Raw genomic sequence first — 57,482 nt, forward strand, 5'->3', positions numbered from 1 at the left:
GCGACGCTCAATTAACACATCGATAGTCACCCCCTGCTTGTTGGGGTTGATGGCGTAATCGTACACCCGGCCCACCGGGATTTTACGGAAGTACACCAGCGAGCCACTGTTGAGTGACCCTAAGTCCGGCGCCTGCAGGTGGATCATCAGATCCCCGTTATTGAGACGATATTTGGGCTGCGTATCAAGCGCCACAAAGTGATCCTGTGGCTCACCTTTACCCGGCATCATGCCGATATAGTTCCCGCCAACCAGCGCATCCAGACCGGACACCCCGGCCAGAGAGGCCTTTGGCGTGACCAGCCAGAACTGTGTTTCGCTACGCAGCGCGTCCTGCATATCAGATTTGATGCTGGCCCGCACCTGAATCTTATTCAGCCCTTTTCCAAGGGAGATATCCTGGACGGTACCGACTTCCACCCCCTGGAAACGCACCGGGGTACGTCCGGCCACAATGCCGTCGGCAGACTGGAAATCAATGGTGATGGTACTTCCGCGATCTTCATAGCTCGTCCAGATAAGCCAGCCTGCAATCATCAGGGCGATGACAGGCAGCAACCAGAATGGCGAAATGCGGCGTTTTGTTTTAATTCTCGCTTCAGTCGGCGAAGCGGGGGTTTCCTGACTCATGTGCATCCCAAAGTAAGCGGCTATCCAGCCATTCCACAGCAAGAATAGTCAATATCACCGCAGAGCCGAAATAAAAAGCTGCGGGTCCCATTGTAAAAGCAAGTAGCTGGTCGCGGTTAATCAGCGACATCATCAACGAAATCACGAACAGATCCAACATCGACCAGCGGCCAATCCAGGTAACGAAGCGCAGGAGCAGGATACGGGTACGTAAGCCTTGCTCACATTTAAAGTGAATGCTGATGAGCAGGGTAAACATCACCACCACTTTGGTAAACGGCACCAGAATACTGGCGATAAACACAATTGCCGCCACGCCAATATTACTGTGCGCAAGGGAGATAATGCCCGAGAGGATGGTATCCTCCTGCCGCCCGCCATTCACGTAAATAATGGATATCGGCAACATGTTGGCAGGAAGCAGGAATATCAACGAGGCGATGAGGGCGGCCCAGCATTTTTGCAGGCTATTGTTGCGCCGCAGTCGCAAGGGAATATGGCAGCGTGGGCAGCGGCCGCGCGCATCGGGCAGCCCGGTGTAGTGGCAGCCCAGACAGACCCGGAGATTCTCGTCCGGGCGCGTGGCGGGGCGCTGCGGGTAAAATCGCTCCCAGAGCTGCTCAACGTTGAGATGGATCAGCGTCAGGATACTGAGCAATACCAGACAGATAAAAGCAAAGAGGCCGACGCCCGGTTGCAAAAACGCGTAGTCCTGCACTTTTATGGAGGCCACGCCAACGCCCACCAGATAGATATCCAGCATCACCCACTCTTTGAGTTTATCGAGCATCAGCAACACCGGACGCAGGTTCATGCCGAGAATATTACCGAACCAGAGATACGCAATGGCGGCGACCAGCACCAGCGGTGCACCAACGGTACAGAAAAGCACCATGGCTGCGGTCACCGGATCGCCCTGGCGCGTCATCTGCCAGATCCCCTGCAGCACGTTGGCATCAATGCGCACGCCGAGCAGGTAGAGCTTCAGCAGCGGCTCGCTCCAGGCAAAGGGCATCAACAGCAGCATGGTGACCGCCATGGCGGCGAGACGGGTTAATGACCAGTCGCGGCCGTCACGAATTTTGGCGTCGCAGCGGGGACAAAAGGCGCTTTGGTGCGATTTCATCTTCGGCAACATAAAAAGCGTATCGCACTGGGGGCAACGCTGATAATGTGCACGAGGCAAAGCTGCGCTTACCGTATGGACAGTTATCTTTTTTGTCGGCGTGATTTTGGTTGTTTTTAAGGCCATCAGTTGCGCACAAATAGGTATTGTTGAAAGTTATAATAACTCATGAATGGATTCATCTTGAGCATGAGCGCATTTAATGCTTATTTTAATAGGCTATGCGGTAATTTTGTAAGACAACTAAGTGATTGAAGAATGAACAAAACAGAATTCTACGCGGACCTGAACCGCGATTTTAAGGCATTGATGGCGGGTGAGACCAGCTTCTTAGCCACTCTGGCAAATACTAGCGCATTGCTGTTTGAACGTCTCTCTGACGTGAACTGGGCCGGTTTTTATCTTCTGGAAGGTGAAACGCTGGTGCTGGGGCCGTTCCAGGGCAAACTGGCCTGCGTACGCATTCCGGTCGGCCGGGGTGTCTGCGGCACGGCAGTCGCCGAGAATCAGGTACAGCGTGTGGAAGATGTGCATGCGTTTGACGGGCACATTGCCTGTGATGCCGCCAGTAATTCTGAAATCGTGCTGCCGCTGGTGGTAAAAAATCAGATTATTGGCGTTCTGGACATCGACAGTACGGTCTTCAGTCGCTTTACAATCGAGGACGAACAGGGGCTGCGCGAGCTGGTGGCGAATCTGGAAAACGTTCTTGCAGCAACCGATTATCAAAAATTCTTTGCGAGCGTCGCAGGATAATCAACGGATAACGTAGCATTTACTGATAGCGTCATTATAATGACGCCTGTTCATGCCTGCGCTTGTTGGCAACGTCCGTTGTAATCAGGAAATTTCATGGAAAATCAACCTAAGTTGAATAGCAGTAAAGAAGTTATCGCATTTCTGGCCGAGCGTTTCCCACAGTGCTTCAGCGCTGAAGGCGAAGCTCGTCCCCTGAAAGTCGGTATTTTTCAGGATCTGGTAGCACGCGTTGAGGGGGAAATGAACCTCAGCAAAACTCAGCTGCGTTCCGCCTTACGTCTTTATACTTCGAGCTGGCGTTACCTGTACGGTATCAAACCGGGCGCGACTCGCGTGGATCTTGACGGCAACCCCTGTGGTGAGCTGGACGAGCAGCACGTCGAGCATGCGCGTAAGCAGCTTGAAGAAGCCAAAGCACGCGTTCAGGCACAACGTGCAGAACAGCAGGCGAAAAAACGTGAAGCCGCTGCGGCAAACGGCCAGGAAGAAGCGCCTCGCCGTGAGCGTAAACCGCGTCCTGCACCGCGTCGCAACGAAAATAACGATCGCAAACCGCGTGCTGACAAACCAGCAGCTAAAGCCCCGCGCGCGCCTCATGAAGAGCAGCGCCACACTCCGGTTTCAGACATCAACGCCCTGAGCGTCGGTCAGGCACTGAAGGTAAAAGCGGGTAACAATGCAATGGACGCCACCGTTATGGAAATCACCAAAGATGGCGTTCGTGTACAGCTGACTTCTGGTATGTCAATGATTGTACGCGCAGAACACTTGTTGTTCTGAAACGGAGGCCAAGCCTGGCATGAACACTTTTTTTAAGCTCACCGCGCTGGCCGGCCTGTTTGCCATAACAGGCCATGCTTTCGCAGTGGACGATATTACGCGTGTTGATCAAATTCCGGTTCTCAAGGAAGAGACGCAGCACGCGACGGTGAGCGAGCGTGTAACGTCACGCTTCACCCGTTCGCACTATCGTCAGTTCGATCTCGATCAGGCCTTTTCGGCCAAAATCTTCGACCGCTATCTGAACTTGCTGGATTACAGCCATAACGTACTGCTCGCCAGCGATGTCGAGCAGTTCGCCAAACGTAAATCCGACGTCGGTGATGAGCTGCGTTCCGGCAAGCTGGATCTGTTCTACGATCTGTATAACCTGGCACAAAAGCGCCGCTTTGAACGTTATCAATATGCGCTGAAAGTGCTGGAACGTCCGATGGACTTCACCGGCAATGACACCTTTAATCTGGACCGCAGTAAAGCGCCCTGGCCGAAAGACGAAGCCGAGCTGAACGCCCTGTGGGACAGCAAAGTGAAGTACGACGAACTGAGTCTCAAGCTCACTGGCAAAGATGAGAAAGAGATCCGTGACACGCTGACGCGCCGTTACAAGTTTGCCATTCGTCGTCTGGCACAAACCAACAGCGAAGATGTTTTCTCGCTGGCAATGACTGCCTTTGCCCACGAAATCGATCCGCATACGAACTATCTCTCCCCGCGTAACACCGAACAGTTCAATACCGAAATGAGCCTTTCTCTGGAAGGTATCGGCGCGGTGCTGCAGATGGACGACGATTACACGGTGATCAACTCCATGGTTGCGGGTGGCCCGGCATCAAAAAGCAAAGCGATAAGCGTAGGCGATCGCATTGTCGGTGTAGGCCAAACCGGGCAGAACATGGTTGATGTCATCGGCTGGCGTCTGGACGATGTGGTTGCGCTGATCAAAGGTCCGAAAGGCAGCAAAGTTCGTCTTGAAATTCTGCCTGCCGGGAAAGGCACCAAAACCCGTATCGTTACCCTGACCCGTGAGCGTATTCGTCTTGAAGACCGCGCGGTGAAAATGTCGGTGAAAACCGTCGGTAAAGAGAAGGTGGGTGTACTTGATATCCCTGGCTTCTACGTAGGGCTGACCGATGACGTAAAAGTGCAGCTGCAGAAGCTTGAGAAGCAGAACGTCAGCAGCGTGATCATCGATCTGCGCAGCAACGGCGGTGGTGCACTGACAGAAGCTGTCTCTCTGTCTGGCCTGTTTATCCCGTCTGGCCCGGTCGTGCAGGTGCGCGATAACAACGGTAAAGTGCGTGAAGATGCCGACAATGATGGCGTGGTTTACTACAAAGGCCCGCTGGTAGTGCTGGTCGATCGCTTCAGTGCGTCAGCATCAGAAATCTTTGCCGCTGCAATGCAGGACTATGGTCGCGCGCTGATCGTGGGTGAGCCGACGTTCGGTAAAGGTACCGTCCAGCAGTATCGTTCCCTGAATCGTATTTACGATCAGATGCTGCGTCCGGAATGGCCTGCGCTGGGGTCTGTTCAGTACACCATTCAGAAATTCTATCGTGTGAACGGCGGCAGTACGCAGCGTAAGGGCGTGACGCCAGACATCATGATGCCGACAGGCACGGAAGAGACGGAAACCGGTGAGAAGTTTGAAGATAACGCGTTGCCGTGGGATAGCATCAATGCCGCGACTTACGTGAAAGCCGGTGATATGACCCAGTTTGGTCCGGAGCTACTGAAAGACCACAACGAACGCATCGCGAAAGATCCTGAATTCCAGTACATCATGAAGGACATTGCCCGCTTTAATGCCCTGAAAGAAAAACGGAATATTGTTTCTCTGAACTACGCTCAGCGTGAGAAAGAGAACAATGAGGATGACGCAACGCGTCTGGCGCGTATCAACGATCGCTTCAAACGTGAAGGTAAACCGTTGCTCAAGAAACTGGACGATCTGCCAAAAGATTACCAGGAGCCGGATCCGTACCTGGACGAGACGGTACATATCGCTCTTGACCTGGCGAAACTCGAAAAAGCCAGGCCCGCCGAGCAACCCGCTCCGGCAAAATAATCCCCAACAGGCACAAGAAATTGTGCCTGTTTCTTTTTGTTCTGCATCCTTCCGTCAGGCAGATTTCCAATTGTGTAAAGTTGTGTCTTTCTGGTGACTTACGCCCTTCGTATGCTTGAAAATAGCCGCAATACCCATACGATGTGGGTAATCGCATAGTGCGTTTTGTTAAACTGAGGTTAAAAGAAAATTATGATGCGAATCGCGCTCTTCCTGCTCACCAACCTGGCGGTAATGGTGGTATTCGGGCTGGTGCTAAGCCTGACAGGAATTCAGTCGAGTAGCGTTCAGGGTCTGTTGATTATGGCGCTGCTGTTTGGTTTTGGTGGCTCTTTTATTTCACTTCTGATGTCGAAGTGGATGGCGCTGAAATCGGTAGGTGGTGAGGTCATTGAACAGCCGCGCAACGATATGGAGCAGTGGCTGATGAATACGGTGGCGCAGCAAGCTAAGCAGGCGGGGATCGCCATGCCGCAGGTTGCCATTTACCATGCGCCGGACATCAATGCCTTTGCTACGGGTGCCCGTCGCGATGCGTCGCTGGTTGCCGTAAGTACCGGGCTGCTGCAGAACATGAGCCGTGACGAAGCCGAAGCGGTTATCGCGCACGAGATCAGCCATATTGCGAACGGTGACATGGTAACCATGACGCTGATTCAGGGCGTGGTGAACACCTTTGTGATCTTTATTTCCCGTATTCTGGCGCAGATCGCCGCTGGCTTTATGGGTGGAAACCGCGATGAAGGTGAAGAGAGCAACGGTAACCCGCTGATCTACTTCGCGGTATCAATGGTTCTGGAACTGGTGTTCGGCATTCTGGCCAGCATCATCACCATGTGGTTCTCCCGTCACCGTGAATTCCATGCGGATGCCGGCTCTGCGAAACTGGTTGGTCGTGAGAAGATGATTGCTGCCCTGCAGCGTCTGAAAACCAGCTACGAGCCGCAGGAAGCTAACAGCATGATGGCATTCTGCATCAACGGTAAATCAAAATCGTTGAGCGAGCTGTTTATGTCTCACCCGCCACTGGATAAACGCATTGAAGCGCTGCGCAGTGGGGAATACCTGAAGTAATGCTGAAGATGCAGTCTGAGCCGGGCGGAGGTAACTCCGCCCGGCTTTTTTTATGCCTGTACGCTGGGCTGCGTGACGCGCAGGCCGCTGACGATCGCGGCAAGGGTGGCAAGTGCACCTGCGGTGAGGAGCGCAAGGTGATTACCATTCTGCCCGGCGAGGTTGAACATCAGGGCGACCAGTGCCGCACCGGTGCTTTGCCCCAGCAGGCGCGCGGTACCCAACATGCCACTGGCTCCTCCACTTCGGTGGCGCGGTGCGGAGGTGATAATGGTGTGGTTGTTCGGCGACTGGAACAGGCCAAAACCGGCACCGCAGAGGATCATACGCCAGATAATATCCAGATCCGTAGGTTGCGAGGGAAGCAGCGCCAGCGCAAACAGACCCGCCGCCATGACTGCCAGCCCCAGCGCGCCCAGTAATCCGGCATGCACGCGCTCTATGAGATAACCTGCCAGCGGTGCCATCACCATCGTTGCCAGCGGCCATGGGGTCAGCAGCAGTCCAGTCTCCACTTCCGAACGTCCTATTACGCTCTGCAGGAAAAAGGGCAGAGAGACGAGGGCGAGCATCTGGGCGCAGAACGAACAGATGGAGGTGCATATTGAGAGCGAAAAAAGCGGAATACGCAGCAGATCCACCGGCAGTAACGGCACAGGTAAAGCGAGCTGGCGGCGAACAAAGAAGTAGCCAATGATCAGCAGAGCAGCAACCTCTGCGACGGTCAGCAGGAGTGATTGACCCTGCGCAAAGCCGCTCAGGGCCGTAATCAACAGGCCAAAGGTCAGCGCATTCATCACCGCACTGGCGATATCAAAACGAGGCATGGTGCTTTTGGGGCCGTTCCCCGGCAGATAGCGCAGGGCAAAGAAAATGGCCACCATACCCAGCGGCACATTGATGGCGAACAACCATTGCCATGAGGCGACAGACAGTATAGCCGCCGCAATGGTGGGCCCGGCGGCCGAGGATACCGCCACAATAAAGGAGTTTATTCCCATTCCGCGCCCTAAATGGCGCTGAGGATAAATTAAGCGAATCAACGCGGTATTAACGCTCATCAACGCCGCGCCGCCAAAACCCTGCGCAATGCGGGCCAGCGTCAGCATATGCAGCGAATCAGAGAGGGCGCAGAACAGTGAGGTTAAGGTAAACACAGCCAGACCGCACTGATACACCCGCCGGTAGCCGAACATATCACCCAGAAACGAGAACGAGAGCAGTGAGATCACGATCGCTATCTGATAAGCGTTAACAATCCAGATTGAGCTGGCGGGTGAGGCATGCAGATCGCTGGCAATGGTGGGCAGGGCAACATTGGCAATCGCGCCGTCGAGCACGGCCATTGAAATACCGATGATAATCGTAGCGATAGCGCCATACCGCTGGGGTAAAGGCAGACCATCGGACAGTTTTTTTTCCATGTGGGATGAATAGCTCAGTGTGAAATTATTCTCAGGGTAACTATTTTAGCACTGTTACAACCGCTTTATGTCGCAGATTTGTAACGAAGTAAACGCGGATTGATTGCAGCAGGCATGACGGGAATTTATAATAAAAACCGGTTCTGATTTTTATAAAACACTCTCTATGAGGTGATGAATGGCAATTGCAGATTTGGATAAACAACCCGATTCTGTTTCTTCCGTGCTGAAGGTGTTTGGCATCCTGCAGGCGCTCGGAGAAGAGCGTGAAATTGGTATTACAGAATTGTCGCAGCGTGTGATGATGTCGAAAAGCACCGTTTATCGCTTTTTGCAAACCATGAAGTCACTGGGGTATGTCGCGCAGGAAGGCGAGTCTGAAAAATATTCTCTGACGCTGAAACTGTTCGAATTAGGTGCCCGTGCGCTGCAAAACGTTGACCTGGTGCGTAGTGCAGATATCCAGATGCGTGAGCTCTCTCGTCTGACCAAAGAAACCATTCACCTGGGTGCTCTGGATGAAGACAGCATTGTTTACATCCATAAAATTGACTCAATGTATAACCTGCGCATGTACTCTCGCATCGGGCGTCGCAATCCGTTATACAGCACGGCTATCGGCAAAGTTCTGCTGGCCTGGCGTGACCGTGAAGAAGTGAAGCAGATTCTGGATGGGGTGGAGTACAAACGCAGTACCCAGCGTACCATCACCAGTACGGACGAACTGCTGACGGTGCTTGATAAGGTACGTGAGCAGGGTTATGGCGAAGATAACGAAGAGCAGGAAGAAGGGCTGCGCTGCATTGGTGTGCCGGTATTTGACCGCTTTGGTGTGGTGATTGCGGGCTTGAGTATCTCCTTCCCGACGCTGCGCTTCTCAGAAGAGCGTCTGCATGAGTATGTTGCTATTCTTCATACCGCCGCGCGTAAGATTTCTGAGCAGATGGGCTATAACGCGTATCCGTTTTAACCCCTCTCAGCATAAAAAACGCCGCAGACATTGCGGCGTTTTTTTATCGGTCGTAAAAAAGGGTAATTAACCGTTATCAATGACGACAGAAGTTTTACGCAGGACCGGGCAGTTGGTTAAACCGATGATCCCGCTATCAGAATGCAGGTACTGGGCGGTGCTCATTCCCTGGGCAGTCAGGTATTTACACTGGATACCTAATCCAGCTGCGTTTTCGGTGCTCCCCACAAGCACGCCATATCCGGTTAATAAAAGGCCAATCCATACTACGGCCAGTGCAATAATTGTTCGAATGATTAAATGCATCATTGCCTCTTTATCTTTGTTGTCATGCCTCAAGACTAAACGGTTTACTCTATGAAACAAGTGCATAATTCTGAAAAGGGCTTACAGGCGTTACAGTTAGTCCTTGTTTAAGATAACCGTGATAACCTGTATGCAACAGGTGTTAAGACGGAGTGTGGAGTGAAAAAAATACGCTGGGTAATTCTGGTTATCGTGCTGATTGCATGCGTGGTGTTGTGGACGCAGACGATCAATGTGATGTGCGATCAGGATGTACAGTTTTTTAGCGGCGTTTGCGCAATCAATAAGTTTATTCCGTGGTAACAGGCATTTTTTCTTAAGGTGATTTCCTTCCTTCGCGCCAGTGGTAAAATGCGTGTTTTTATTGAGGTGGTGAAATGGGTGAGTTACTGAGTTCAGGGCTGCTGAATATGGCATCCCTGTTGGTTTCTGTCGTTGTTTTGCTGGTGGGACTTGTCATCTGGTTTTTCGTGAACCGTGCGAGCTCCCGGACGAACGAGCAGATCGAACTGCTGGAAGCGCTGCTCGATCAGCAAAAGCGTCAGAATGCGCTGTTACGCCGTCTGTGTGAGGCTAACGAACCGGAAGAGAAAGAAACGGCGAAAGAAGCTGCTGCGGAAGAGAGCGACGACAAAGACGACTTCATCCGTCTGGTGGCAGAGCGTTAATCTTTCTGACCTGGGAGGTGGTTGTGGTCTGGAAAAATCCCTGGTATGACGCCTCCCTGAAGCATCACACGCCGAACGGTTTTCAGAATACCTGTCCCGTTGGGCATCAGCCCGGCGACCTTGAGCGCTGGCGTAAAGCGCGTAAAGAAGCCGGTTTGCCCAAACCTCCTGCGCTCGGTTATGACGACTTTATCCGCCAGTGGTGGCAGCCTGTGTCGCTTAATCAACCTCATGAAGATGGGGTATGGTGGCTGGGGCATGCGAGTATGCTGCTGCAAATGGACGGCAATACTCTTCTCACCGACCCGGTGTTTTCCCGACGCGCCTCTCCCGTACCGTTCCTGGGCCCCCTGCGCAGAACGCCTCCCGCTCTCTCTGTGGAACAACTCACGCAGCTTGATGCAGTGGTTATCTCTCACAATCATTACGATCACCTTGATGACGCGACCATTCGCCGTATCCTGAAGCGCTTTCCCGACGTCAGTTTCTTCGTGCCGTTAGGACTTGCACAGTGGTTTCGCCGCCGGGGAGCAAGGCGCATCGTTGAACTCGACTGGTGGCAGAGTATCACCTGGCAGGGGATAACCCTGACCGCCGTTCCGGCACAGCACTGGAGCATGCGAACATTCTGGAACCGCAATCGCTCTCTGTGGTGTGGCTGGGTCTTTGAGGGGCGACACCGCCGTTTCTGGTTTAGCGGCGATACGGGCTACTCTCCGGAGCTGCTTTTGATCCCGGAACGATTGGGCAAAATCGACGCCGCCGCGTTGCCCATTGGCGCCTATGCACCAAGATGGTTCATGGCGGTACACCATATGGATCCGCAATCTGCCGTCGCATTGTGGCAGCAGCTGGGAAGTCCCTTAGCTTTTCCCATTCACTGGGGCGTGTTTGAACTGGCGGATGAATCACTTGATGAACCAGTCAGAGAGTTAACTGACGCGCTTGTTAATTTAGCACCGGTTAATAATTCCTTCAGGATACTGAAAATTGGTGAATATTTATCCTTGTAAGCGAAGCGATGATTTGTTGCATATATTCTGCTATTAAAGCCACTATCTAATGTTTTATTTTTATCGAAACGTTTTGCTTGCCTTCTTTTGAGGCAGAGTCATAAAAATTTCATTATTTTGGTGCATAACATTTTTATTATCTGGTGATTTTTAACACAGTTTGGCCGGGCTTATTAGCTGTGTATTTTCTTTGTAACAATACAGTTGCGTTACAATGATTTGAGCATAACTTTTCACAAAATGTTCTAAATCAATCACTGTTTCCGGCTTTCTTTCGTGGGTTGCTGGACGCATTGTAATGATTGAGCTATGTTAAAAAAGTCTTTGATTACAGCGGGTGTGAAAGCAACGTTGAGTCTGTATAAGGACGAGGACTGGTTTGTACGCGGTAAGCATAAATGTGCAAATCCTTACAGGCTGTGTTCGAATTTGTGCGGCGGATCGAGACATGTTTAAAAATGGCTTGCCATATTAAACATAGTGTGTGATAACACGTTTTGGGTCAAACGAGGTACAGTTCTGTTTATGTGTGGCATTTTCAGTAAAGAAGTCCTGAGTAAACACGTTGTCGTTGAATACCGCTTCTCTGCCGAACCTTATATTAGTGCCTCAAGCAGTAATGTCTCAGTTTTATCTCAGTCAATGCCTGCGGGCTAAGAAAACACTCTAAGGAATTTTGCAAATGGCAAAGATTAAAGGTCAAGTTAAGTGGTTCAACGAGTCTAAAGGTTTTGGTTTCATTACTCCTGCTGACGGCAGCAAAGACGTGTTCGTACACTTCTCTGCAATCCAGGGTAACGGCTTCAAAACTCTGGCTGAAGGCCAGAACGTTGAGTTCGAAATTCAGGACGGCCAGAAAGGCCCAGCTGCAGTTAACGTAACTGCTATCTGATCGAACCGCTGCTGACTGAAGCGCGTAGCACTTCAATCTCAGACATAAAGCCTCGCAAACGCGGGGCTTTTTTATATGCCTTATCTTTCAAAATATTACCATCCCTGTCTCTGTTAGTAACTTGTTGCAAAGCTACGAGATTATTAGCACTGTTTTCCCCCCTCCACAGCGGCTTTTCCCGTTAAATCAGGGCGTTGTTCAACAGCCCTGGGGTTCAGGTGAAGAAGAAAATGATACCGAGTGCCGGCAGTTTCACCCCGGCACGTTTTGCTCTGCTCTGTTTTGCTATTTTTTGCAGCCTGGCATTTTTACTGGTACGCGTTGCCTGGCTGCAGATTATTAAACCTGACAATTTGGTAAAACAGGAAGATATGCGATCGCTGCGTGAGGTGGCGATTGATGCACCGCGTGGCATGATCATGGACCGTGAAGGTCGTCCGCTGGCGGTGAGTGTGCCCGTCAGGGCCGTGTGGGCCGACCCCAAAACGGTGCTGGCAAAAGGTGGGGTTGGGTTTGATGACCGCTGGCAGGCGCTGGCCAGTGCGCTGCATCTCTCCCTTAGCACGCTGGCATCGCGCATTAACAGTAATCCGCAGGGACGCTTCATTTACCTTGCCCGTCAGGTGGATCCTGCTCAGGCGCAGTGGATCGATAAACTCAATTTGCCGGGCATCAACCTGCGCGATGAGTCCCGGCGTTTTTATCCGGCAGGTCATGTGGCCGCAAACCTTATCGGTTTTACCAATATTGATGGTCAGGGGATTGAAGGCGTAGAGAAGAGCTTCAACGCGCAGCTTATGGGGAAGGCCGGGGTCCGGCAGGTGAGGGAGGACCGCTATGGACGCGTGGTGGAAAACCTGACCGAAGTGGCGCCCGTTCCTGCGCATAATATCCAGTTGAGCATTGACGAGCGGCTGCAAACCATCACCGAGGACGCGCTTGATAATGCGGTGGTCTGGAATAAAGCCGAGTCGGGTGCATCGGTCCTGATCAATATCCCCACAGGGGAAATACTCGCCATGGCGAGCTATCCCGATTTCAACCCGAACAATCGTGAAGGTGCAACGTTAAACGATTTTCGTAATCGTGCCATTAGCGATACCTTCGAACCCGGCTCCACCGTTAAGCCGCTGGTTCTGATGACGGCATTGCAGCAGGGGCTGGTGCAACCGGACAGCGTCATTGATACCCATCCGTATACCCTTGACGGTCACCGTATCCGTGATGTGGGTTACTACCCGGAACTGACGATGACCGGGATCCTGCAAAAATCGAGCGACACCGGTGTTTCCCGTCTCTCTCTGGCGATGCCCATCCAGCATCTTATCGATACCTACCGGAACTTTGGCTTTGGCACCAATACCGGGCTGGGTTTAACGGGCGAAAGCTCAGGGTTACTGCCGCAGCGTAAATTCTGGAGTCAACTCGACAGGGCAACCTTTGCCTTCGGCTATGGCCTGATGGTGACGCCCCTTCAGCTGGCCCATGTCTACGCCACCATTGGCGGGTATGGGCTTGAGCGCCCGCTCTCGATCACCCGTATCGACCCGCCGGTGATAGGCCACAGAGTCATGCCAGAAGAGATTGCCCATGAAGTGGAACACATGATGGAAAGCGTGGCGCTTCCGGGCGGTGGAGGAGTGAAGGCCGCCGTACGGGATTACCGGGTGGCGGTCAAAACCGGTACGGCGAAAAAGATTGATGACAGTGGCAAGTACGTCGATAAGTATGTCGCCTATACCGCAGGCGTTGCGCCTGCCAGCGACCCGCGTTTTGCGCTGGTGGTAGTCATAAACGATCCGCAGAACGGTGCCTATTATGGTGGTGCCGTTTCAGCGCCCGTTTTCAGTGAGATCATGGGGAATGTGCTGCGCCTTGAGAACGTGAAACCGGATGGCCTGCCGGCTGATTCCGGCCACCTTATCGTCATGCGTTAACCCTGGCGTTTTATAACGGGGCGAATAGCGGTACACTTCGCCCTTTGATTTATGTCCCGGAGTTGTCATGCCCTTCAGTTGCCCCCTTTGTCACGCGCGCCTGACGCGTTCTGAGAAAAGTTATGCGTGTCCGCAGGGACATCAGTTTGATATGGCGAAAGAGGGGTATGTGAATCTTCTGCCGGTGCAGCATAAACGCTCCCGCGATCCGGGCGACAGCGCAGAGATGATGCAGGCGCGACGTGCCTTTCTGGATGCCGGACATTACAAGCCGCTAAGAGAGAGTGTCGCTCAGCTGCTGGACCACACGCTGACGCAGAGTGCCTCCGCTCTGCTGGATATCGGCTGTGGTGAAGGGTATTACACCGCAAGGTTTGCCGAGATTGCCGCCGGGAAGGGCGCGCAGACGACGGGTCTGGACGTGTCGAAAGCGGCGATTCGCGCAGCGGCAAAACGCTACGCGGGGGTGATGTTCTGCGTGGCCTCAAGCCACCGGCTGCCGTTTGAAGATGCCAGCATGGATGCCGTTGTGCGTATTTATGCTCCCTGTAAGGCAGAAGAGCTGGCTCGGGTGGTAAAACCCGGCGGGTGGGTGATAACCGTCACGCCAGGACCACGTCATCTGATGGAGCTGAAAGGGCTGATTTATGACGAGGTTCGCCTGCATGCTCCCCATTCAGAACAACTGGCTGGTTTTGTGCTCAGGCAGGAAGAAACAGTAGCGTATGAGATGGATTTGAAAGGGGATGAAGCCGTGGCGTTACTGCAAATGACCCCGTTTGCCTGGCGGGCAAAACCGGCTGTCCGGGAGACGCTGGCTGCACAGGCCACGTTTCGCTGCCAGACGGATTTCAGCATCCACTGCTGGCAGCGCGAAGGTTAACCCGCGAAGTGTGCCCAGAGTATCTGGGCACCAATACCGATTAACACGATCCCGCCCAGGATCTCGGCTCGCTTACCCAGCAGCGGGCCGATAAAACGGCCAACCATCATACCCAGGGTGGACATAATCAGTGTGGCGCAACCAATGGCCAGCGCGGTGGCAATGATATTCACCTGCAGAAAGGCCAGACCAACACCGACGGCCATCGCGTCAAGGCTGGTGGCAATTGCGGTGGTGACCAGCAGCCAGAAACCGTGGCGGTGCTGAGGCTCTTCATCTTCATCGCTGTTGCCACGGAATCCTTCAATCACCATTCGTCCGCCGAGAAAAACCAGCAGCACAAACGCAATCCAGTGGTTCCACTCCAGTACAAACTGGCTGGCCAGCATACCCAGGCCCCAGCCGATAAGCGGCGTCAGGGTTTCGATAGCACCGAAAATCAGACCTGTGCGCAGCGCTTCAGAAAATTTTGGTTTATGGAGTGTGGCACCTTTTCCGATGGAAGCAGCAAAAGCATCCATGGACATGCCGAAAGCGAGAAGAATGGTGGCGGAGATGTTCATACAAGCGTCCAGACCGGGAGATATCCATATGACACATCACTGCCCCCAGTAAACAGCAGTTGATGTATCTATGGTCTCGCCTGACCGTCGCACAATGATGTGCAGAAAACGATCCGTACGCGCCACGTTTTTCAACGAGTATGTTGACACGTACATTTCCTGAGTACAGGAAATTAGCTACTCCCCAACGACGGGCGCAACCTTAACATATTTTGAGAATATAAAACAACAACAGCGGGGGTATTATTTTATTATCTTGTTGATAACGATTTTCATTTAGATTTATTCGTAAAAATAGCGTTAAAAAATAGGAAGGATAAAAAGAATGGAATATAGCTATGGCTATATTTCGTGAGCAACGTTAACACGGAATATAGCCGATGCTATAAATATAACTTATTGAGTTTTAATGAGTAATTTGTATATCTTTTCCAGGTCATCTATATTTTTGACCCGAATGAGCAGGCGGCGCTGTTCTAATTGCATCACCAGCACCCCGTCTTCAGATAAATTCATCTCTTTAATGCGGTTATATTCTATCCAGACATTGGCAAAGAAGAACCCGTGTTTTTTAAAAATGAGTTTTGGCGAACGGATCCAGAACAGGTAAATCGCCATTAATGCCAGCGCACATAATAACCATGTGGTTAATATTGCACCATGGCTGGTCACGTTATTGTAAATCAGGATGACCACCAGACCGGCGAAGATAAACGCATCAATGCGTCCACGGCGTAAGAGGGGAAGGGTCAGCAGCGTCTCGCCGTGGCGGCGAGGCATAATGAACTCGTCATAGATCGCGTAAGCCAGAAGGGCAACAATAAACAAAACCAGTACGGTGTCCGTGACAGTCATTCATCCTCCAGATAAAAAAACCGGGGGCAAGCCCCCGGCGTATAACATAAAGCTTTACAGGCCCAACAGACCAACAGCGTAGCCCGCGATACCGATGACGAAGAAGCCAACGATGATCCACAGCGGGTTCACTTTCTTACGCAGCAGCCACATACAGGCGAAGGTCAACAGCAGCGGCACCAGGCCAGGCATCAGCTGGTCAAGGATGGTCTGCACGGTGGTCACACGGGTTTGCCCATCCTGTCCGGTGATGGTTGAAACCACCAGCGGGATGTTCACGTGCGTCCACTTGTTAACCAGCGCCCCCATCACAAACAGGCCGAGAATTGACGCCCCCTCTGTCAGTTTTTGCAGGAAGCCGCCGCCCATATCTTTAACGATATCCACCCCTTTACGGTAACCATACGCCACGCCGTAGTAACGGGTCAGCAGACGCACCGCATTGAACAGGATGAAGAACAGCAGTGGACCGAGCAGGCTGCCGCTCATCGCGATACCCGCGCCCAGCGCTGCAAAGACCGGACGAACGGTACCCCAGAAGATCGGGTCACCTACGCCTGCCAGCGGACCCATCAGACCGACTTTAATACCGTTGATGGCACCATCGTCGATCTCTGCGCCGTTTGCACGCTGCTCTTCCATCGCCAGGGTAACGCCCAGTACCGGTGCCGCTACGTAAGGATGGGTGTTAAAGAATTCCAGGTGACGCTTAATCGCCTGGCGACGTGCTTCGTTGTTCTCCGGGTAGAGGCGTTTGATTGCCGGTACCATGGAGAAGCAGAAGCCCAGGGCCTGCATACGTTCGAAGTTCCATGAACCCTGAAACAGGTTAGAACGGATGAACACGCCACGAATATCACCCGGAGTGAGTTTCTTCTCAGGGGTAGTTTTAGTCATATCAACCATTTCGCTCACCTGTTAGTCCAGTTCGTTATCGAGATCGTTATTACCAGCAGCCTGCGCTGGGGCACCCGCAACGCGGTTATATTTCGGGCTGAGCTGGATGTAGAGAATTGCCATTACCGCACCAATCACACCGAGAGCAACCAGGTTGAAGTTGGTGAACGCCGCGGTTACGAAGCCCAGGTAGAAGAATGGCATCAGGTAGCCTGCGCGCATCATGTTGATGACCATCGCATAACCAACCACCACGATCATACCACCGGCGATGTTCAGACCGCTGGTGACCACTTCAGGGATGGCGTTGAGCATGCCCTGAACTTCGCTGGTGCCTACGGAGATAGCGACGATAACGGCAGGAATAGCGATACGCATCGCCTGCAGGAACAGGGACGAGACGTGGATCCAGGAGAGCGCCGTAAGGTTGCCGTTTTCGGCCGCCTTATCCGCCGCGTGCTGGAAAGCCACGGTGATAGTACGAACGATAATGGTCAGTACCTGGCCTGCGGCAGCCAGCGGAATTGCCAGAGCGATACCGGCACCGATGCTTTGATGACCGGCAATGACCAACACGGTTGAAATAATGGACGCCAGCGCGGCATCGGGCGCAACCGCCGCACCGATGTTCATCCAGCCAAGGGCGATCATTTCCAGGGTACCACCGATGATGATACCGGTTTTCATATCACCGAGAACGGCGCCAATCAACGTACAGGCCACCAGAGGGCGGTGGAACTGAAATTCATCAAGTACGGATTCCATACCCGCAATACACGCGACGATGAACACCAGCACAATCTGAAGAGTGGTAATCTCCATTGTACTTCTCCTATTGCATAATCTTTATGTGAAAAACCGGCGCGGGCTTATTTCCCAACTTTGCCGATCAAATCCATCATTTTCAGTTTCGGGTCCGTGGAAACCTTACGGGCTTCCAGTTCAATACCGCGAGCATTCAACTTGTTAAATGCCTCGATATCCTTCGCATCGACTGAAATCGCGTTGTTGACCTGCGTTTTGCCCTGACGGAAAGCCATACCACCAATGTTCACGGAGGTGATTTTCACGCCGCCTTCAACAATGCGCTCGACGTCTGTCGGGTTAGTGAACAGAAGCATCACACGTTCACCGGCATATTTCGGGTTGTTATAGACGCGGATCATCTTGGCGACATCCACCACGTGCGCGGTAACGCCCGGAGGAGCAACCTGGGTGAGGAGGGTTTTACGCACCGTGTCGGCGGCCACTTCGTCGCTGACCACGATAATACGTTGAACGTTGGTCTCTTTGGTCCAGCGCGTTGCCACCTGGCCGTGAATTAAACGGTCATCGATACGCGCAAGGCCAATCACCATATAATCGTTCGGGCCCATCGGTTTTGCGGGGGCAGCGGCTTTCGGTGCCGCGGCAGCCGCCGGTGCGGGTTTCTCAACCGGCTGTGCCTTCAGCGCTTTCACGCCTTCGCGACCGGTTTCGACCGCCAGGGCAACCAGCTCATCAAAAGTCGGATTGTCGTCGCGTGCCATGAAGGTTTCCACCAGCATCGGAATATTGACCCCGGCGACAACTTCATAGTGCTCTTTATCGACGACAATGCGGCTGGCAGCGTTGAACGGGCTGCCGCCCCATGTATCAACGAGAAACAGCACGCCTTTGCTGGTATCCAGCTTCGACAGTTGAGCCGTGTATTTCTCAATCAGCGTCTCGGCGTTTTCACCGGGAACGAAATCGATCCAGCCGACGTTTTCCTGCTCGCCCAACAGCATCTCTGCTGTTTTGAGTAGCTGCTCTGCAGCCCAACCATGTGTGCCTATGACAATAGCAATGGTCACTTGCTACCTCCTTTTATTATCATTAATACCTCTGCCAGGCAGACGTACTGAGAATCGTATTGGCGAACCGAATCGATTCAGATAAGGGTTAGAGTTAAAAAAGCTCAGACTTACGCGAATTATTTTAGATAGTGAAAAAATAATTTATGTGATGAAGATCCGTAATTTAGGTTTCGAAAATCAGAAATTACTCAACACAAATTCTGCCTTTTCACGTTTTTGCAAAGGAACGTAAATCTTTGCTAAAAACGTAATGTCTCTGATATGTTTAGCCTCCGTTTAATTGATCAGGAGTATAGGGCTACAGCCCACTATATGGACCGTCACCGACGTCAGTCATCTATCAGGCCACTTCGCGCCTTTTTCACCGGCGATCCTCGCCACGTATCGACTCTGTTTACCGCTGTTTTGCCCACATTGAGTGGGGCACCGTTTCGTCATTCCTTTAGCAGGAGCTTGTCATGGAATTCTTAATGGACCCGTCAATCTGGGTGGGATTGCTCACGCTGGTGGTGCTGGAGATCGTTCTTGGCATTGATAACCTGGTGTTTATTGCCATCCTCGCGGACAAACTGCCGCCAAAACAGCGTGATAAAGCGCGTCTGATCGGCCTCTCGCTGGCGCTGGTTATGCGTCTGGCGCTGCTGTCCGTGATCTCGTGGATGGTCACCCTGACAAAACCGCTCTTTACCGTCATGGATTTCACCTTCTCTGGCCGCGATTTGATCATGCTGCTCGGGGGGATATTCCTGCTCTTTAAAGCAACGACAGAGCTGCACGAGCGGCTGGAGAACCGTCAGCACGACGATGGTCATGGCAAAGGCTATGCCAGCTTCTGGGTTGTGGTGCTGCAGATCGTGGTGCTGGATGCTGTCTTCTCGCTTGATGCGGTGATCACAGCGGTGGGTATGGTGAACCATCTCCCGGTGATGATGGCGGCGGTGGTTATCGCCATGGCGGTTATGCTGCTGGCGTCTAAACCGCTGACCCGCTTTGTGAACCAACATCCGACGGTCGTGGTGCTGTGTCTGAGCTTCCTGCTGATGATCGGTCTGAGCCTCGTTGCGGAAGGTTTCGGTTTCCATATTCCGAAAGGTTATCTGTATGCCGCGATTGGCTTCTCGATCCTGATCGAACTGTTTAACCAGATTGCACGCCGTAACTTTATTAAGCAGCAGTCCAATCAGCCGTTGCGTGCCCGCACCGCGGATGCCATCCTGCGCCTGATGGGCGGTCGCCGTCAGGTGAATGTGCAGAGTGACACCGAGAACCGTAACCCGGTTCCGGTGCCGGAAGGGGCATTTGTGGAAGAAGAGCGTTATATGATTAACGGCGTTCTCTCCCTGGCCTCCCGTTCACTGCGCGGCATCATGACCCCGCGCGGCGAGATCAGCTGGGTAGATTCCCGGTTGAGCGTTGATGAAATTCGTCAGCAGCTGCTCTCTTCACCGCACAGCCTGTTCCCGGTGTGTCGTGGTGAGCTGGATGAGATCATCGGTGTCGTGCGTGCCAAAGAGATGCTGGTCGCGCTGGAAGAGGGCGTTGACGTCGAAGCCATCGCCGCCGCCTCACCGGCTATCGTGGTACCGGAAACGCTGGACCCCATCAACCTGCTTGGCGTTCTGCGCCGTGCCCGCGGCAGCTTCGTGATTGTCACCAACGAGTTCGGTGTGGTGCAGGGGCTGGTCACGCCGCTGGACGTGCTTGAAGCCATTGCCGGTGAATTCCCGGATGAGGACGAAACACCGGAAATCGTGGCCGATGGTGAAGGCTGGCTGGTGAAAGGTACCACTGACCTGCACGCGCTTTCGCATACGCTGGGGCTGGAAAACGTGGTCAACGATGAAGAAGACATTGCCACTGTGGCCGGTCTGGTCATCGCCGTAAACGGGCAGATCCCGCGCGTGGGGGATGTGATCGAACTGCCCCCGCTGAGTATTACCATCGTTGAAGCCAACGACTATCGCGTTGATATGGTGCGTATTGTTAAAGAGCAATCCGTGCACGACGAAGATGAGTAACGCTTCTTAACGCAACGGCATTAAGGGCACGATGTGCCCGTTATGATGCGCTGGCGGAGGTGAACTCTCCGCCAGCCATTGTGGAAAATCCCGCAGCGGCATCGGCCGCGCATAGAAATCCCCCTGCAGAGTATGAACACCGTGTCGGCGTAGGTAGCGCGCCTGCTCCTCCGTTTCGACCCCTTCCGCAACCAGCTCAATATTCAGCCGCTGACCCAGCGCAATAATGATATCTGTCACCGTTGAGTTCACGGCATCGGTTCCAATGGCGGTGGTAAAGGACTGGTCAATTTTCAGTACGTCAGGATGAAGCTTTTCAAGCCAGGAGAGCGAACTGTTGCCGGTACCAAAATCGTCGATAGCCAGTTTGACCCCTTTGCGATGCAGCTCGCGCACGATGCGATAATCTGCATCGACCAGCGCGTCACGCTCGGTAAGTTCGATAACCAGCCGCTGGCTCGGGTTTGCACTGAACCAGTAGCGGTTCAGATCCTGAAGTAGCACGGCGTGACGGAAGTGGCTGGCCGCCACGTTAATACCGATGTGAAAGCCCGGGTGGGAGGGGAAGTAGCCTATCTGGCGTACCGTCTCGGCAATCACGTAGCGCGTCAGGGGAACAATAAGGTTATGTTCTTCTGCCAGGGGGATGAACACTTCCGGGGAGATCCAACCCTGACGTGGGTTGTTCCAGCGCAGAAGAATTTCCACGCCGATACACTCCTGCGTACGGGCATTCACCAGCGGCTGACAGAACAGCTCAAATTCCCGCGCCGCAATCCCCATATCGATCTCCCACGTGAAGCTCATCCGGTTTGCTGTGGCCAGCCAGGCCAGATACCCCAGAACCAGGCTCAGCATTAACCCCAGCGGCAGCTGTGCCGGCAGGCTTTTAAGTGCCAGCGCGCCAGGACCCGGCCCACTGACCGTGATGGTAAATGGAAAGCGTGTAGAGACTTCCTCTATTCGCGAGTCAGCCTCATTAAACTTCAGCGCGTCGGTAATACCTTGACCGTAGCGTAAAGAGCGATCTCCCACGGTTAACGCCACGTCAGTGATAAGCGGGCGGGGCGGCTCAAGGATCATTCTGGTGATGAGATCGATATTGATCACCTCCATCACCCCCTCTTCACCGCGTTGTGACGTCGGGTGCCACTGGATAAGAATAGGGCTGCCTTTAAGCAGCCACTTATCGGTCGATAAAATCAGTTTTGGCAGACCTGACGGCAGTTCGGGAAATAATTCATGAACCGGGACGGCGCGACTGCCAAAAATACTGGAGCAGTAGAGGATCCCCTCTTTAATCAGGGTAATCGAGCGGACGGTCTGTAAAATGGCGGCCTGCTTACGCAGAGTCAGATGCGCCTGCGGGCACGGCTGGCCGACAAGACCCAACAACTCCGGCCGGCGGTTATCCAGGGAAAGCAGGACGTTTTCAAGTGAGCGAACGGTATGGCTGGCGAAATCGACAATGCGTTGTTGATTAACATTGCGCTGTGAAATAAATCGAATGCCCAACGTCAGGATGAGCGTAAGGAGCGCAACCGTCACGCAGACGATAACGCGTTTTCGGCGATAGTTTTTAATGATCGTTTGTGCGGTTTGCATGAACGGTAGCCTGATACACCTCCAGCCCCAAAAGCCAGACGCAACAGTGAAAGTGTAGTGGGGAAAGTGAAAGGCGACGAGAATCAGAAGGAAATTTCGCCCATCCGTTGCAGATGGGCGATGGGAGGTATTAGTCGCACTGTACCTTAATGGCCAGACCACCACGGGAAGTCTCACGGTACTTCGCGTTCATGTCTTTACCGGTTTCGTACATGGTCTCAATAACTTTATCCAGCGACACGCGAGGCTCGCTGGTACGGCGCATTGCCATACGGGAGGCGTTAATCGCTTTCACCGACGCAATGGCGTTACGCTCAATGCACGGTACCTGCACCTGCCCGGCAACCGGGTCACAGGTCAGGCCCAGGTTATGTTCCATACCGATCTCCGCCGCCACGCAAACCTGCTCAGGGCTTGCGCCCAGCAGTTCAGCCAGACCAGCGGCCGCCATGGAACAGGCCACACCCACTTCACCCTGGCATCCTACTTCAGCGCCAGAGATAGAGGCGTTCATTTTGTACAGGGCACCGATGGCTCCTGCCGCCAGGAAGTAACGGATGTAGATATCTGGCGTAACAGGTTCAATAAAGTGATCGTAATAAGCCAGCACCGCCGGAACAATACCGCACGCACCGTTGGTGGGTGCCGTCACCACGCGGCCACCGGCAGCGTTTTCTTCGTTAACCGCCAGAGCGAACATATTCACCCAGTCGACCACGTTCATCGGGTCGTTGGAGAATTTATCGGTGGTCACCAGCATGCGGCGCAGGGCAGAGGCACGACGTGGTACGCGCAGCGGACCCGGCAGCACACCTTCGGTGTTCATCCCGCGATCGATACAGGCGCGCATGGTCTGCCATACGTTTGCAAAATAGTCTTCGATCTCTTTTTTGCTGTGCAGTGCCAGTTCGTTCTGCATCACCATGCCGGACAGCGACAGGCCGGTCTCTTTGCAATAACCCAACATCTCGGTGGCCGATTTGAAAGGATACGGCACGTTGACGTCGCCAGTGCTCTCTTTACCGAAATGCTCTTCATCCACGATAAATCCACCGCCGATGGAGTAGTACGTTTTGCTGTAAATCTCTTTCTCGCCGTTCCAGGCATGGATGGTCATGCCGTTTTCATGCAGCGGCAGGTTGTCGCTACGAAAACGCATCCCGTCATCCTGCGGGAAATCCACTTCGTGCTGGCCGTTAGCCAGCAGCAGACGACCGCGCGCTTCCACGTCACGGATGAATGCCGGGATGGCATCAATATCTACAGTGTCCGGCATATTGCCCGCCAGACCCATAATAATGGCGATATCGGTGTGGTGGCCTTTACCCGTTAATGACAGTGAGCCGTAGACATCCACGGCGACACGGGTAACGCTTTCCAGTAATCCTTTTTCGACCAGATCATCGACGAACTGTTTACCGGCCTTCATCGGCCCAACAGTATGGGAAGACGAAGGGCCAATTCCCACTTTGAACATGTCGAATATACTAATCACTTTCACACTCCTGACAGGGTTACCGGGGTTCCAGTAACGATGTTATAACTGCGCATAGTGTAAGAGGGAACATCGACCTCGGCTTAACTATTCACATGAATTAAACTAATGGTTAACGATGGTTTTGCTAATAGCGCGACGCCGATCGCAAACCTGACAAAAGAGGGTGGAATGTAAAGTATAGTCAAGGCTTCAGGCCGATTTGCAGAGCCAGTTCACGAATGATGCCCGCCGTCATGCCCCAGACAAAATAATGCTGATACCAGGACAACCAGACCCGATGATCGTGCCCACGGCGCTGAATATCCAGCGGGTGATAGCGACTGAGGCGAAGGGCTTCTTCCAGTGGCATTTCAAACACCGCAGACACCTCATCAACACTGGCGTGATACTGAAGGCCGGGCGGGATAATGCCCACCACCGGCGTCACCTGGAAACCGGTCACGCTGTCCACCGGCGGGAGGACGCCGACAATCTCGACGGCCTCCGGTGGGATAGCCACCTCTTCCTGCGCTTCACGCAGCGCCGCGGCAATCAGCGAGGCATCGCTGCTGTCTACCGCGCCGCCGGGGAAAGCGACCTGACCGGCATGTTTGCGTAAATGAGGGGAGCGCTGGGTCAGCAGCAAACCGGGCTGCTCACGACGCACCACGGGGATCAGCACCGCCGCCTGACGTTGATTAAGCGCTTCGCGGCTCACCTGTGGCCGCAAAAGCTGAAAGCGCGACAGAAAATCATCCAGCGTCAGGTTCTCTCTCTCCACCCGTCAGTTCTCCAGTTGTTGCAGGATACGGTTAACTTTATCAAAGGTTTCCTGATATTCCGCCTCGACCTGGCTGTCAGCAACAATCCCGCCGCCTGCGGAACAGTAAAGCTGGCCGTCGCAGGCCGTCAGGGTGCGAATAGTGATGCTGGTATCCAGCGTGCCGCAGACGCTAACGTAGCCAATGCTGCCGCACCAGGCGTTTCGACGGTGCGGTTCCAGCTCATCGATAATCTCCATCGCCCGCACTTTTGGCGCGCCGGTGATGGAGCCACCCGGGAACGCGGCGCGCAGAAGATCGCAGGGGGTACGCGAAGCCGGCAGCTGTGCAGTAATGGTGCTGACCAGATGGTGCACCGCCGGGAAAGGCTCGACGACGAACAGCTCCGGCACGCGAACGCTGCCCGGTACCGCCACCCGGCCAATGTCGTTGCGCATCAGGTCGACAATCATTAAATTTTCGGCGCGGTCCTTCGGTGACACGGCGAGCTTTTCCGCCTGCTGGCGGTCGGCAGCCGGATCGCTCAGGCGCGGCAAGGTCCCTTTAATCGGGCGTGTCTGGATCTTGCCTTCCGCCAGATGAATAAACCGCTCAGGCGAAAGACTCAGGATCGCGCCCTGATCGAGACGGATAAACGCACTGAAAGGTGCCCGGTTGCTGGCATTGAGGCGGGTAAAGGCCTGCCATTCATCGCCCTGATACGTTGCCTGGAAGCGCTGGGCAAGGTTCACCTGATAACAATCGCCGCTTTGCAGATATGCCTGCACGCGTGCGAATTTTTCCGCATAGGTCTGCGGGGTCATGTTTGAACGCCACGCAGAGGTCAGACGGAAATCCGGCGCGGCTGCTGGCTGCTGCGCGTTCAGCCAGGCCAGGCGTGCCTCCACATCCGAATGGCTGAGCAGGGAGACCACCTGTTTATGGTGATCGACAATCAGCGCCCAGTCGTAAAGTCCCACCGCCATATCCGGCAGCGGAATATCCGCCTTCGCAACGGAAGGCAGCGTTTCAAAGCGGCGACCAAGGTCATAGCCAAACACGCCCAGCGCACCGCCCTGGAAGGGAAGATCCGGGTTCGGCGTGGCAGACAAACCCAGCTCGTCGATAGCCTCCTGAAGCTTGATCAGCGGATCGTGCGTGGAGGGCTGGTTTTCGGATGTCACCGTGCGCACCGGGTCAGCAACCACAATGTCGAAGCGGCTGTAAGGATGGTCCGCATGGCCGGAATGCAGCAGCATCGCCCAGGGAAGATGGCTCAGACGAGCAAACCAGAATTCAGCGGCGTCAGTACGCCACGGCAGGGTAATAACAGTGGGGAAGCGCATGTTCATGTGTGGCATACTACCGGGCAGCGTGAAATAATTAGCGCGAATAATTTAGCAGGAGTTGACGATGTTTGCAGGTTTACCTTCTCTGAGCCACGAGCAACAGCAGAAAGCGGTTGAGCGGATCCAGGAGCTGATGTCCCAGGGGATGAGCAGCGGGCAGGCCATTTCTCAGGTGGCGGAAGAACTTCGCGCCACCCATACCGGCGAGCGGATCGTGGCGCGTTTCGAGGATGAAGATGAAGAGTAACCGGCTTACACAGCCGCGATAATCTTAATCTCTACCTTGTATTCCGGCTTCATCAGCGTGGCCTGTACGGTACAACGTACAGGCGCGTGACCCGCCACCACCCACGCATCCCAGGCTTTGTTCATGGCCGCAAAATCGTCTTTATTCGCCAGGAAAATGGTGGCGTCCAGAATACGCGATTTGTCGCTTCCTTGCTTTTCCAGCACCGCATCGATCTGCGCCAGGGTGTCAGCTGTTTGTTCAAAGGCATCCGCATCCAGATTGGACGGCACGCCAGTGTAATAGAGCGTCTGGTTATGAATGACTACATCAGACCAGCGGGCTTCGGCATCAATGCGCACAATTGTCATAAACGTTTCCTCGTTACTTTCGTCATCAGGCGGCAAGACTGCCATATTGTTTCGCCGTCGTCACTATTTGGGGTGGCACAGGAGAGGATGGGCTGACATAATCCCTGTGCAAAAATACAGTGAGAGAACACCGTGGCAGACGATTTTTCCCCTGAAGGGCAGTTAGCACAGGCTATTCCCGGTTTTAAACCGCGTGAACCGCAGCGTCAGATGGCGCATGCCGTCGCTCGCGCCATCGATAAGGCACAGCCGCTGGTGGTCGAGGCCGGAACCGGCACGGGAAAAACCTACGCTTACCTTGCACCGGCGCTGCGCGCGAAAAAGAAGGTGATCATCTCTACCGGCTCGAAGGCGTTGCAGGATCAGCTCTACAGCCGTGATTTGCCGACGGTGGCAAAAGCGCTGAAATACAAAGGGCGGCTGGCATTGCTGAAAGGGCGCTCCAACTATCTCTGCCTGGAGCGTCTTGAACAGCAGGCGCTGGCGGGCGGCGATCTGCCGGTGCAGACCCTGAGTGATGTGATCATCCTTCGCGCCTGGGCTAACCAGACGGAAGAGGGGGATATCAGCACCTGCGCGAGCGTGGCGGAAGACTCTCCCGCCTGGCCGCTGGTGACCAGCACCAATGACAACTGCCTGGGCAGCGACTGCCCGCTGTATAAAGACTGTTTTGTGGTCAAAGCGCGTAAAACGGCGATGGATGCAGATGTGGTGGTGGTCAACCACCATCTGTTTCTCGCGGATATGGTGGTGAAAGACAGCGGTTTTGGCGAACTTATTCCTGAAGCGGAAGTGATGATCTTCGACGAAGCCCATCAGCTTCCGGATATCGCCAGCCAGTATTTCGGCCAGTCGCTCTCCAGCCGCCAGCTGCTGGATCTGGCGAAAGATTTCACCATTGCTTATCGCACTGAATTAAAAGATACCCAGCAGCTGCAAAAATGTGCCGATCGCCTCGCGCAAAGCGCGCAGGATTTTCGCCTGCAGCTTGGCGAGCCGGGCTACCGCGGCAATTTGCGCGAGTTGCTGGCGGACAATAATATCCAGCGCGCGCTACTGCTGCTGGATGACGCGCTGGAACTCTGTTACGACGTGGCGAAACTGTCGCTTGGCCGTTCTGCGCTGCTGGACGCTGCCTTCGAGCGCGCCACGCTCTATCGTGGGCGGCTGAAACGGCTGAAGGAGATCAACCAGCCGGGGTACAGCTACTGGTATGAATGCACCTCGCGTCATTTCACCCTGGCGCTTACGCCGCTGACGGTGGCAGACAAATTCAAAGAGGTGATGGCGCAAAAACCGGGGAGCTGGATATTTACCTCCGCGACCCTGTCGGTGAATGACGATCTGCACCACTTCACCGAGCGTCTCGGGATTGAACAGGCGGAGTCACTGCTGCTGCCGAGCCCGTTTGATTATGAAAAACAGGCGCTGCTCTGCGTGCCGCGTAATCTGCCGTTACCCAACCAGCCCGGCGCCGCACGCCTGTTGGCAGCCATGCTGAAGCCGATGATTGAGGCCAACAATGGCCGCTGCTTTATGCTCTGCACCTCTCACGCCATGATGCGCGACCTGGCAGAACAGTTCCGCGCCACCATGACCTTGCCTGTCCTGCTGCAGGGAGAAACCAGCAAAGGGCAACTGTTACAGCAGTTTGTCAGTGCCGGAAATGCGCTTCTGGTGGCAACCAGCAGTTTCTGGGAAGGCGTAGACGTGCGGGGCGATACCTTGTCGCTGGTGATTATCGATAAACTGCCTTTTACCTCGCCGGACGATCCGCTGCTCAAAGCGCGAATGGAAGACTGCCGTCTGCGCGGAGGCGATCCTTTCGACGAGGTACAGCTGCCGGACGCGGTGATCACCCTTAAGCAGGGGGTAGGACGCCTGATCCGCGACGTGGACGACCGCGGCGTGCTCGTAATCTGTGATAACCGGCTGGTGATGCGCCCCTACGGTGCGACCTTCCTCGCCAGCCTGCCGCCCGCGCCGCGTACGCGGGACATTAAACGCGCGGTTCGCTTCCTGGCCAACCCAACGGCGGAGTAATTTGCCCGGGAGTGTGCTAAGATGCGCGCCATTTTGTGACTGACCATTGCGAGAGCGCGACGACTGATGCGAATTCTGGCTATTGATACCGCTACAGAGGCGTGTTCCGTTGCTCTGTGGAACGACGGTGCTATTTCTGCTCATTTCGAAGAGTGCCCACGAGAACACACCCAACGTATTCTGCCCCTGGTGAAAGCGATTTTGACCCAGGGCAACACCACCTTAACCGACCTCGATGCGCTGGCCTTTGGCCGTGGCCCCGGCAGCTTTACGGGTGTACGCATTGGGATCGGTATTGCGCAGGGGCTGGCGCTGGGCGCTGACCTGCCGATGATCGGTGTTTCCACCCTGGCGACGATGGCGCAGGGCGCGTGGCGTATGACAGGTGCTACCCGTGTGCTGGCAGCGATTGATGCCCGCATGGGCGAAGTCTACTGGGCTGAATACACCCGCGACGAGCAGGGCGTGTGGCACGGCGAAGAGACGGAAGCGGTGCTCAAGCCGGAAGCGGTAACCGAACGGTTGCAGAACCTCTCCGGTGAATGGGCGACGGTAGGGACCGGTTGGGCGGCATGGCCTGACATGGCAAACGGTACCGGCGTAACGCTGGTGGACGGCAACATGCTTCTGCCTGCCGCAGAGGATATGCTTCCCCTGGCCTGCCAGCTGCTCGCAGCAGGAAAAACCGTGGCTGTTGAACATGCCGAGCCGGTTTATTTGCGAAACACCGTCGCGTGGAAGAAACTTCCAGGCCGCGAGTGAATCTCAGTAACAGGAACTGAGAAAAAGGAGTCGCATCATGGCGGTTCAGACTAAAGTAGTACGCCTAATTATGGCAGGCGCTGTGGCCATAGCACTGAGCGGATGCGTTTCCGTTCCTGATGCGATTAAGGGCAGTAGCCCTACGCCACAGCAGGATCTGGTTCGCGTGATGAATGCCCCTGAGCTTTACGTCGGTCAGGAAGCGCGCTTCGGCGGGAAGGTGATTGAGGTGCAAAACCAGCAGGGGAAAACCCGGCTGGAGATCGCCACCGTGCCACTGGATAGCGGCGCGCGGCCGATCCTCGGCGAAACCTCGCGCGGGCGCATTTTTGCCGATGTCAGCGGCTTCCTCGACCCGGTTGATTTCCGTGGACAGCTGGTGACCGTCGTCGGGCCGATTACCGGCACGACACAGGGCAAAATCGGCACAACGCCTTACAAATTTATGACCATGCAGGTTAACGGCTACAAACGCTGGCGGCTGACACAGCAGGTGATCATGCCGCCTCAGCCTGTCGATCCGTGGATGTGGGGCCCACACCCGTATCGTTACGGCTACCCCGGCTGGGGCTGGTATAACCCAGGCCCGGCGCAGGTACAGACGATCGTTACTGAGTAACTTACTGTTATTGTTAGAAAAGAGACAGCGGCTCAGCCGCTGTCTCTGTTTTTTTACGGCTAAAACGAAAAAAAAGAGTGACGCGCTTCGCAACCTTAAATCTGGGCAATTAATAAACTGGTACGCTGAGTTAATATAATGTTAACAAACTGTTTATTATCGGGGTTGTGATGACGACGAACACTCAATTCAGAGGTGATGCATTGAACAAGGTTTGGCTTAACCGTTATCCCGCAGATGTGCCTGCGGAGATCAATCCTGACCGTTATCAATCCCTGGTTGAATTATTTGAACACTCGGTAAGGCGTTACGCCGATCAGCCCGCGTTTATCAATATGGGTGAGGTGATGACGTTCCGTAAGCTTGAGGAGCGGAGTCGGGCGTTCGCGGCCTATTTGCAGGAAGGGCTGGGGCTGCAAAAAGGGGATCGCGTCGCGCTGATGATGCCGAACCTGCTGCAATACCCGGTCGCGTTGTTTGGTATCCTGCGGGCCGGGATGATTGTCGTCAACGTCAACCCGCTCTACACCCCACGTGAGCTGGAGCATCAGCTGAACGACAGCGGCGCGACCGCAATTGTGATCGTCTCAAACTTTGCCCACACGCTGGAGAAAGTGGTCGACAGAACCCAGGTGAAACACGTCATCCTGACGCGCATGGGGGATCAGCTCTCCACCGCCAAGGGCACGCTGGTTAACTTTGTCGTCAAATACATTAAACGTCTGGTACCGAAATACCATCTGCCGGATGCCATCTCCTTCCGCCGCGCGCTGCATGCCGGGTATCGTATGCAATACGTCAAACCGGAAGTGGTGTCAGAGGATCTTGCGTTCCTGCAGTACACCGGTGGCACTACCGGCGTGGCCAAAGGCGCCATGCTGACTCACCGCAATATGCTGGCGAACCTTGAGCAGGTGAATGCGACCTACGGGCCGCTGCTGCATCCGGGCAAAGAGGTGGTCATCACCGCGCTTCCGCTTTATCACATTTTTGCGCTGACCATGAACTGCCTGCTGTTTATTGAGCTGGGCGGTCAGAACGTGCTGATCACCAACCCACGCGACATTCCGGGGCTGGTTAAAGAGCTGGCGAAGTACCCGTTCACCGCCATGACCGGGGTCAATACCCTGTTTAACGCGCTGCTTAATAACAAAGAGTTCCAGCAGCTTGATTTCTCCACGCTGCACCTCTCTGCGGGCGGCGGAATGTCGGTTCAGCAGGCGGTGGCCGAGCGCTGGGTGAAACTCACCGGCCAGTATTTACTCGAAGGCTATGGCCTGACCGAATGCGCCCCTCTGGTCAGCGTCAATCCGCATGATATCGACTACCACAGCGGCAGTATCGGCCTGCCCGTACCGTCGACGGAAGCCAAACTGGTGGATGATGACGACAACGAAGTTGCACCGGGCGAGCCGGGTGAACTGTGCGTTAAAGGGCCACAGGTGATGCTGGGCTACTGGCAGCGTCCTGATGCCACCGACGAAATCATCAAAGACGGCTGGCTACACACCGGTGATATCGCGGTGATGGACGAAGAGGGCTTCCTGCGCATTGTCGATCGTAAGAAAGACATGATCCTCGTCTCCGGATTTAACGTCTATCCGAATGAGATCGAAGATGTGGTGATGCAGCATAGCGGCGTGCTTGAAGTTGCCACGGTTGGCGTACCTTCCGGCAGCAGCGGCGAGGCAGTGAAGATTTTTGTGGTGAAGAAAAACGCCTCTCTTACCGAGGAGGAGCTCATCACGTTCTGCCGCCGTCAGCTCACCGGCTATAAAGTGCCGAAGCTGGTGGAGTTCCGCGATGAGCTGCCGAAATCGAACGTCGGGAAGATATTACGACGAGAATTACGTGACGAAGCCCGTGCCAAAGTGGACAATAAGGCCTGAGCTTCATGCTAATCGCCCAGACGCCGGTTTAGCCGGCGTTTTTTATGGGCGCAAACAAAAGAGAAACCGTTTTGAATTACCAGATGATCACGACCAACGACGAGCTGGCTTCGCTGTGCGAAGTGACGCGCGACTTTCCTGCCATCGCCCTGGATACCGAGTTTGTCCGTACCCGGACGTATTATCCGCAGTTGGGTTTGATTCAGATGTACGACGGCAAACACGTGTCGCTGATTGACCCGCTCGGCATTACCGACTGGACGCCGATGCGTGACCTGCTGCTTGATACTGCGGTCACCAAATACCTGCACGCAGGCAGTGAAGATCTGGAAGTCTTTCTGAATACGTTTGGCATCATGCCGCAGCCGCTGATTGACACGCAGATCCTCGCCGCGTTCAGCAATCGTCCGCTTTCATGGGGCTTTGCCGCCATGGTTGAGGAGTACACCGGCCTGACCCTGGATAAAAGTGAATCCCGTACCGACTGGCTGGCGCGCCCGCTCACAGAGCGTCAGCTGGATTACGCTGCAGCAGATGTGTTTTACCTGCTGCCGATTGCCGGACAACTGATGAAAGAGGCAGAAGCCTCCGGCTGGCTGCCTGCTGCTCTGGATGAGTGCCGCATGACGCAGCAGCGTCGTCAGGAAATCGCTGACCCGAAAGAGGCCTGGCGCGATATCAGCAACGCGTGGCAGCTGCGTACGCGTCAGCTGGCCTGTCTGCAATTATTAGCCGACTGGCGCCTGCGTAAAGCGCGCGAACGCGATTTGGCCGTTAACTTTGTGGTACGCGAAGAGCACCTGTGGGCGGTCGCACGCTATATGCCAGGCAGCATGGGTGAGCTGGACAGCATTGGGCTTTCAGGCAGCGAAATCCGCTTTCACGGAAAAACGCTGCTCGCGCTGGTGGCCAAAGCGCAGCAGATACCGGATGACGCACTGCCAGAGCCTCTGCTGAATCTGATGGATATGCCGGGCTATCGCAAAGCGTTTAAAGATATTAAAGCGCTGGTGCAGGCTGTGGCGGCAGAAAGCAAACTGAGTGCGGAATTGCTGGCATCACGTCGTCAGATAAACCAGCTTTTGAACTGGCACTGGAAGCTGAAACCGCAGAATGGCTTACCGGAAATGATGGCGGGCTGGCGCGGGGAATTGATGGCCGATCGCCTGAATACGTTGCTGGAAGGGTATCCACGATAATCAATATGCCGGGCGATATACCCGGCATATTCCCCCGGTGGCGCTGCGCTTACCGGGGCTACGAAATCAAAAACTACGGACGCGACTCTTCCGCTTCCGGGAGCGTAACGTTCAGCTCCAGAATCGAAATATCCCCGTCTTTTTGCTCCAGCTGCACGGTGACCATCTCCGGGTCAATCTGCACATATTTGCAGATCACTTCCAGGATGTCCTTGCGCAGCTGCGGCAGGTAGTGAGGCTCGGCGTCGCTACGACGACGCTCTGCAACGATGATTTGCAGTCGTTCTTTTGCGATGTTGGCGGTGTTCTTTTTCCGCGAGAGAAAAAAGTCCAGTAATGCCATAACTTATCCTCCGAACAGGCGTTTGAGGAAACCTTTCTTCTCTTCTTCAATGAAGCGGAAAGGACGTTCTTCTCCCAGCAGACGGTCAACCGTATCCGCATACGCTTTACCGGCATCTGCTGTTGTATCAAGGATCACTGGCTCGCCCTGGTTAGAGGCGCGCAGCACGGACTGGTCTTCCGGGATGACGCCCACCAGTTTAATGCGCAGGATCTCCAGCACGTCTTCCATGCTCAGCATGTCACCTTTGTTTACGCGGCCCGGGTTATAGCGGGTCAGCAGCAGGTGCTCTTTAATCGGATCTTCGCCATTTTCCGCACGGCGGGATTTGGATGCGAGGATCCCGAGAATGCGGTCAGAGTCACGGACGGATGACACTTCAGGGTTCGTGGTGATGATCGCTTCATCAGCGAAGTAGAGCGCCATCAGGGCACCGGTTTCGATACCGGCAGGGGAGTCACAGACAATGAAGTCGAACTCCATTTTTTTCAGCTCATCGAGCACCTTTTCAACCCCTTCGCGGGTCAGGGCGTCTTTGTCACGCGTCTGAGAGGCCGGGAGGATATAAAGGTTCTCGGTGCGCTTGTCTTTAATCAGCGCCTGGTTAAGGGTGGCATCGCCCTGAATCACGTTTACGAAGTCATACACGACGCGACGTTCACAACCCATAATCAGGTCGAGGTTACGCAGACCGATATCGAAATCGATAACGACGGTTTTCTTTCCCTTCTGGGCCAAACCAGTAGCGATGGCCGCGCTGGAGGTGGTCTTGCCAACGCCTCCTTTACCCGAAGTAACAACAATAATGCGTGCCATAGAAATTCCTTGTTAAAAAGGGATCAATTCAACGGTTGAACGGTCAACGCGTCGTCTGCCAGTCGCAGACGAGCCGCTTTGCCATAAAATTCGGCTGGGATCTTGTCGCTCAGCCAATATTCACCTGCGATGGACACCAGTTCCGCAGTCAGGTGAGTACAAAATATTTGTGCGTCCCGATCGCCACTCGCCCCGGCGAGTGCACGCCCACGCATCATACCGTAAACGTGAATATTGCCATCTGCAATCAGCTCAGCGCCAGCGCTGACGTGGCTTGTAACAATTAGATCACAGTTTGGTGCATAAATGCGCTGTCCGGAACGAACCGGCACATCAATCATTCGCGTTTTTGTGAGGGCGGTAACGTTTTGTACCGCAGGTGGGGGCGTTTCAACGGCAACGGGGGCCGCACGTAGGGCTTTTTCTTTGCCTTCGTTCAGAAGAGGCAGTCCCGCACGGTCGATTTCCGCTTTCAGCTCAGTATCTTTACAGCCACTGATGCCCACAATGCGCAGACCGGTAGAGGAGACGGCCTGCTGGAGTTGTTTCCAGTTAACCGGGGATTCCAGACCGCTGACATTGATAACAACAGGGGCGTGTTTCAGAAAGGCGGGAGCCTGAGCGATTTTGTCTTCTAACGCCTGACGAATAACCTCGGGTTTTGCATCATGCAAATGTACCACTGATAAGGTGAAGCTACTGCCTTTAAGCTCGATGGGCGTGTTTGACATCCTGGCCTTACTCAATTTGCTATTAACCGCAACCACTCGCTGCGATATTCCGAAGAGTATCAGGCATGTTATAGTCAGGAGTATATTGAGGCAAGCAACCACCTATGAATTCAGAGTAAAAACATGTTTTGTGTGATCTACAGAAGTACAAGCCGCGACCAGACCTATCTTTATGTCGAAAAGAAAGACGATTTTTCCCGCGTGCCAGAAGAATTAATGAAGAGCTTTGGCCGACCTCAGCTGGCGATGCTGCTGCCGCTCGACGGTCGTAAGAAACTGGTTAACGCCGATCTGGAAAAAGTTAAAACGGCCTTAACGGAGCAAGGCTATTATTTACAGCTTCCGCCACCTCCCGAGAATTTATTAAAACAGCATCTTGAGGCGACCGGTAAAAAATAGCCTCACCTGTTTTCGGGCATAACACATCAACCGTTTAGGGGTCGACCATGTATCAACATCATAACTGGCAAGGTGCATTACTGGATTATCCCGTCAGCAAAGTGGTTTGCGTGGGCAGCAACTATGCCAAACACATTCAGGAAATGGGCAGCGCGACGCCAGAAGAGCCGGTGCTGTTCATTAAGCCGGAAACCGCGCTTTGCGATATCCGCCAGCCGCTGGCACTGCCGCAGGGACTGGGTTCAGTGCATCATGAAGTGGAGCTGGCGGTGCTGATTGGCGCGACGCTACGCCAGGCCTCCGAAGAGCATGTGCAAAAAGCTATCGCCGGTTACGGCGTGGCGCTGGATCTGACGCTGCGTGAGGTACAGGGCAAGCTGAAGAAAGCAGGGCAGCCGTGGGAAAAAGCCAAAGGCTTTGATAATGCCTGCCCGATCTCGGGTTTTGTTCCGGTCGGCGAATTTACCGGCGATCCACAGAACACGTCCCTCAGCCTGAAAGTGAACGGTGAGATCCGCCAGCAGGGCACCACGGCAGATATGATCCATAAGATCGTGCCGCTGATTGCCTATATGAGCCGCTTCTTTACCCTTAAGCCGGGTGATGTGATCCTGACCGGTACGCCAGAAGGTGTCGGCCCTCTTAAAGGTGGAGACGAACTGGACGTGAGCTTTAACGGCCTGTCACTGAAAACCCGCGTGCTGTAAACGCATTTTGCCGCCCCTCAGGGCGGCAAAACTTGCATCAACGTGCCAGACTCGTTATAAGGTGCGCTTTCTTTTGACGTGTGGACATTCTGATGAACGACATCCCTTTCTGGCAACGCAAAACTCTCGACGAAATGACAGACGTGGAGTGGGAGTCGTTATGTGACGGCTGCGGGCAGTGCTGCCTGCATAAGCTCATGGATGAAGACACTGATGAAATCTATTTCACCAACGTTGCCTGTAAGCAGTTAAACATCAAAACCTGCCAGTGTCGCAACTACGAGCGCCGCTTCGAGTTCGAGCCGGACTGCATTAAGCTCACCCGTGAGAACCTGCCGACGTTTGAATGGCTGCCGCATACCTGCGCGTATCGCCTGCTGGCGGAAGGGAAGGATCTGCCGACATGGCACCCCTTGCTGACTGGCTCTAAAGCGGCCATGCACGGCGAGCGTATTTCGGTGCGCCACATCGCGGTGAAAGAGTCCGAGGTGCGGGACTGGGAAGACCACATTATGAATCACCCGACCCGGTGATAAATAAAAACCCGCCGAGGCGGGTTTTTATTGGGGTGCGGCCTGATGCCCTCACCCCAACCCTCTCCCACGGGAGAGGGCGCAAAAACTAAAAACGGCAACTATCGTTGCCGTTTTGCTTTCACCTTCCGAACAGATCGCGCTTCTTCGGCTTAAACGGCTGAGCAATTAGCACCAGCAGCGCGACCACGAAGTAGGCCACAAAAATGCCCACCAGCCACTGCGGCATCTCCAGCGACAGGAATTCCCACTGACGTACAGAGCAGTCACCGGAGGCGACAAACACCTGCGGCAGCCATTTATCCAGCGGCAACCAGCTCGGGAAGCGGGCTGCGAAATCACAGGTCATGAACGGCGACGGGTGCAGTTGCATCATAGTGTGCTGCCAGGAAAGCTCAATCCCTTTCCAGGCGCTGTACAGCCAGACCGCGATAGCGACGTAGCGGAGCGGTGTTTTTGGTGCAATTGCACCCAACAGACCCGCACCCATGACGCCGAACAGCGCGCAGCGCTCGTAGATACAGAGCACGCAGGGTTTGAGTCCCATCACATGCTGGAACCACAGCGCGACCATTTCCAGCGCAAAGGCGGTCAGGGCCATTAACAACCATGCTCCGCGACCGCGGGAGCACTGGTTTAAAAATCTCAACATAATCATTTCCCTGGAACATGCTTAGAAAGCGCAGTGTAAACGAATTTTAATGCGCCGCAAGTATACCCGCTTGTATCAGCCATTGCGTACAGGGAATGAGGGTAATTTTGACGCAAAGCAATCCCACAATGGTGAGCACCAGCGTATAGGGCAGCGCCATCCAGACCATCTTTCCATAAGAAAGACGTATGAGTGGCGCGAGGGCCGAGGTCAGCAGGAACAGGAAAGCGGCCTGTCCGTTTGGCGTCGCCACCGACGGCAGGTTGGTGCCGGTATTAATGGCAACCGCCAGCAGCTCGAACTGCCCGGCGTTGATAATGCCTTCTTCCATCGCCGCTTTGGCTTCATTGATGTAGACCGTGCCGACAAAAACGTTATCGGAGATGGACGACAGCAGGCCGTTGAAGAGATAGAAGAGCGACAGCTGCGCGTCGGGCGCCGCCTGCAGTACAAAAGTAATAATCGGGGCGAACAGGTGTTGGTCGATAATCACCGCCACCACCGCAAAGAAGACCGCCAGCAGCGCGGTAAACGGCAGGGCTTCGGTAAAGGCTTTACCGATAGCATGTTCATCCGTTACCCCGCTAAAAGTCGTCGCAAGAATAATAACCGAAAGACCAATCAGCCCGACTTCGGCAAGATGGAAAGCCAGCGCGACGATAAGCCAGAGACCGATGATCCCCTGCGCAATCAGACGCAGCGTCTCCTGGCGCGTGCGCTGCGTACGGTTCTGCTCGTCAAATTTATGCAGCTCTTTGCGAACTGGCTCAGGCAACTGCGCACCGTAGCCGAAAACGTTGAATTTCTCGACCAGGATACAGGTCGCTAACCCGCAGACGAACACGGGCAGGCTGACCGGGGCCATGCGCAGGAAAAACTCGCCGAAATGCCACTCAGCCGCTTTGGCGATGATCAGGTTTTGCGGTTCACCAACCATGGTCATCACGCCACCTAATGCGGTACCGACGCCCGCGTGCATCATCAGGCTGCGCAGAAACGCGCGGAACTGTTCCAGCACCTCACGGTTATGCGCCTCGACGTGGCTGTCGTCCTGCAAATCCTCGCCCGGACGGGACGATGCCACGCGGTGATAAATGCCGTAAAACCCGACGGCAACGCTGATGACCACCGCCACGACGGTTAGTGCATCCAGGAAGGCCGAAAGAAATGCGGCAGCAAGGCAGAACGCCAGCGACAGCATCGTTTTAGACGGAATGCTGAGCAACAGGCGGGTGAAGATAAACAGCAGCAGCTGTTTCATAAAGTAGATACCGGCCACCATGAAGATCAGTAGCAGAAGCACTTCAAGGTTGGATGCCAGCTCGGCTTTGACATGCTCTGCGCTCGTCATACCGATAACCACGGCTTCAAAAGCCAGCAAACCACCCGGCAGCAGGGGATAACATTTCAGCGCCATGGCCAGGGTGAAGATAAACTCCGCCACCAGCAGCCACCCGGCGACGAACGGAGTGATACTAAAAATAATGGGATTAACAATCAGGAAAACCAGAAGTATCAGTTTGTACCAGTCAGGAGACTGGCCTAAAAAAATTGCGCCACAGCGCGCGCCCAAAAGAAATTTCCACAACAGACGTCCTTCCCCGTCAGGTAAAACAAAACATCAGTATACGCAAAAAACGCGGGGCAGAGGCGGATAAGCGTGTATTGTAAATTTCACGAAAATAAAACAGCGATCCCTCTTTTCTCTCTTTCACGCGCTACCTGCCACTGCATGCCTCTGGTATGATGAGTGCAATTTGCAAAAGCTGTGTAATGGAAATCTCACTATGGTCATTAAGGCGCAGAGCCCGGCGGGTTTCGCGGAAGAGTACATCATTGAAAGCATCTGGAATAATCGCTTCCCTGCGGGATCCATTCTTCCGGCTGAACGCGAACTCTCTGAACTGATTGGCGTCACTCGCACCACGCTGCGTGAAGTGCTCCAGCGACTGGCGCGCGATGGCTGGTTGACGATCCAGCACGGTAAGCCAACGAAAGTAAACAACTTCTGGGAAACTTCCGGGCTGAACATTCTTGAAACGCTGGCGCGCCTCGATCACGAAAGCGTGCCACAGCTGATCGATAATCTGCTCTCGGTGCGTACCAACATTGCGACAATCTTTATTCGTACCGCTTTTCGTCAGCATCCGGAAGACGCGCTGCAGGTGCTTGCCAGCGCGAACGAAGTGGAAGATCACGCGGATGCCTTTGCCACGCTCGATTACAACGTTTTCCGCGGACTGGCGTTTGCCTCCGGTAACCCGGTGTACGGTCTGATCCTGAACGGCATGAAAGGGCTGTATACCCGTATCGGTCGCCACTACTTTGCCAACCCCGAGGCGCGCAGCCTGGCGCTGGGCTTCTACCATAAGCTCAGCAAGCTCTGTACTGAAGGCCTGCACGATCAGGTGTATGAAACGGTGCGCCGCTACGGCCACGATTCCGGTGAAATCTGGCATCGGATGCAGAAAACACTGCCGGGTGATTTAGCCATTCAGGGCCGCTGAAATAAAAAACCTCTCAAGTGAGAGGTTTTTTTTCGCCCGGTGGCGCTTCGCTTACCGGGCCTACAAAACCCGGCAAAAACCATTACAATGTATTCAACCGCGCCGGGCAACGTTCCAGCAGCTCCACGCTGCCATCTTCATTCTGCTGCTCAAGCAGCACATCAAAGCCCCACAGGCGATGCACATGCTTCAGCACCTCTTTGCGTCCTTTATCCAGCGGCGCCCGGTTGTGCGGAATATAGCGCAGTGTCAGGGAGCGATCGCCGCGTAAATCCACGTTCCATACCTGAATGTTGGGTTCAAGGTTGCTCAGGTTGTACTGGGAGGAGAGGCGAGAGCGGATCTCACGGTAGCCTTCCTCGTTATGGATCGCCGAAATCTCCAGGTAGTTATTGCGGTCGTCATCCAGCACGGTGAAGAAGCGGAAATCACGCATGATCTTCGGCGACATAAACTGGCTGATGAAGCTCTCATCCTTAAAGTCACGCATCGCGAAATGCAGCGTTTCCAGCCAGTCAGAGCCGGCGATATCCGGGAACCAGTATTTATCTTCTTCCGTTGGCGACTGGCAGATGCGTTTAATGTCCTGGAACATCGCAAAGCCGAGCGCGTACGGGTTAATGCCGCTATACCACGGGCTGTTGTAAGGCGGCTGGAACACCACGTTTGTATGGCTGTGCAGGAACTCCATCATGAACCGCTCGGTGACTTTCCCTTCATCGTACAGATGGTTAAGGATGGTGTAATGCCAGAAGGTGGCCCAGCCTTCGTTCATCACCTGGGTCTGTTTCTGCGGATAGAAATACTGGCTGACCTTACGCACGATGCGCAGGATCTCACGCTGCCACGGCTCCAGCAGCGGCGCGTTTTTCTCCATAAAATAGAGCAGGTTTTCCTGCGGCTCAGACGGGTAGCGACGCGCTTCGGCAACCGCTTTCTCTTCTTCACGTTTCGGCAGGGTGCGCCACAGCATATTCACCTGGCTTTGCAGATACTCTTCGCGGCTTTTCTGCCGCGCTTTCTCCTCCTGAAGGGAGATTTTCTGTGGACGTTTGTAACGATCAACGCCGTAGTTCATCAGCGCGTGACAGGAGTCGAGCAGTTTCTCCACTTCGTCCACGCCGTAGCGCTCTTCGCAGTCGGTAATGTACTTACGCGCGAAGATCAGGTAATCGACAATCGAGCTGGCATCCGTCCAGCTGCGGAACAGGTAGTTATTCTTGAAGAACGAGTTATGCCCGTAGCAGGCATGCGCCATCACCAGCGCCTGCATGGTAATGGTGTTCTCTTCCATCAGATAGGCGATACACGGATTGGAGTTGATCACGATTTCATACGCCAGCCCCTGCTGGCCGTGTTTATATAAGCGCTCCGTTTCAATGAATTTTTTACCAAACGACCAGTGCGGATAATTGATCGGCATCCCGACGCTGGAGTAGGCGTCCATCATCTGCTCGGACGTAATGACTTCAATCTGATGGGGATAAGTATCCAGACGATACAGTTTTGCCACCCGATCGATTTCGGCGAGATAGACATCCAGCAACTCGAAGGTCCAGTCGGGTCCATCGCTCAGACGTGTGCTGTCCTTATTCAGGGAATCAATAGTAGCCATTAGCGCGCCCTCGTTGTGGGAGCTCTCTCTGTCTGGAGAGCCTCCTGATAAGCATAGATCACCGTGTTAAAAAGCGTGCTGGAGCAGAAATTTTTTCTTTGCGATTTCCCGTTTTTGATGCGGCAAAAAAAGCGGTCTTCACAGAATTTTATACTGGTTAAAAATAACGCGCAGCAGGAGATCCCAAATTCGCCTCATCCCCTGATGCTGGGGGATGTGTGAGGTAAGTCACCATAAAAAAGTCGTATGTTGAATAATATTTTCAACTAGGTTATCAATCTGTAATTAGAAGATTGTTCTTTTGCACATATGGAGTGGCTATGCGTGTTGTCATACTGGGAAGTGGTGTCGTTGGCGTAACCAGCGCCTGGTATTTAAGTCAGGCGGGACATGACGTGACCGTTATCGATCGCGAGTCAGGGCCTGCGCTGGAAACCAGTGCGGCGAACGCCGGACAGATCTCTCCGGGCTATGCCGCGCCGTGGGCGGCACCCGGCGTTCCGCTGAAGGCAATTAAGTGGATGTTCCAGCGCCATGCGCCGCTGGCTATCAGCCTCGACGGCACCCAGTTCCAGCTGAAGTGGATGTGGCAGATGCTGCGCAACTGCGACACCCGGCACTACATGGAAAATAAAGGTCGGATGGTGCGTCTGGCGGAATACAGCCGTGACTGCCTGAAAGCACTGCGCGGCTCCACCGGTATTGAGTACGAAGGTCGCCAGGGCGGCACGCTGCAGCTGTTCCGTACGGCGCAACAGTATGAAAACGCCACCCGTGATATTGCCGTGCTGGAAGATGCGGGCGTACCGTATCAACTGCTCGAAGCCAGCCAGCTTGGGCAGGTTGAACCGGCGCTGGCAGAAGTGTCGCACAAGCTGACGGGCGGCCTGCGTTTGCCGAATGATGAAACCGGCGACTGCCAGCTGTTTACGCAGCGTCTCGCGCAGATGTGCGAGCAGGCGGGGGTGAAATTCCGCTTTAATACCGCGGTCGACAAACTGCTGTCAGAAGGCGGCAGTATCTACGGCGTGAAGTGTGGCGATGAAGTCATTAAAGCGGATGCCTACGTCATGGCGTTTGGCTCCTATTCCACCGCGATGCTGAAGGGCATTCTCGACATTCCGGTTTACCCGCTGAAGGGCTACTCCCTGACCATTCCGGTAAAAGAGGACAGCGGGGCGCCAGTTTCCACCATTCTGGATGAAACCTACAAAATCGCCATTACCCGCTTTGATAACCGCATCCGCGTTGGCGGGATGGCGGAGATTGTCGGCTTTAACACCGAGCTGCTGAAGCCGCGCCGTGAAACGCTGGAGATGGTGGTGGGCGACCTGTTCCCGCGTGGCGGTTTTGTCGAGCAGGCAACCTTCTGGACCGGGCTGCGTCCAATGACGCCAGACGGCACGCCAATTGTTGGCCGTACGCCGTTCAAAAACCTGTGGACCAATACCGGCCACGGTACGCTTGGCTGGACAATGGCCTGCGGCTCTGGCCAGCTGCTTAGCGATTTGATATCCGGGCGCACGCCGGCAATTCCGTTTGACGATTTAAGTGCCGCACGCTATCAATCGGGGTTTACCCCTTCGCGTCCACAGCACCTGCACGGCGCGCATAACTAAGGAGTTGTCATGTCCCGTCCTGTTCTGGCTCAGCTCGATTTGCAGGCCCTGAAGGATAATCTGCAAATTGTTCGCCGGGCGGCGCCAGGTTCACGCGTCTGGTCGGTGGTGAAAGCCAATGCCTACGGCCACGGTATCGATCGTATCTGGAGTGCGCTCAGCGCCACCGATGGTTTTGCGTTACTGAATCTGGAAGAGGCCATTCTGCTGCGCGAGCGCGGCTGGAAAGGGCCCATTCTGTTGCTTGAGGGGTTCTTCCACGCCGACGATCTGCCGCTGCTGGATAAGTACCGGCTGACCACCAGCGTTCACAGCAACTGGCAAATTAAAGCGATTCAGGATGCAAAACTGCATGCACCGCTGGATATTTATCTCAAGGTGAATAGCGGTATGAACCGCCTGGGCTTCCAGCCTGAGCGGGTCCATACGGTATGGCAACAGCTGCGCGCCCTGAAGAACGTGGGCGAAATGACGCTGATGGCGCATTTTGCCGATGCGGAAAAACCGGACGGTATTGCCGATGCGATGGTGCGCATTGAGCAGGCAGCAGAAGGGCTGGATTGCCCACGTTCGCTCTCCAACTCAGCGGCCACACTGTGGCATCCTGAGGCGCATTATAACTGGGTACGCCCGGGCATTGTCCTTTATGGCGCCTCTCCCTCAGGCCAGTGGCAGGATATCGCCAACAGCGGCCTTAAGCCGGTGATGACCCTGCGCAGCGAAATCATCGGTGTACAGACGCTGAAGGCCGGCGATACGGTGGGCTACGGCAGCCGTTACCGGGCGACGGGCGAGCAACGGATTGGTATTGTGGCGGGCGGTTATGCTGACGGCTACCCGCGTATCGCGCCGAGCGGTACGCCAGTCTGGGTAGACGGGGTGCGTACGGGAACGGTGGGTACCGTCTCCATGGATATGCTGGCCGTTGATCTCACGCCATGTCCGCAGGCGGGCATTGGTTCCCCGGTCGAGCTGTGGGGTAACGAAGTCAAAATTGATGACGTGGCTGCCGCGGCGGGGACGGTAGGGTATGAACTGATGTGCGCGCTAGCCCCAAGAGTGCCGGTTGTGACGGTGTAACGTGTCTGTGTGCCGGGTAAGCGTCAGCGCCACCCGGCAAAAAACCACTACTCCACGTCCTCTTCCATCGGCCGCAAACCGACTTTCCGCACTGCGTTATCTTCTTTCTCTGCTACGGTCCAGATCATCCCGGCAAACTCCACCTGGTCACCCACAACCGGGGCCGCACCAAGGCGCTGCTGGATAATTTCGCCCAGCGTTTGCTGGTTATCGTCGCCTTCAGCACCTTCATCCAGCCCATAAATCAGGGCCACATCCGCAAACCTGGCGCTGGCTTCCAGAATAAAATCGCCGAAGAAACGCTGATCCAGCGCCACCGGAGGCGACTGGCTGAACAGTTTACCCAGGGCGGGCAGGTCCCGCTCGCGGCCAATCACACACAGAATATCGCCTTCGCGTAGCCGGGTGCTGCCGGTTGGGTGCAGCAGGACATTATCGCGGAACAGGGCGGCAATTCGCGTTTCCGCAGGCATGTGCAAATCGCGCAGCGATGCCCCCACGCACCATTTATCGGCGCTGAGCTGGTAAACAAACTGTTCCCACGGGTTTTCCGGGTGAATATCCAGCCCCACGCGGGAAACCGGCCAGCCCACAGGAGGAACCACCACTTTGGCTTTTTTCGCTGCCCACCCGAGCGAGGTTCCCTGGAACAGCAGCGAGATCAGCACCACGAAGAAGGCGACGTTAAAGAACAGCCGCGCGTTATCCAGTCCGGCCATCATCGGGAAGACAGCCAGGATAATGGGCACCGCGCCGCGCAGCCCCACCCAGCTGATAAAGACCCGTTCGCGCAGGTTGAAGCCGCGAAACGGCAGCAGACCGGCAAACACCGACAGAGGGCGTGCGAAGAAGATCATCCACGCCGATAAAATCAGCGCCGGAACGGCAATCGGCAGCAGGTCTGACGGCGTCACCAGCAGGCCCAGCACGAGGAACATCCCGATTTGCGCCAGCCAGGCCAGCCCGTCGAAGTTCTGCAAAATGGCGTGACGGTTGCGAATAGGGCGATTGCCCAGCAGGAAGCCGCAGAGATAAACCGCGAGGATCCCGCTGCCGTTCAGCGCAGTGGTGACGGCAAAAATCAGAATGCCGCCGCTCAGGGCAAGCAGCGGGTAGAGCCCCGAAGGCAGCGATATCCGGTTGATCGTCTGCTGAAGCAGGTAACCCCCGGCCAGGCCGAGCGCAATCCCCAGGCCGAACTGCTGCAGGATATGCAGGACAAACATCCAGCTTAAGCCCGTTTCATGCTGCTGGATCATCTCTATCAGCGTGATGGTGAGAAATACTGCCATCGGATCGTTACTGCCGGATTCAATCTCAAGCGTGGACCCGACGCGTTCGTTCAACCCTTTGCCCCCCAGCAGGGAAAACACCGCCGCCGCGTCGGTTGAGCCGACAATCGCGCCAATCAGTAAACCTTCCATCAGATCGAGATGGAACAGCCACGCCGCCATCATGCCGGTCAGACCGGAGGTAATTAACACCCCGACCGTCGCCAGCGACAGGGCGGGCCCCAGCGCCACGCGAAATGAGCTCGCCTGGGTGCGCATCCCGCCGTCGAGCAGGATCACCGCCAGCGCAAGGTTACTGATCATGTAAGCGAAAGGGTAGTTATCGAAAGGAATACCGCCGATACCATCGACACCCGCCAGCATGCCGATGGCAAGGAAAATAACAAGAATAGGTATGCCGAGACGCGATGAAAATGAACTTAATAAAATACTACAGGTTACGAGCACAGAACCCAGAATGAAAAGACTGATTATCGCTGTGGCATCCAATGTTGTCTTACTCCCACCTCAATGTTAATGCTGTTACTAAAACCCTAACATATTAACGACGGAAACAGCGGTTTATTGAGGGGGATAAACGGCTTTTTTATGCCTTTAAGACCGGATGACCCCCAATCGTTAACCGACTGCCCGTTTCATCATGCTTCAGGATGGCCTGCGCGCCTAACGCCAGGGTGACGGTTTGCTGCTCGTGGCCGAAGTCCAGCCCGGTAATAACAGGAATATCAAGGCGTGAGCGGATGAAATCGACCATCGTTTCCAGCGAGTATCCTGCGTCATAGTCATTCGGCGCGGCACCGGTAAAACTGCCAAGAATAACCGCGGATTGACGTTCCAGAATACCGGCGTAATACAGCTGCAATAACATGCGCTCGACGCGGAACGGATGTTCATTGATATCTTCCAGCACCAGAATGCCGCCGTCAATTTGCGGCAGCCATGGCGTCCCGATGAGCGACACCAGCATTGCCAGATTTCCGCCCCAGAGTTGTCCTTCACACGACCAGTGCGGCCCGTTGCCCTGCCACTCAACGCTGTAGGTCGGGTTTTTCAGGGCGCGCCAGAAGTGTTCCACCGTAAATGGATCAAGCTCGGGTGCCCCGAAATTTCCGGCCAGCATCGGGCCGCTGAAGGTCACCACGTTATGCAGCGCGAGCAACCCCAGCTGGATTACGGTAAAGTCGCTGTGGCCGCAGATAAGCAGCGGATCCTGCTGCTGACGCTTTGCCAGCCCTTGCCAGTCAATACTCTCCAGCAACCGGCTCGCACCATAGCCGCCGCGCACCGCCAGCACGATATTGTTCTCACCCTGCAGGTTCACCAGGCTGTTGATATCATTCAGCCTTTGCGCTTCCGTACCGGCAAAACGCTGCTGGCGGCGGGGGATAATTGTCTGATTTTCTACCGGGTAACCGAGTTCCAGTAAGCGCTCAACGCCCCGCTGTGCCGCCTCCTGGTTGATGCAGTACCCGGACGGCGCGATAAGATGAAACTGAGACATGGCAATTCCTTGCTGAATGAGAATCTAATTGTCTATATCATGCCGCTTATACGTTGCCTGCTTCAAGGGCGATGACCGGCTATAAGGATAGATGACGTGAAATTGAGATGGTTTGCTTTTTTGATTGTGTTGCTGGCTGGCTGTAGTTCAAAACATGACTATCAAAACCCGGCATGGAACCCGGAAGTGCCAGTAAAACGGGCCATGCAGTGGATGCCGATCAGTGAACAGGCAGGCAAGGTCTGGGGCGTCAGCCCGCGACTGATCACGGCGATCATTGCCGTGGAATCCGGCGGTAACCCAACGCTTGTCAGCAAATCTAACGCCGTGGGGCTGATGCAGCTTAAGGCCTCAACCGCAGGGAGAGAGGTCTACCGCTATATGGGCTGGCGTGGTCAGCCGTCAACCAGCGAGCTGAAAAACCCGGAACGCAACATCTCCATGGGCACGGCCTATTTGAGCATTCTGGAACACGGCGTGCTGAAGGGAATCGAGGATCCTGAAGTGATGCAGTATGCGCTGGTGGTCTCTTACGTGAACGGTGCGGGTGCGCTGCTCAGGACGTTCTCATCGGACCGTAAAGAGGCGATAGAAGAGATCAACGACATGGACAAAGACGAGTTCTTTGAACACGTGGTGAAAAATCATCCGGCACCACAGGCTCCGCGTTATATCTGGAAAGTTCAGAAAGCAATGGATGCCATGTAATGCCGTTGTCGGGCGGCCTGTGTGCTGCCCGGCTCCTGTCACAACACTTTATTCGCCCGCTCCCGCGCCTCTCGCTCCAGAGAATAGATAATCCGCTGCAGTTCACGCTCTGCGCTCGGCCCGACGTTCAGGAAGCGGAAGCTCAGACGCGGCGTGACGATCGTTTCATTTTTGCTGTCGACCACCTTACGCTCGCTGATGGCGATCAGCTGCGCATCAAAGTAAAAACGCCCCCAGCCTCCCATATCCAGTTCGATTTGGGTAAATCGCATGCCTTCTACCAGTCCGTCAGGCTTTGGCGTATCCATCAGCGCACCCATGCCGCCCAGGGAGAGGTCAAAAAGGCGAAAGCGGATCTCTTTTTTGTCCGGCATTTTGGCCTTACCAAAATAGGCAGGATGAAGCGGGGCACTGATACGAAAATATTCACGGCGCTGAACAAACCAGAGGTTGGCCGGCAGCGGGGTGACAAACGCCGGAAGACCACCGTATTCGCTCAACTCCAGGCGCGGCAGGACAAATTCCACTTTTGCGCCGTGCGTTTCTGCCATCACCGAGATTTTCTCCGCCCGCAGCGCGGCGCGGTTTTCATGCTCCTGGCTGCCCAGGTCAATGACCAGCCTCTCTGCAGAAGCATCCAGGATCTTGCTGATGAACTGATTGTTTGACCAGCTGATGCGCAGCGGCACCTCGCCTTTTTGCAGGTCGCGCAATACCCCTAATACAGCCAGCGGATTTTGCTTCAGGAACTGCTCACTGTAATTACTCACGCCGGATGGCTCCTTGATAAATGACAGACTGTCTCTGCGTTATCGGCAGCGTGAAACGAAACTTAATACAAACCGGTGAGTTTTTTTCGCAGTACAGAGAAGTTAAGTCGGTGAGATGAAATCGGTTTTACCGTGATGACCTATACTTACGTTACCTGCGCGGAGGGTTTTCTGCGCATGCGTTAAACCTGCAAGAGGGCATCGCTATGGGTATTATCGCGTGGATCATCTTTGGTCTTATTGCCGGGGCTATCGCTAAACTCATCATGCCGGGAAATGATGGCGGCGGCTTTATATTGACCTGTGTTCTTGGGGTTGTTGGTGCGGTTGTCGGCGGCTGGCTGGCGACCATGTTTGGCTTTGGGGGCGACATCAGTGGATTCGACCTGCACAGTTTCCTTGTGGCTGTGGTGGGCGCCATTGTTGTCCTGGGCATATTCAGGTTGCTCCGACGGGCATAGATGACATAAAACGGCTCTCGCGACAGGGCCGTTTTTTTTGTCGTGATATTGATTTGCTAATCGAAATGATAATAATTGTCGTTCCTAGTTACATATAATCACAAGACGACATTATGAACACCTCACGTTTTGCAGTATGCGCGTTGGCAGGAGCCGTGACGCTGGCATTACAGGCACAGGCATTTGCTGAAGAATCCACCATTCTTGTCACCGGTTCTGAGCAGGGTAGCGTTCTCCCCGCATGGACAAACAGCGCAACCAAATCGGCCGTTGCCGAAAGTAAAACGCCGCAGGTGATCGATACCGTCTCTGCGCAGCAGATCGCGCAACGCCATGCCAACTCCGTGAACGAAATCCTGCGCTATGTTCCGGGCGTTTCGACAGAGCTGCGTGGCAATACCACCTACATGAGCGAATATAAAATCCGTGGTTTTTCCGTTGACCAGGAGTTCTACAACGGACTGCAACTGCCGTATAACGTCACCGGAAATACCAAAGCGCGCATCGATCCACTGCTGATTGAAAGCGTTGATATCCTCAAAGGGCCATCTTCTGTGCTCTACGGCGGTGGCTCCCCGGGGGGGCTGGTGAATATTCAGGGTAAAAAGCCACAAAAAACCGCCCATACCGAGTTGGGTTTCAACACCGGCAATCGCAATCTGAAGGAGGGTTATCTCGACTCGACCGGACAAATTGCCGACAGCGACTGGAACTACCGACTGCTGGGCAAAGCCACGGAAAATGACGATCAGCCCCATACCACGCGCTATGAAAATTATCTGGTTGCCCCGTCCGTGACATGGGAGCCGGACAGCAAAACGCGCCTTACGGTTGATGCACTGGCGCAAAACTCCCCGAGCCTGTCTCCATCCAACCCGTTGCCGCTTGCATATCTGCGCTCGAAATATGCCGACCGCCGGGATTATGCCGGGGATGAGTGGAGCGGTTTCAAACAGCGTCAGTGGATGCTCGGCTACAGCTTTGAACATGAGTTTGACAGTGGCTGGGGCTTTAACCAGAAGGCACGGTACTTTGATGTCGACACCCACCAGCGCAGCGTTTATGCCACGGGGACGGGGAGCGCGGTCTACCAGCTTAACCGGTTTGCTTACACCACGGATGAAGATCTGAAGAGCTTCAACATCGATAACCAGGTAACCAAAACCGTGGCGCTGGGAGAGTGGAAACACCACCTGTTGGCCGGGTTTGACTATCAAAAGATGGACTCTCACTTCTACTACCGTTATGCCTCAACAACGCCTGGCATCGATATGCGAAATCCTGACTATTCGCAGATCAATGAACGCGATCTCGGGTTGTATACGGGGCAGAAAAATCGTCTGAGCTATCAGCAAAACGGCTATTACCTGCAGGATCAGGTGGAGTTTGGCGGTTTAAATCTGCTGGCCAGCCTGCGTTATGACGATTACCGCTCGGTAACCACCAACTATATGCAGAATGGCGACAAGGCGTGGGTCTCGCAGGACCGCGTGACCAAACGTCTGGGCGCGCTTTACGCGTTTGAGAATGGGCTGTCACCGTTCATCAGCTACTCCGAAGGGTTTGCCCCGGTGTCGCCGCAGGGTACGCTCACGGCTAAAGATGTGAAGCCAACCACCAGCAAGCAGGTGGAAGGCGGGGTCAAATACCTGCTGGCGGATTACGCCACAACCTTTACCGCCTCGGTATTTAATATCCGTCAGAAAAATGTCGTCACCTCCGATCCGGGCTTCCTGAATTACAGCCAGACCGGAGAAGTGGAATCTAAAGGGGCTGAGCTCTCAATCGTCAGCCGCCCAGCGGATAACGTGACCCTGATTGCCAACTATGCCTACACCCATCTGATCAATACCGAAGATGACAAATACCAGGGCAAACGGCCAACGCAGGTGCCGGAGAACGCGTTCAACCTGTGGGGGGATTACACCTTTGACAACACGCCGCTGAGAGGGCTGATGCTGGGGGCAGGGGCGCGCTACACCGGACCCATGGAAATTTCACCGAACAACGATGCGGGCAAACTGGGCGGCACCATGCAGTACGATCTGGCGGCCTCCTATCGTATGGGGGAAATCCTGCCGTCGCTGGAGGGATTAACGCTGAAAGCCAGCGCGCAAAACATCACCAACAAAGAGACGCTGACCTGCTACGACGCGACAAACTGCTGGATTGGGCGTGACCGGACGTATCAGTTGGGGGCGAGCTACAGCTTCTGATTATCGTTTCCCTCTCCCGCAGGGAATGCAGGCCGGGTAGGCGTTAGCGCCCCCCGGCATTGTTCACTTACTGCGCCGTACTTTTCACCGGCGCAGCCTCATCATTCGCCGCAGGCTGATTCTGCGGCACGCTGTCACACGGTTTCTCTTTCGGACAGACCAGATCCAGCATCTTCAGCGTCACGCCGTTGCTCCAGCCGAATCCATCCTGTAGCGGATACTCACCGCCGCCGCCGCCCGTACCGGTGGAGGAGACATCATATTTCTCCACCAGTTTCTGCTCGCGATCGTAGGTATGCTGAACATTTTTCAGGAAGCGCCAGGTGACATCCATCGCGACCTTGTCCTGTCCATAATTCTGCAACCCTTCCGTTGCTACCCACTGCAATGGCGCCCAGCCATTGGGGGCGTCCCACTGCTGGCCGCTGTTCACGGTGGTGGTGGTGATGCCGCCCGGTTTCAGCAGACGTGAGGACGTCGCTACAGCCACTTTATCCGCGCGATCCTGTGCCGCGGCCTTCACATACAGCGGGAAGAGGGCTGCAGCCGTGAGCTGATTACGCACCTTCTTACTCTTCAGGTCGTAATCCGCATACCATCCCTCTTTATCGTTCCACAGATACTTCTCCATCGCCTTCTGGCGCGCCGTGGCCAGGGCTTCATATTTGCTCGCGCTGGCGGCATCGCCGCTCTCCTGGCTTGCCCGGGCGAGCAGTTTTTCCATCTTGAACATCAGGGCGTTCAGATCCACCGGCACAATACTGGTGGTGCGGATGGTGCCCAGCTTTTGCGGATCGTCCATCCAGCGGGAACTGAAGTCCCAGCCTGAGGCCGCCGCAGAGCGCAAATCGCGGTAGATTTCGGTTGCCGGGCGGTTAGGGTTGCTTTTGGCGGTGGTGATATCGTCAAGCCACGACTCCGGACGCGGCGTGTCGCGGTCATCCCAGTAGCGGTTGAGCAGCGAGCCATCCTCCAGCTTCACCACGCGTTTGTTGGCCTCTCCGGCCTGCAGCGCATCTGCGCCCTCCATCCAGTAGGCGTACTCCTTTTCCATCTGCGGACGGTATTTCTTCAGCGCCTCGCTGTCGTGCGTGGCCAGCAGTTCCACCATCAGCGAGAAAAATGGCGGCTGGGAGCGGCTCAGATAGTAACTGCGGTTGCCGTTCGGAATGTGCCCCCATGTATCCAGTTCGTAGGCAAAGTTGTCCACCATATCGCTGATTTTGTCCCAGTGGCCGCTTTCCGCCAGCCCTAACATGGTGAAATAGCTGTCCCAGTAGTAGACCTCGCGGAAACGCCCGCCCGGCACAACGTAGGATTTTGGTAAGGGCAGGAGTGAATCCCATTTGTTACTGGCTTTATCGGTGGTACGCGTCAGCACAGGCCACAGCCCGTCAATATGCTCACGCAGGCTCTGCCCCGCAGGAGGAACATATTTTTCCCCTTCCGCGGGAAGCGTGAAGTTCATATCAACAAAATGGCGTAAATCAAACCCGGACTGACGACGCTGCATGCGGTAGTCGGCCAGGATCGTCAGGGGATCGCTTTTCGGTACGGCATCGGCAAAGGTTTTTTGATCGGGGAAGAGTTTGGCGCTCTGGACATCGTTGAAGAGAGGGCCGAGCAAGATATCCGGTGAATTTGTCTGGCCAGAGTTCATCTCTTCCGCGTTGCCTGTCGCGGCAACCGCGAGCAGCGCACTGCCCAGAACCAGAGGTAAGAGGCGAGGGCGCAGCTTTTGAGGTGTTATCATCGGTGCTTCTCCTTATTTCGCTGAGCAGCGGTCACGCTGTAATCATTCACCAGAAAACCTTAGTCGAATATTCCGCGCTTCGCGTGTCGAACATCGCACTTTGCACAAATCCAGACAATTTACCGTTGCGTTTAATGCCCCGGTGGCGCGGCTGAAATATTGATATTGTGAATGGCTGTAGGCGAGAAAATAAATTGCGATCCGTTACGCATAATTTTCCGGATAAAGGCTTTCTTTTAATTATCCCGATCACATAAAGCAAAAAACATAACTTCATGGTGAAAAAACATAATGGATCGCCTCGTTGCGCTCAGGCGAAATTATTGCCAAAGCAGAAACCGGTTTCATCAATAAGGAGTAACGTGATGTCAGTGAGTGAAAAAATTCCGGTCCGGGAAAAAATAGGCTACAGCCTTGGAGATGCCGCGAGTCATATTGTTTTTGACTCTTCGGTCGCCATTCTGGCGTATTACTATACGGATATTTATGGCTTACCCCCGGCCGTAATGGGAACCATGTTTCTTTTGGTCCGCTTATTAGATGCCATTACCGACCCCGTTATGGGAGCGATTGCCGATGCAACATCCACACGCTGGGGACGTTTTCGTCCCTGGCTGCTGGCGATATGCGTTCCTTTTGCGGTGAGCTGCGTGCTGGTATATTCCATACCTGATTTTTCTGAAACCGGGAAAATTTATTATGCCGTTGGCGCGTATATATTTATGACCCTGATGTATACAGCCATAAATATCCCGTATTGTTCTTTGGGGGCGGCGCTAACGTCCGATCCGCGTGAAAACCTCTCGTTGCAGTCCTGGCGCTTTGCCATTACGCCAATTGGCGGGGCGCTCGGCACCGCGTTGATTCTGCCCCTGGCGGACTATCTCTACCCCGGCGACAGGGCGACCGGCATCCAGGTGGCGATGGCGCTTTTTGGCGCAATCGGCTGCGTGATGTTTATCATTTGTTTTGTCACCACCAAAGAGCGCGTCCAGCCGATCAAAGAGGAGAATCTGAACATTGCCCGGGACGTTAAAATCCTCTTTCGTAACGATCAGTGGCGCATTCTCTCGATCTACAACTTTATGATGCTGGTGGCGGTGGTGATCCGCGGTGGTGCAGTGGTCTATTACGTGAACACTGTTCTCAACAAGGGGGCTGACGTCATCTCGTTCTTTATGTTGGGTGGGATGCTGGCCTCGATGTTTGGTTCGGTTCTGGCGCAGCCGTTCGGGACCCGTTTTTGCAAGGTTAAACTCTCGTTCTGGATCAATATTCTCAATGCTGCGTTAGGCGTGGCCTGCTTCTGGCTGCCGCTGGAGTTCTGGGTCATTCCACTGATTGCCCATGTGCTCATTCAGATTGTCCAGGGCGGTAACGGCGCGTTGCAGTGGTCAATGATCACTGATGCAAATAATTACGGTGAATGGAAAACCCAACGTCGTATTACAGGTATGAATGTTGCGGCCAATATTTTCGTGATTAAGTTGGGTGTCGCCGTCGGTGGTGCTATTCTGGGTTGGGTGCTGGCCTGGTTTAATTACCAGTCGAACAGTACCGTACAGTCAGAATCCGCCATTCAGGGCGTTATTTTATTGTTCACGTTAATCCCTTCACTCTTTTATTTACTCACCGCATTCTCGATCAAATTTTATAAATTAACTGAAAACGTCATGAATGGCGTGGTGAGTGATTTAAACAAAGGCGAATTCGCTAACTCTTAATAGTTGAAGCAGTAAGCCGATAATTCATTTGAATTATCGGTGAGGTTCTCTGTGTCCGTCAGGAAATAATGATTAACTCACGAGGATGGAGTCGATGAAAGTGAAATACCTTGCACTGCTCGTCAGTGCGTTTTGTTCTACCGCAGCAATGGCAGCAAATGATACCCAACGTCTGGAAGATAAACTGGCGCAACTGGAGGCGCGCCTCGAAAAGGCCGAAACAAGGGCTGCAAAGGCAGAAGCACAAATTCAGGTTCTTGAGCAACAGCAGCATCCCGTGGTAGCTGCAAATCCTGTGGTGGTTGAATCCACAGAGCCTGCGACAGCGCAAACGGCACCTAAGCTTACGTTATCCGGCTACGGTGATATTAAATTTTATGGTGACGTTGAATTTAATATGGATGCGGCCAGCAAGACCGGCAGTTTAACGTCCATGAAAACGACAGCCAATAAAGACTGGGCACCCGGTAACCATGAACGCTGGGATATTAACGGGCGTTTGCTGCTGGGGTTTGACGGCTATAAGCGAATGGAAAACGGCAATTTTGCCGGTTTCTCCGTACAGCCGCTGGCGGACTTAACGGGCAAAATGAACCTGGATGACGCGGTCTTCTTCTTTGGCACGGAAAACGACTGGAAGGTAAAAGTTGGCCGCTTTGAAGCCTATGACATGTTCCCGCTAAACCAGGATACCTTCGTTGAATATTCCGGCAACACCGCTAACGATCTCTACGGCGATGGTTACGGCTATATCTATATGATGAAAGAGGGGCGGGGGCGTAGCGACAGCGGCGGTAACTTCCTGCTGAGTAAAACCCTGGGCAACTGGTATCTCGAGGTTAACACGCTGCTGGAAGACGGCAGCTCGCTGTTTGTTGACCAGCAGTATCATGGCATGGACCTGGATAACGATAAAAACGTCGCCTACGTCCGTCCGGTGATTGCCTGGCAGGAAGGAAACTTCTCGACCGCCATCGCGATGGAGAGCAACCTCGTCAACAATGCCTACGGCTACCACGATGCGTCCGGAAGATGGGTCGACCAGTCTGACCGCACCGGCTATGGCTTTACCATGACCTGGAACGGGCAAAAAACCGATCCGGATGACGGTATCGTGGCGAACCTGAATACCGCCTACATGGATGCTACCGACGAGACGGATTTCACCGCGGGCGTGAATGCCTTATGGCGCAATGTTGAGCTGGGCTATATCTACGCGCATAACCAGATCGATAATTTCAACACCGCCAACTTTAATGCGGATTGTGATGGCGACTGCTGGGTGACCGATCCCGGTGATTATGATATTCACACCATACATGCGTCGTACCTGATCCCGAACGTCATGAAGATGAAGAATTTCAATATCTATCTTGGCGCGTATGCTTCGTGGGTTGAAGCACATCCGAATGACGGCGATGACCGTAACGACGATCGCTATGGCGGGCGCGTGCGCTTCAAATACTACTTCTGATGTCCTGCGCCAGTCAGGCCTCTTCCGGGGTCTGGCTGGTCTCCCGCAGCGTGCCCGGCGCATGGCCGATAATTCGCTTGAACGCCCGGCTAAACGCCGCAAGGGATCCGTACCCCAGGCGCAGCGCGACCGTTTCAATAGGCTGATTTTCATGGCGAATGTACTGAATGGCCAGGCGCATCCTCAATTCGCTGAGGTATTTCGCCGGGGTGGTGCCCGTCGCGGCGAGAAAACGTTCCGCAAACACCGAGCGGGAGGTGCCAGCCTCTTTTGCCAGATCCGCCACGCTCCAGTTCAGACCTGGCTGCTGGTGCATGGCGTAAATGGCCCGGCTCAGACGCGGGTCACGCAGTACCTGCACCCAGCCGGTGGCTTTTCCGCAGCCTCCTTCAACCCAGCCCCGCACGATTAGCGCCGCCACCACGTCCGCCAGCCGTGCGAGGATCCCGGCGAATCCGGCCTGACGCGTCATGGATTCGCGCTCCATCGCCGCCAGCAGCGGGTGGATCTCCGGCCAGGTGGACATCAACCGGCTCACCATCATCACCTCCGGCATCGCTTTAATTAGCGGCTGCATTCCGCCCAGTTCAAAGTCCATGCATCCGCTGAAAATCACGGTGTTCTCGCTGTCCGGGCAGGGTTCGCAGGTGATGGCGCAGACCGAGCCGCAGATAGGCTCGCTGGGAAACGCGCTAACCGGCGTGATGGTTGCTTTCTCGTCAGACAGCAGGGCGTGCGCATTACCGTTCGGAATAAAAAGGGCATCGCCGCCGCTTAAGGTGAACGTTGCGCCACTCTCCATACGCAGCAGGGCGCTGCCGCGGCTGACAAAATGAAACTGTGCTTTGCCCGGTGCCTGGTGGAACGCCACGCCGAAAGGCGCGCTGGCTTCAATGCGGCGGTATTTCACGCCCGACAGGCGCATTCCGCGCAACAGCTCGCTAATCAGATCGGGGGACTGAGCGGTCATGGCAAAACTCCGGACGAATAATCAATAAGTGGAGATTATATGTCATAGATCGTCCAGGGTGAACACTCTATCCTTTTGCGACAGTTGTCACATTTTCATAACGGGAGATCAACAGATGAGTTCATGTGTCGCGGCGAGAGAGGCTGTTGTGCCTGCAAAACCCGCCTGGCGGGCCGTCTATTCACTGGGACTGGGGGTGTTTGGTTTGATCACGGCGGAGTTCCTGCCCGCCAGTTTGTTAACGCCCATGGCCGCAAGCCTGGGCGTAACGGAGGGGATGGCTGGGCAGGCGGTGACCGCCACCGCGCTGGTCGCGCTGGTCACCGGATTGCTGATCACCCCGGCGACCAAAAGTATCGACCGTCGCTGGGTACTGATGTTTTTCTCGGTGCTGCAAATCGTCTCCAGCCTGCTGGTGGCTTTTGCACCCACGCTGCACGTACTGCTGATGGGACGCCTGCTGTTAGGGATTGCCATCGGGGGATTCTGGGCGATGTCGACCGCCACGGCGATGCGTCTGGTGCCTGCCGATAAAGTGCCGAAAGCGCTGGCGGTGATCTTCTCCAGCGTGTCGATCGCCACGGTGGTCGCGGCCCCGCTGGGCAGCTA

The 57,482-nt window shown here is 54.6% G+C and carries 55 protein-coding genes and 2 pseudogenes (2 of these 57 running past the window's edge); 32 read left to right on the plus strand and 25 right to left on the minus strand.

All coding sequences use genetic code 11. The features are described from left to right. Both ECL_RS07205 and yebS read right to left on the minus strand, forming a co-directional pair. Positions 1-630 carry the 5' portion of a PqiB family protein gene (locus ECL_RS07205; protein WP_038419908.1) on the minus strand. Its footprint begins 2,004 nt before the window's first position, so only the first 630 of its 2,634 coding nucleotides appear in the window; the start codon lies at positions 628-630; its stop codon lies off the left edge, out of view. After that, positions 599-1,882, minus strand: coding sequence for a membrane integrity lipid transport subunit YebS (gene yebS / locus ECL_RS07210; protein WP_038984489.1), 1,284 nt, complete (start codon positions 1,880-1,882; stop codon positions 599-601). The genes ECL_RS07205 and yebS overlap by 32 nt, the downstream gene beginning before the upstream one ends. Positions 1,883-2,014: 132 nt before the next feature. Here yebS and ECL_RS07215 point away from each other — a divergent pair, with 132 nt between their 5' ends. The 4 genes from ECL_RS07215 to htpX all read left to right on the plus strand — a co-directional run bounded on the left by ECL_RS07215 (position 2,015) and on the right by htpX (position 6,437). Next, entirely contained in the window at positions 2,015-2,512 is a 498-nt protein-coding gene (locus ECL_RS07215; RefSeq protein ID WP_013096117.1) for a GAF domain-containing protein, read from the plus strand. A 96-nt stretch (positions 2,513-2,608) separates the two neighbouring features. Next, complete coding sequence (gene proQ / locus ECL_RS07220; RefSeq protein WP_013096118.1) at positions 2,609-3,295, plus strand: RNA chaperone ProQ; 687 nt, start codon at positions 2,609-2,611, stop codon at positions 3,293-3,295. 19 nt (positions 3,296-3,314) lie between these two features. Continuing rightward, complete coding sequence (gene prc, locus ECL_RS07225; RefSeq protein ID WP_013096119.1) at positions 3,315-5,363, plus strand: carboxy terminal-processing peptidase; 2,049 nt, start codon at positions 3,315-3,317, stop codon at positions 5,361-5,363. A gap of 192 nt (positions 5,364-5,555) precedes the next feature. Next, positions 5,556-6,437, plus strand: a complete 882-nt coding sequence (htpX, locus tag ECL_RS07230; RefSeq protein WP_013096120.1) for a protease HtpX — start codon at positions 5,556-5,558, stop codon at positions 6,435-6,437. 50 nt (positions 6,438-6,487) lie between these two features. On the opposite strand, the gene ECL_RS07235 is transcribed toward htpX, so the two are convergent. Next, positions 6,488-7,861: an MFS transporter gene (locus ECL_RS07235; RefSeq protein ID WP_013096121.1), complete on the minus strand. Its 1,374-nt coding sequence runs from the start codon at positions 7,859-7,861 to the stop codon at positions 6,488-6,490. A 178-nt stretch (positions 7,862-8,039) separates the two neighbouring features. On the opposite strand from ECL_RS07235, the gene kdgR reads away from it, so the two are divergent. Further along, positions 8,040-8,831 carry a DNA-binding transcriptional regulator KdgR gene (gene kdgR, locus ECL_RS07240; RefSeq protein WP_013096122.1) on the plus strand — a complete coding sequence of 264 codons (792 nt, stop codon included), beginning with the start codon at positions 8,040-8,042 and terminating at the stop codon, positions 8,829-8,831. A gap of 66 nt (positions 8,832-8,897) precedes the next feature. On the opposite strand, the gene ECL_RS07245 is transcribed toward kdgR, so the two are convergent. Further along, positions 8,898-9,137 carry a YobH family protein gene (locus ECL_RS07245; protein WP_013096123.1) on the minus strand — a complete coding sequence of 80 codons (240 nt, stop codon included), beginning with the start codon at positions 9,135-9,137 and terminating at the stop codon, positions 8,898-8,900. 159 nt (positions 9,138-9,296) lie between these two features. Here ECL_RS07245 and mgrB point away from each other — a divergent pair, with 159 nt between their 5' ends. From mgrB to rlmA, 7 genes and pseudogenes are all read left to right on the plus strand, one after another. Beyond that, a complete protein-coding gene (gene mgrB / locus ECL_RS07250) occupies positions 9,297-9,440 on the plus strand; it encodes a PhoP/PhoQ regulatory lipoprotein MgrB (RefSeq protein WP_013096124.1) in 144 nt (47 codons plus the stop codon). Between the two features lie 74 nt (positions 9,441-9,514). Beyond that, positions 9,515-9,805, plus strand: a complete 291-nt coding sequence (locus ECL_RS07255; protein WP_013096125.1) for a YebO family protein — start codon at positions 9,515-9,517, stop codon at positions 9,803-9,805. A gap of 23 nt (positions 9,806-9,828) precedes the next feature. After that, on the plus strand, positions 9,829-10,818 hold the full coding sequence (locus tag ECL_RS07260; RefSeq protein ID WP_013096126.1) for an MBL fold metallo-hydrolase: 990 nt from the start codon (positions 9,829-9,831) through the stop codon (positions 10,816-10,818). Positions 10,819-11,343: 525 nt separating this feature from the next. Further along, positions 11,344-11,488, plus strand: a pseudogene (locus tag ECL_RS07265) (DUF2627 domain-containing protein). Between the two features lie 12 nt (positions 11,489-11,500). Continuing rightward, positions 11,501-11,710 carry a transcription antiterminator/RNA stability regulator CspE gene (gene cspE / locus ECL_RS07270; protein ID WP_001062678.1) on the plus strand — a complete coding sequence of 70 codons (210 nt, stop codon included), beginning with the start codon at positions 11,501-11,503 and terminating at the stop codon, positions 11,708-11,710. A 230-nt stretch (positions 11,711-11,940) separates the two neighbouring features. Beyond that, a complete protein-coding gene (gene ftsI / locus ECL_RS07275; RefSeq protein ID WP_013096128.1) occupies positions 11,941-13,647 on the plus strand; it encodes a peptidoglycan glycosyltransferase FtsI in 1,707 nt (568 codons plus the stop codon). Positions 13,648-13,714: 67 nt separating this feature from the next. Beyond that, complete coding sequence (gene rlmA, locus ECL_RS07280; protein WP_013096129.1) at positions 13,715-14,530, plus strand: 23S rRNA (guanine(745)-N(1))-methyltransferase; 816 nt, start codon at positions 13,715-13,717, stop codon at positions 14,528-14,530. Here the strand turns inward: rlmA and mntP are convergent. The 5 genes from mntP to manX form a co-directional block, all read right to left on the minus strand. After that, positions 14,527-15,093, minus strand: coding sequence for a manganese efflux pump MntP (gene mntP / locus ECL_RS07285; protein ID WP_013096130.1), 567 nt, complete (start codon positions 15,091-15,093; stop codon positions 14,527-14,529). The two genes, rlmA and mntP, sit on opposite strands and share 4 nt — an antisense overlap. Positions 15,094-15,489: 396 nt before the next feature. Next, positions 15,490-15,948, minus strand: coding sequence for a DUF986 family protein (locus ECL_RS07290; protein WP_013096131.1), 459 nt, complete (start codon positions 15,946-15,948; stop codon positions 15,490-15,492). A gap of 54 nt (positions 15,949-16,002) precedes the next feature. Further along, positions 16,003-16,854 carry a PTS mannose transporter subunit IID gene (locus ECL_RS07295; protein WP_006175979.1) on the minus strand — a complete coding sequence of 284 codons (852 nt, stop codon included), beginning with the start codon at positions 16,852-16,854 and terminating at the stop codon, positions 16,003-16,005. Between the two features lie 12 nt (positions 16,855-16,866). Next, positions 16,867-17,667, minus strand: coding sequence for a PTS mannose transporter subunit IIC (gene manY / locus ECL_RS07300; protein WP_003859914.1), 801 nt, complete (start codon positions 17,665-17,667; stop codon positions 16,867-16,869). Positions 17,668-17,714: 47 nt separating this feature from the next. After that, a complete protein-coding gene (manX, locus tag ECL_RS07305) occupies positions 17,715-18,680 on the minus strand; it encodes a PTS mannose transporter subunit IIAB (RefSeq protein WP_013096132.1) in 966 nt (321 codons plus the stop codon). Positions 18,681-18,995: 315 nt separating this feature from the next. Here manX and ECL_RS27950 point away from each other — a divergent pair, with 315 nt between their 5' ends. Together ECL_RS27950 and yoaE are read left to right on the plus strand one after the other, a co-directional pair. After that, the gene (locus tag ECL_RS27950) at positions 18,996-19,154 is read left to right on the plus strand and encodes a protein YoaL (protein WP_372588456.1); all 159 of its coding nucleotides are present in this window, start codon (positions 18,996-18,998) and stop codon (positions 19,152-19,154) included. Beyond that, positions 19,142-20,701 carry a CNNM family cation transport protein YoaE gene (gene yoaE, locus ECL_RS07310; protein ID WP_013096133.1) on the plus strand — a complete coding sequence of 520 codons (1,560 nt, stop codon included), beginning with the start codon at positions 19,142-19,144 and terminating at the stop codon, positions 20,699-20,701. The genes ECL_RS27950 and yoaE overlap by 13 nt, the downstream gene beginning before the upstream one ends. A gap of 6 nt (positions 20,702-20,707) precedes the next feature. On the opposite strand, the gene ECL_RS07315 is transcribed toward yoaE, so the two are convergent. From ECL_RS07315 to pabB, 4 genes are all read right to left on the minus strand, one after another. Continuing rightward, positions 20,708-22,306, minus strand: coding sequence for an EAL domain-containing protein (locus ECL_RS07315; RefSeq protein ID WP_013096134.1), 1,599 nt, complete (start codon positions 22,304-22,306; stop codon positions 20,708-20,710). A 130-nt stretch (positions 22,307-22,436) separates the two neighbouring features. Continuing rightward, on the minus strand, positions 22,437-23,801 hold the full coding sequence (gene sdaA / locus ECL_RS07320; RefSeq protein WP_038419892.1) for an L-serine ammonia-lyase: 1,365 nt from the start codon (positions 23,799-23,801) through the stop codon (positions 22,437-22,439). A 184-nt stretch (positions 23,802-23,985) separates the two neighbouring features. Continuing rightward, entirely contained in the window at positions 23,986-24,564 is a 579-nt protein-coding gene (locus ECL_RS07325) for a CoA pyrophosphatase (protein ID WP_013096136.1), read from the minus strand. Between the two features lie 3 nt (positions 24,565-24,567). Beyond that, a complete protein-coding gene (pabB, locus tag ECL_RS07330; RefSeq protein ID WP_013096137.1) occupies positions 24,568-25,896 on the minus strand; it encodes an aminodeoxychorismate synthase component 1 in 1,329 nt (442 codons plus the stop codon). 61 nt (positions 25,897-25,957) lie between these two features. Here pabB and ECL_RS07335 point away from each other — a divergent pair, with 61 nt between their 5' ends. Beyond that, positions 25,958-26,140 carry a YoaH family protein gene (locus ECL_RS07335; protein WP_008500497.1) on the plus strand — a complete coding sequence of 61 codons (183 nt, stop codon included), beginning with the start codon at positions 25,958-25,960 and terminating at the stop codon, positions 26,138-26,140. Positions 26,141-26,145: 5 nt separating this feature from the next. Here ECL_RS07335 and ECL_RS07340 read toward each other — a convergent pair whose 3' ends face one another. Continuing rightward, positions 26,146-26,490, minus strand: a complete 345-nt coding sequence (locus ECL_RS07340; RefSeq protein ID WP_013096138.1) for a RidA family protein — start codon at positions 26,488-26,490, stop codon at positions 26,146-26,148. Between the two features lie 132 nt (positions 26,491-26,622). Between ECL_RS07340 and ECL_RS07345 the strand changes: the two genes are divergently transcribed. The 5 genes from ECL_RS07345 to rnd all read left to right on the plus strand — a co-directional run bounded on the left by ECL_RS07345 (position 26,623) and on the right by rnd (position 33,002). Continuing rightward, positions 26,623-28,533 (plus strand): DNA repair helicase YoaA, encoded by a 1,911-nt coding sequence (locus ECL_RS07345; protein ID WP_013096139.1) that lies wholly within the window; start codon positions 26,623-26,625, stop codon positions 28,531-28,533. Between the two features lie 66 nt (positions 28,534-28,599). Then, positions 28,600-29,295: a tRNA (adenosine(37)-N6)-threonylcarbamoyltransferase complex dimerization subunit type 1 TsaB gene (gene tsaB, locus ECL_RS07350; protein ID WP_013096140.1), complete on the plus strand. Its 696-nt coding sequence runs from the start codon at positions 28,600-28,602 to the stop codon at positions 29,293-29,295. A 37-nt stretch (positions 29,296-29,332) separates the two neighbouring features. Beyond that, positions 29,333-29,914, plus strand: coding sequence for a Slp family lipoprotein (locus ECL_RS07355; RefSeq protein WP_013096141.1), 582 nt, complete (start codon positions 29,333-29,335; stop codon positions 29,912-29,914). A 203-nt stretch (positions 29,915-30,117) separates the two neighbouring features. Beyond that, positions 30,118-31,803, plus strand: coding sequence for a long-chain-fatty-acid--CoA ligase FadD (gene fadD, locus ECL_RS07360; RefSeq protein WP_013096142.1), 1,686 nt, complete (start codon positions 30,118-30,120; stop codon positions 31,801-31,803). Between the two features lie 71 nt (positions 31,804-31,874). After that, complete coding sequence (gene rnd / locus ECL_RS07365) at positions 31,875-33,002, plus strand: ribonuclease D (protein WP_029882295.1); 1,128 nt, start codon at positions 31,875-31,877, stop codon at positions 33,000-33,002. A gap of 73 nt (positions 33,003-33,075) precedes the next feature. Here the strand turns inward: rnd and minE are convergent, their stop codons facing one another. The 3 genes from minE to minC are packed head-to-tail and all read right to left on the minus strand — an operon-like array spanning position 33,076 to position 34,892. Next, the gene (gene minE, locus ECL_RS07370; protein WP_008500504.1) at positions 33,076-33,345 is read right to left on the minus strand and encodes a cell division topological specificity factor MinE; all 270 of its coding nucleotides are present in this window, start codon (positions 33,343-33,345) and stop codon (positions 33,076-33,078) included. A 3-nt stretch (positions 33,346-33,348) separates the two neighbouring features. After that, entirely contained in the window at positions 33,349-34,161 is an 813-nt protein-coding gene (minD, locus tag ECL_RS07375; protein WP_013096144.1) for a septum site-determining protein MinD, read from the minus strand. 23 nt (positions 34,162-34,184) lie between these two features. Beyond that, positions 34,185-34,892 (minus strand): septum site-determining protein MinC, encoded by a 708-nt coding sequence (gene minC, locus ECL_RS07380; protein WP_013096145.1) that lies wholly within the window; start codon positions 34,890-34,892, stop codon positions 34,185-34,187. A 123-nt stretch (positions 34,893-35,015) separates the two neighbouring features. On the opposite strand from minC, the gene ECL_RS07385 reads away from it, so the two are divergent. The 3 genes from ECL_RS07385 to ECL_RS07395 all read left to right on the plus strand — a co-directional run bounded on the left by ECL_RS07385 (position 35,016) and on the right by ECL_RS07395 (position 36,531). After that, a complete protein-coding gene (locus tag ECL_RS07385; RefSeq protein ID WP_013096146.1) occupies positions 35,016-35,291 on the plus strand; it encodes a YcgL domain-containing protein in 276 nt (91 codons plus the stop codon). 47 nt (positions 35,292-35,338) lie between these two features. After that, positions 35,339-35,998: a fumarylacetoacetate hydrolase family protein gene (locus tag ECL_RS07390; RefSeq protein ID WP_013096147.1), complete on the plus strand. Its 660-nt coding sequence runs from the start codon at positions 35,339-35,341 to the stop codon at positions 35,996-35,998. Positions 35,999-36,090: 92 nt separating this feature from the next. Further along, positions 36,091-36,531, plus strand: coding sequence for a YcgN family cysteine cluster protein (locus ECL_RS07395; RefSeq protein ID WP_014832353.1), 441 nt, complete (start codon positions 36,091-36,093; stop codon positions 36,529-36,531). Between the two features lie 121 nt (positions 36,532-36,652). Here ECL_RS07395 and dsbB read toward each other — a convergent pair whose 3' ends face one another. Both dsbB and nhaB read right to left on the minus strand, forming a co-directional pair. Next, positions 36,653-37,183 carry a disulfide bond formation protein DsbB gene (gene dsbB, locus ECL_RS07400; protein ID WP_028028084.1) on the minus strand — a complete coding sequence of 177 codons (531 nt, stop codon included), beginning with the start codon at positions 37,181-37,183 and terminating at the stop codon, positions 36,653-36,655. A gap of 46 nt (positions 37,184-37,229) precedes the next feature. Beyond that, positions 37,230-38,769, minus strand: a pseudogene (gene nhaB / locus ECL_RS07405) (Na(+)/H(+) antiporter NhaB). A gap of 201 nt (positions 38,770-38,970) precedes the next feature. Here nhaB and fadR point away from each other — a divergent pair. Continuing rightward, positions 38,971-39,690 (plus strand): fatty acid metabolism transcriptional regulator FadR, encoded by a 720-nt coding sequence (gene fadR, locus ECL_RS07410; protein ID WP_013096152.1) that lies wholly within the window; start codon positions 38,971-38,973, stop codon positions 39,688-39,690. Positions 39,691-39,772: 82 nt separating this feature from the next. Here fadR and ECL_RS07415 read toward each other — a convergent pair whose 3' ends face one another. Beyond that, complete coding sequence (locus ECL_RS07415) at positions 39,773-41,305, minus strand: SpoVR family protein (protein WP_013096153.1); 1,533 nt, start codon at positions 41,303-41,305, stop codon at positions 39,773-39,775. 320 nt (positions 41,306-41,625) lie between these two features. Between ECL_RS07415 and ECL_RS07420 the strand changes: the two genes are divergently transcribed. Both ECL_RS07420 and dadX read left to right on the plus strand, forming a co-directional pair. Beyond that, complete coding sequence (locus ECL_RS07420; RefSeq protein ID WP_013096155.1) at positions 41,626-42,924, plus strand: D-amino acid dehydrogenase; 1,299 nt, start codon at positions 41,626-41,628, stop codon at positions 42,922-42,924. A 9-nt stretch (positions 42,925-42,933) separates the two neighbouring features. Beyond that, positions 42,934-44,004: a catabolic alanine racemase DadX gene (gene dadX, locus ECL_RS07425; protein WP_013096156.1), complete on the plus strand. Its 1,071-nt coding sequence runs from the start codon at positions 42,934-42,936 to the stop codon at positions 44,002-44,004. A 47-nt stretch (positions 44,005-44,051) separates the two neighbouring features. On the opposite strand, the gene ECL_RS07430 is transcribed toward dadX, so the two are convergent. Together ECL_RS07430 and ldcA are read right to left on the minus strand one after the other, a co-directional pair. Next, positions 44,052-45,785 carry a potassium/proton antiporter gene (locus tag ECL_RS07430; RefSeq protein ID WP_013096157.1) on the minus strand — a complete coding sequence of 578 codons (1,734 nt, stop codon included), beginning with the start codon at positions 45,783-45,785 and terminating at the stop codon, positions 44,052-44,054. Positions 45,786-45,882: 97 nt separating this feature from the next. Continuing rightward, entirely contained in the window at positions 45,883-46,797 is a 915-nt protein-coding gene (ldcA, locus tag ECL_RS07435; protein ID WP_013096158.1) for a muramoyltetrapeptide carboxypeptidase, read from the minus strand. A gap of 96 nt (positions 46,798-46,893) precedes the next feature. On the opposite strand from ldcA, the gene emtA reads away from it, so the two are divergent. Beyond that, a complete protein-coding gene (gene emtA / locus ECL_RS07440) occupies positions 46,894-47,505 on the plus strand; it encodes a membrane-bound lytic murein transglycosylase EmtA (protein ID WP_013096159.1) in 612 nt (203 codons plus the stop codon). A 38-nt stretch (positions 47,506-47,543) separates the two neighbouring features. Here the strand turns inward: emtA and ycgR are convergent, their stop codons facing one another. Then, positions 47,544-48,275: a flagellar brake protein YcgR gene (ycgR, locus tag ECL_RS07445; protein WP_013096160.1), complete on the minus strand. Its 732-nt coding sequence runs from the start codon at positions 48,273-48,275 to the stop codon at positions 47,544-47,546. Positions 48,276-48,481: 206 nt separating this feature from the next. Between ycgR and ECL_RS07450 the strand changes: the two genes are divergently transcribed. Together ECL_RS07450 and ECL_RS07455 are read left to right on the plus strand one after the other, a co-directional pair. Next, the gene (locus tag ECL_RS07450; protein WP_013096161.1) at positions 48,482-48,736 is read left to right on the plus strand and encodes a GlsB/YeaQ/YmgE family stress response membrane protein; all 255 of its coding nucleotides are present in this window, start codon (positions 48,482-48,484) and stop codon (positions 48,734-48,736) included. A gap of 113 nt (positions 48,737-48,849) precedes the next feature. Further along, positions 48,850-50,952: a TonB-dependent siderophore receptor gene (locus ECL_RS07455; protein WP_029882291.1), complete on the plus strand. Its 2,103-nt coding sequence runs from the start codon at positions 48,850-48,852 to the stop codon at positions 50,950-50,952. Positions 50,953-51,019: 67 nt separating this feature from the next. Here ECL_RS07455 and ECL_RS07460 read toward each other — a convergent pair whose 3' ends face one another. Beyond that, entirely contained in the window at positions 51,020-52,705 is a 1,686-nt protein-coding gene (locus tag ECL_RS07460; protein ID WP_013096163.1) for an alpha,alpha-trehalase, read from the minus strand. Positions 52,706-53,070: 365 nt separating this feature from the next. On the opposite strand from ECL_RS07460, the gene ECL_RS07465 reads away from it, so the two are divergent. Together ECL_RS07465 and ECL_RS07470 are read left to right on the plus strand one after the other, a co-directional pair. Next, positions 53,071-54,429, plus strand: coding sequence for a glycoside-pentoside-hexuronide (GPH):cation symporter (locus ECL_RS07465; protein WP_013096164.1), 1,359 nt, complete (start codon positions 53,071-53,073; stop codon positions 54,427-54,429). A 94-nt stretch (positions 54,430-54,523) separates the two neighbouring features. Then, on the plus strand, positions 54,524-55,903 hold the full coding sequence (locus tag ECL_RS07470; protein WP_013096165.1) for a carbohydrate porin: 1,380 nt from the start codon (positions 54,524-54,526) through the stop codon (positions 55,901-55,903). Positions 55,904-55,916: 13 nt separating this feature from the next. On the opposite strand, the gene ECL_RS07475 is transcribed toward ECL_RS07470, so the two are convergent. After that, positions 55,917-56,873, minus strand: a complete 957-nt coding sequence (locus ECL_RS07475; protein ID WP_013096166.1) for an AraC family transcriptional regulator — start codon at positions 56,871-56,873, stop codon at positions 55,917-55,919. A gap of 115 nt (positions 56,874-56,988) precedes the next feature. Here ECL_RS07475 and ECL_RS07480 point away from each other — a divergent pair, with 115 nt between their 5' ends. Then, positions 56,989-57,482, plus strand: the start of a protein-coding gene (locus tag ECL_RS07480; protein WP_013096167.1) for an MFS transporter. Its footprint extends 694 nt past the window's final position; the window shows 494 of its 1,188 coding nt (coding positions 1-494); the start codon lies at positions 56,989-56,991; its stop codon lies beyond the right edge, outside the window.

Origin of the sequence: Enterobacter cloacae subsp. cloacae ATCC 13047 (genome assembly GCF_000025565.1) — a bacterium.
GTDB lineage: Bacteria > Pseudomonadota > Gammaproteobacteria > Enterobacterales > Enterobacteriaceae > Enterobacter > Enterobacter cloacae.

Excerpts from the sequence above, each read along its gene's own strand:
- yebS (WP_038984489.1), bottom strand. The coding sequence starts at position 1,882 with ATGGCCTTAAAAACAACCAAAATCACGCCGACAAAAAAGATAACTGTC.
- ECL_RS07215 (WP_013096117.1), top strand. The coding sequence starts at position 2,015 with ATGAACAAAACAGAATTCTACGCGGACCTGAACCGCGATTTTAAGGCA.
- proQ (WP_013096118.1), top strand. The coding sequence starts at position 2,609 with ATGGAAAATCAACCTAAGTTGAATAGCAGTAAAGAAGTTATCGCATTT.
- prc (WP_013096119.1), top strand. The coding sequence starts at position 3,315 with ATGAACACTTTTTTTAAGCTCACCGCGCTGGCCGGCCTGTTTGCCATA.
- htpX (WP_013096120.1), top strand. The coding sequence starts at position 5,556 with ATGATGCGAATCGCGCTCTTCCTGCTCACCAACCTGGCGGTAATGGTG.
- ECL_RS07235 (WP_013096121.1), bottom strand. The coding sequence starts at position 7,861 with ATGGAAAAAAAACTGTCCGATGGTCTGCCTTTACCCCAGCGGTATGGC.
- kdgR (WP_013096122.1), top strand. The coding sequence starts at position 8,040 with ATGGCAATTGCAGATTTGGATAAACAACCCGATTCTGTTTCTTCCGTG.
- ECL_RS07245 (WP_013096123.1), bottom strand. The coding sequence starts at position 9,137 with ATGCATTTAATCATTCGAACAATTATTGCACTGGCCGTAGTATGGATT.
- ECL_RS07255 (WP_013096125.1), top strand. The coding sequence starts at position 9,515 with ATGGGTGAGTTACTGAGTTCAGGGCTGCTGAATATGGCATCCCTGTTG.
- cspE (WP_001062678.1), top strand. The coding sequence starts at position 11,501 with ATGGCAAAGATTAAAGGTCAAGTTAAGTGGTTCAACGAGTCTAAAGGT.
- ftsI (WP_013096128.1), top strand. The coding sequence starts at position 11,941 with ATGATACCGAGTGCCGGCAGTTTCACCCCGGCACGTTTTGCTCTGCTC.
- rlmA (WP_013096129.1), top strand. The coding sequence starts at position 13,715 with ATGCCCTTCAGTTGCCCCCTTTGTCACGCGCGCCTGACGCGTTCTGAG.
- mntP (WP_013096130.1), bottom strand. The coding sequence starts at position 15,093 with ATGAACATCTCCGCCACCATTCTTCTCGCTTTCGGCATGTCCATGGAT.
- ECL_RS07290 (WP_013096131.1), bottom strand. The coding sequence starts at position 15,948 with ATGACTGTCACGGACACCGTACTGGTTTTGTTTATTGTTGCCCTTCTG.
- ECL_RS07295 (WP_006175979.1), bottom strand. The coding sequence starts at position 16,854 with ATGGTTGATATGACTAAAACTACCCCTGAGAAGAAACTCACTCCGGGT.
- manY (WP_003859914.1), bottom strand. The coding sequence starts at position 17,667 with ATGGAGATTACCACTCTTCAGATTGTGCTGGTGTTCATCGTCGCGTGT.
- ECL_RS27950 (WP_372588456.1), top strand. The coding sequence starts at position 18,996 with ATGGACCGTCACCGACGTCAGTCATCTATCAGGCCACTTCGCGCCTTT.
- yoaE (WP_013096133.1), top strand. The coding sequence starts at position 19,142 with ATGGAATTCTTAATGGACCCGTCAATCTGGGTGGGATTGCTCACGCTG.
- ECL_RS07315 (WP_013096134.1), bottom strand. The coding sequence starts at position 22,306 with ATGCAAACCGCACAAACGATCATTAAAAACTATCGCCGAAAACGCGTT.
- pabB (WP_013096137.1), bottom strand. The coding sequence starts at position 25,896 with ATGAACATGCGCTTCCCCACTGTTATTACCCTGCCGTGGCGTACTGAC.
- ECL_RS07335 (WP_008500497.1), top strand. The coding sequence starts at position 25,958 with ATGTTTGCAGGTTTACCTTCTCTGAGCCACGAGCAACAGCAGAAAGCG.
- ECL_RS07340 (WP_013096138.1), bottom strand. The coding sequence starts at position 26,490 with ATGACAATTGTGCGCATTGATGCCGAAGCCCGCTGGTCTGATGTAGTC.
- tsaB (WP_013096140.1), top strand. The coding sequence starts at position 28,600 with ATGCGAATTCTGGCTATTGATACCGCTACAGAGGCGTGTTCCGTTGCT.
- ECL_RS07355 (WP_013096141.1), top strand. The coding sequence starts at position 29,333 with ATGGCGGTTCAGACTAAAGTAGTACGCCTAATTATGGCAGGCGCTGTG.
- minE (WP_008500504.1), bottom strand. The coding sequence starts at position 33,345 with ATGGCATTACTGGACTTTTTTCTCTCGCGGAAAAAGAACACCGCCAAC.
- minD (WP_013096144.1), bottom strand. The coding sequence starts at position 34,161 with ATGGCACGCATTATTGTTGTTACTTCGGGTAAAGGAGGCGTTGGCAAG.
- minC (WP_013096145.1), bottom strand. The coding sequence starts at position 34,892 with ATGTCAAACACGCCCATCGAGCTTAAAGGCAGTAGCTTCACCTTATCA.
- ECL_RS07385 (WP_013096146.1), top strand. The coding sequence starts at position 35,016 with ATGTTTTGTGTGATCTACAGAAGTACAAGCCGCGACCAGACCTATCTT.
- ECL_RS07390 (WP_013096147.1), top strand. The coding sequence starts at position 35,339 with ATGTATCAACATCATAACTGGCAAGGTGCATTACTGGATTATCCCGTC.
- ECL_RS07395 (WP_014832353.1), top strand. The coding sequence starts at position 36,091 with ATGAACGACATCCCTTTCTGGCAACGCAAAACTCTCGACGAAATGACA.
- dsbB (WP_028028084.1), bottom strand. The coding sequence starts at position 37,183 with ATGTTGAGATTTTTAAACCAGTGCTCCCGCGGTCGCGGAGCATGGTTG.
- fadR (WP_013096152.1), top strand. The coding sequence starts at position 38,971 with ATGGTCATTAAGGCGCAGAGCCCGGCGGGTTTCGCGGAAGAGTACATC.
- ECL_RS07415 (WP_013096153.1), bottom strand. The coding sequence starts at position 41,305 with ATGGCTACTATTGATTCCCTGAATAAGGACAGCACACGTCTGAGCGAT.
- ECL_RS07420 (WP_013096155.1), top strand. The coding sequence starts at position 41,626 with ATGCGTGTTGTCATACTGGGAAGTGGTGTCGTTGGCGTAACCAGCGCC.
- dadX (WP_013096156.1), top strand. The coding sequence starts at position 42,934 with ATGTCCCGTCCTGTTCTGGCTCAGCTCGATTTGCAGGCCCTGAAGGAT.
- ldcA (WP_013096158.1), bottom strand. The coding sequence starts at position 46,797 with ATGTCTCAGTTTCATCTTATCGCGCCGTCCGGGTACTGCATCAACCAG.
- ECL_RS07450 (WP_013096161.1), top strand. The coding sequence starts at position 48,482 with ATGGGTATTATCGCGTGGATCATCTTTGGTCTTATTGCCGGGGCTATC.
- ECL_RS07455 (WP_029882291.1), top strand. The coding sequence starts at position 48,850 with ATGAACACCTCACGTTTTGCAGTATGCGCGTTGGCAGGAGCCGTGACG.
- ECL_RS07460 (WP_013096163.1), bottom strand. The coding sequence starts at position 52,705 with ATGATAACACCTCAAAAGCTGCGCCCTCGCCTCTTACCTCTGGTTCTG.
- ECL_RS07465 (WP_013096164.1), top strand. The coding sequence starts at position 53,071 with ATGTCAGTGAGTGAAAAAATTCCGGTCCGGGAAAAAATAGGCTACAGC.
- ECL_RS07470 (WP_013096165.1), top strand. The coding sequence starts at position 54,524 with ATGAAAGTGAAATACCTTGCACTGCTCGTCAGTGCGTTTTGTTCTACC.
- ECL_RS07475 (WP_013096166.1), bottom strand. The coding sequence starts at position 56,873 with ATGACCGCTCAGTCCCCCGATCTGATTAGCGAGCTGTTGCGCGGAATG.